This window comes from Stenotrophomonas sp. STEN046, assembly GCF_056759755.1.
This window is the reverse complement of the sequence record NZ_JBRRDR010000037.1, coordinates 1-46,661: the sequence shown is the minus strand read 5'-3', so window position 1 is coordinate 46,661 and position 46,661 is coordinate 1. Positions and strand designations below refer to the sequence as shown.

Sequence of the window (46,661 nt, the reverse complement as noted above, 5' to 3'; positions counted from 1 at the left end):
ATGCGTGGATGCCCGGTCCAGTAGATCCACGCCACACGTGGATGCCCGATCCAGTAGATCCACGCCATGCGTGGATGCCCGGTCCAGTAGATCCACGCCATGCGTGGATGCGTGGTCCAGTAGATCCACGCCATGCGTGGATGCCCGATCCAGTAGATCCACGCCATGCGTGGATGCCCGGGCATTCATCCACCGACGCTATACTGCCCACTCATTCCTCCAAGAGGCTCGCGACCAATGCGCCAGTGATGCCGCCGTCTTTGCACTAGACGGCCCGACTCTTCCCGCCCCTGCGCGCAGGGGAGAACCAGGCATCCATGGAGGTCGCATGACTTCGCATTCCCTCACGCTCGACCGCGTGTCCCATCGATTGGCCGATGGCCGGTCGCTGTTTTCCGATCTTTCCTTTTCCTTCGAACCGGTGGCTACCGGCCTGGTCGGTGCCAACGGCGTGGGCAAGAGCGTGCTCGCGCGCCTGCTGGCCGGCCGCCTGTTGCCCGATACGGGCCAGGTGCACAGCAGCGGCCGGGTCTTCCTGCTGCCCACGCCCGGCTACCCGCCGGCCGGCACCGTCGGCGAGCTTGCCGGCGTCGGTGCGGAACTGGCGGCGCTGGCGCGCATCGAAGCCGGCAGCGTCGATGAAGCCGATTTCGCCTGCATCGGCGAGCGCTGGAACCTGCGCGAGCAGTTGCAGCAACAGTGGCAGGCGCTGCGACTGCCACCGGATCTCGACCCGGCACAGCCCGCCGCACGGCTCAGCGGCGGCCAGGTGATGCAGGTCGCGCTGTCCGGCGCGTGGGCCAGCGACGCCGATTGGTTGATCCTGGACGAGCCCAGCAACCATCTCGACGCCCATCACCGCCAGCAGCTGTATGCACAGCTGCAGCAATGGGAGGGCGGCTTGCTGGCCATCAGCCACGACCGCCAGCTGCTGGCGCACATGCAGCAGATCGTCGAACTCGATGCGCGTGGACTGCACCGCTATGGCGGCAACTGGCAGCACTATGCGCAGGCACGCGATGCCGAGCGCGAGGCAGCGGCCACGCAGCTTGAACACGCACGTGCCCAGCACCGGCAGCAGCAGCGCAGCGCGCGTGAACAGCACGAGCGCCAGCAGCAGCGCCAGGCGCGTGGTAACCGCGAGGCGCGTGATGCCAACCAGGCGCCGATCCTGCTCGGCCGGCAGAAGCAACGCGCCGAAGCCAGCCACGGCCGCGCGCAGCAGATCCAGAGCGACCGCCTGCTGGCCAGCGCCACCCAGCTGCGCACCGCCGCCGCCGCAGTGCACGTCGCACCGGAGCTGGCCTTGTTCAGCACGGACGCCGAGCGCGGCCAGGCGCGGCTGCTGCAGGCGCACGACCTGATCCTGCCGCATGGCTGCCAGGCGCCGCTGCAGCTGGAGATCCGCCGCGGCCAGCGCATCGCCGTGGTCGGCGACAACGGCAGCGGCAAGTCGACGCTGCTGCGGGTACTGGCCGGCGAACGCGCGCCACGCAGCGGCGACGTGCAACGGCACGCGCCGCTGGCACTGCTCGACCAGCAACTGCTGGGGCTGGCCGGTGCGCAGAGCATCCTCGACAGCGTGCAGGCAGCACATCCCGGAGCTGATCCCGGCGAGCTGCGCACGCGGCTTGCCCTGCTGGGGCTGGATGCGCAGCGCATCCAGCGTCCCGCCAGCAGCCTCAGCGATGGCGAGCGGGTGAAAGGCGCGCTGGCCACCGTGTTGTATGCCGATCCCGCGCCGCAGTTGCTGCTGCTCGACGAACCCGGCAATGCGCTGGACCTGGCCGCGCTGCAGGCACTGGAAGCACTGCTGGCGGCGTGGCCGGGTGCATTGCTGATGGTCAGCCATGACACCCACCTGCTACACGCACTTCGGCCCACACAGGTGTTGCAGGTCAGTGCCGAAGGCTGGCAGTGGCGGGACGCGCTGTAGCGCCTGGGTAGTTCGACTTCGTCATGCATTCATCCACGCATGGCGTGGATCTACTGTGGATCTGCGCCGTTGAACCCACGCCATGCGTGGGCCCTCTCATCACGCGGATTGCCGGCCATTGGCCGGCAACCCACGCATCTTCATCACCCCCTCAACGCTTCCACACCGGAAACGCCTGCGGCAGCTGCTGCCACAGCAACGGTCCGGCGCGCAGTTCGCTGTCGTTGAGCAGGCAGGCGTCCAGCGCCGAGCGCACCACACGTTCATCCATGTGGACCCCGATCACCACCAGCTCCTGGCGGCGGTCACCCCACAGCGGATGCCACAGCCGCGCCATCGCCGCATGCGCGGTGGCATCTGGAAATTCCTGGACATCGGGCAGCGGCGCGCTCCAGCAATCGGCCTGCTGGCGTGCCCAGCCCAGGTCGCTGTATGGCGGTGGCGTAGGGGGCAGCAATGGCGTGGCGTCTTCCTGGCCGGCACGCACGCGCTCGCGGGCGGCATACCAGAAGCCTGCCGCCTGCGTCCGCGTGGCCGCGCCCACGCTGTTCAACTCGCCCACCCAGTCCATGCGGTTGGCCAGCCAGAACCAGCCCTTGCTGCGGATCACCCCGGGCATGCCCTGCTGCAGCGCACGTGCAAAGCGCGCCGGATGGAACGGGCGCCGCGACCGGTAGACGAAGCTGCCGATACCGTACTCCTCGGTTTCCGGCGTGTGTTCGCCGCGCAGTTCCTTCACCCACCCCGGCGCCTGCTGCGCACGCTCGAAGTCGAAGCGGCCGGTATCCAGCAGTTCGGTCAGCGGCACATCGCCGAAGCGCGACAGCAGCAGGCGCGCGTCGCGGTTCAATCCACGCAGCACGCCCAGCGTGTCCTGCAGCAGATCGTCCTGCATCTGGTCGACCTTGCTGACCACGATCACGTCGGCAAACTCGACCTGTTCGCAGAGCAGGTCCACCACGCCGCGATCATCGTCCGGGCCTGCCTGCTGGCCTCGTTCGGCCAGCCGCAGCGTCGAGCCGAAATCGGCCAGGAACGCACTGCCATCGACCACCGTCACCATCGTATCCAGGCGTGCGATGTCACTCAGGCTGAAGCCCTGCTCATCTCGCACCGCGAAGGTGGCTGCCACCGGCATCGGTTCGCCGATTCCGGTCGATTCAATCAGCAGGTAGTCATAGCGGCCCGCATCGGCCAGCCGGCGCACTTCCTGCAGCAGGTCGTCGCGCAGCGTGCAGCAGATGCAGCCGTTGCTGAATTCCACCAGGGTTTCTTCGGTACGCCGCAGTTCGGCGCCGCCCTCGCGCAGCAGCTGCGCATCGATGTTGACCTCGCTCATGTCGTTGACGATCACCGCCACCCGCAGGCCATCGCGGTTGCGCAGGATCTGGTTGAGCAGGGTGGTCTTGCCGGCACCGAGGAAGCCGGACAGCACGGTGACCGGAAGACGACGGTCGGCGCGGGAAACAGTGTTCATCTGGGGCTGGGTTGGCTGCGGATGGAAATGTTACTGTATAACAATTGCACCGCAAGGAAACCCGTCCATGAAGTCACCCTCAGCCGCCCTGCTCGATGCCGGCGCCGTCGCCCTGTCCAGCCTGTGCCTGCTGCACTGCCTGGCGCTGCCCCTGCTGGCGGCTGCGCTGCCGTTGTTCGGCGCCTGGGCCAAAGCGGAATGGGTGCATCTGCTGTTTGTGGCCATCGCCCTGCCGTTGACCGGCTACGCGCTGTGGCGCGCCGAACGGCGCCATCCGCTGCCGGTGCTGGCCTGGGCAAGCGCGGGCATGGGTCTGGCCCTGCTGCTGGCCGGTGCGCTGGCATTGCCCTCGCACGACTGGGAAACGCCGTTGACCGTCACCGGCAGCCTGCTGCTGGCCGCGACCCACATCTGGAATGCCCGTCATCGGCACGGTTGAAGGCATGCGGTAATGCCGGCCAGCGGCCGGGCGCCTCATGAACTCGGCACGCACCCTGCAGTTGCCGGCCGGCGGCCGGCACTACCGGCCTACTTGCCGTAGCGCCGCAGCAGTTCCACCAGCACCTCGGCTTCGGCCGCCCGCTGCTGCGGATCCTCGGCAGCCACCACATGCTCCTGCAGGTGCTCGTGCAGCAGCTCCATCAGCAGGCTGTGGGCAGCGCCACGCACCGCCGCAACCTGCACCAGCACGTCCGCGCAGTCGCCGGCCTCTTCAGCCGGCGCGCTCAATGCCTGTTCCAGCGCCGCCACCTGGCCGCCGATGCGGCGCACCCGGGTCAGCAGCTGCTTTCGATTGCGATGTACATGGGCCATGGGCGGATCATATACCCTATGGGGGTATCCATCCACCCGACACCTGCCATGCACCTGGACGCCCTCGCCGCTGCCCGCCGCCACGACCATCGCTTCGACGCCGGCAATCCACTGGCCGAACGCAACACCCGCCGCGCGCTGTGGCTCACCGTCAGCATGATGGTGGTGGAGATCGCGGGCGGCTGGTGGTTCAACTCCATGGCCGTGCTTGCCGATGGCTGGCACATGAGTTCGCACGCGTTGGCGCTGGGTCTTTCGGTGTTCGCCTACCGTTGCGCACGGCGCTACGCGCACGACCCGCGTTTCGCGTTCGGCACCTGGAAGATCGAAATCCTGGCCGGCTACACCAGCGCCATCGCCCTGCTCGGGGTAGCGGCGCTGATGGCGGTGCAATCGCTGCAGCGGTTGTGGGTTCCCGCGCCCATCCACTACAACGAAGCCATCGCGATCGCCGTGGTCGGCCTGGGCGTGAACCTGCTCTGCGCCTGGTGGCTGCACGACAGCCCGGGCCATGCGCATCACCATCATGGGCACGGGCATCAGCACGGGCATGGACATGGCCATGCGCACGATCAGCATGGCCATGGGTCAGCCCACGATCACGATCACGATCACGATCACGGCCACGGCCACGGGCAGGACCTCAACCTGCGCTCGGCCTACGTGCATGTGCTGGCCGACGCCGCCACCTCGGTGCTGGCCATCGTCGCCCTGCTCGGTGGCAAGCTGCTCGGCCTCACCTGGCTCGACCCGGTAATGGGTCTGGTCGGTGCGGTACTGGTCACCGTGTGGGCGGTGGGCCTGCTGCGCGACAGCGGCCGCATCCTGCTGGACGCGCAGATGGATGCGCCGGTGGTGGCCGAGGTGCGCGAGGTGATCGAGCAGGGTCCGTGGCCGGCGCGGTTGGCCGACCTGCACGTGTGGCGGGTCGGCCGCGGCAAGTATGCGGTGGCCGCCAGCGTGGTCACCGATGACACCCGCCTGGACGCCGACAGCGTGCGCCAGGCGTTGGCCATCCACGACGAACTGGTGCACGTGACGGTGGAGATCCATCGCAGCGCCTGACACCCGCTGCTTGCGCCGGCCGCCGCGCCAACGGAGTTCTTGCCGAAAATCTGTAGCACGCGCTCCGGTTCGCTGCCTACACTGGCCGCACCTGCCCCGTCGGAACGTCCCATGCACGCGCCCCGCCTGCTGCTGACCGGTGCCTTCCTGCTGCTGGGCGCCTGTTCCGGCGATACCCAGCTGCCGTTCTCCTCCGACCCGATGCTTGGCTGCTTCGCCACCGGCCCGCGCAAGCCCGCCGAGTTCCGCATCGAAAAGGAGGGCGGCCAATACGTTGTCTCGTTCGAACGCGAGGGCCAGTGGCAGCGCGAGCCCAATGCGCTGTACAAGGCCAGCCGCAGCGATATCCAGCAGTACTTCCGCGACGACGCTGACCAGATCGACAGCGCGCTGATCCGCCTGGCCGGTGGCTTCGGCATCTTCCATGTCAAGGAAGGTGCGACGCTGAAGGCCCGCGCACGCGACAGCGACTACATGGCACTGCTGCTGATCGGCGCCGGGCCGGTGTATGCGGTGAAGTGCGAATGATCTGCAAATTTTCTGATGGTCCGCAGCCCACGTCATCCGGATAGTGGATGCTTTGGAGACACCCCCATGCCGCTGTTGCTGCTGCTGGCCTTCGCCCCGCTCGTATCCCTGGGCAGCAACGATCAGGTCGGCAAGAGTGAAGACGGTCATATCCTGGTGATGCGCACCATCGACTGGGAACTGTCTTCCGGCCACGTTGAACAGGTGGTCGTGCACTGGCTGCTGCAGCAGGACGGCAACCTGCGCTATGCGCTGGATCGCCAACCAGCCGCCACGCAGGACGCTCACCGCAGGGCCTGCAGCCAGCAAGGCCTGGCGCCCGCAGAAGGGATCGCGGTCATTCCCGCAGGCACCCCACACGCCTACCACTGCTCCAGCCACGCCGCCGAGGCGCCCGTGGCCGACTGAGCTGCAGCGATGGCCCCTTGAGCTTGGCGCACTGCAGGGCTCACGGCTCGTCGGGTACCATGCCCTCCCCCGCCATGCCCCGGTACCCACCGTGCCCCATTACACCGGCCCCCTGCTGACCCGCGACAGCGCTGACATCCTGCGTCGTGCCCACGACAAGGGCGCAACCGACTGGCAGGGATCGCTCGACCTGGGACGCCGCCAGGAAGCGGTCGGTCTGGATGCCGAGGGTTTCACCTTCCGCGGCCAGCACTACCCGTGGCCGGGCAAGCTGAAGGACCGCACGCTGTACTACTGGGATGGCGAGGATTTCGCACCGATCTCGCGCTTCAGCGGATCGCTGATCAAGCTGGTGCCGACCGAATGGGGCGCCCCCACCTTCGAGATCGACGGCATCAAGATGCTGCCCACCTCGAAACTGTCGCCGTTCGAAGATGCACGCCGCAAGGTGGAACTGGTGGCACCGGCGGGCAAGATCCTGCTCGATACCTGCGGTGGCCTCGGCTACTTCGCCGCCTGTGCACTGGAAGCCGGCGTCGGCCAGATCCAGTCGTTTGAGAAGAACGCCGATGTGATGTGGCTGCGGACGCTCAACCCGTGGTCGCCCGATCCCGACTCGGACGCCGCCGGTGGCCGCCTGCAGTTCCGCCATGGCGACGTGTCGCAGCAGATCGAACAGGTGGCCGGCAACAGTGTTGATGCGATCCTGCACGACCCGCCGCGCTTCGGCATCGCCGGCGAGCTGTACTCGCAGGTGTTCTACAACCACCTCGCGCGCGTCATCCGCAAGGGCGGCCGCCTGTTCCACTACACCGGTGCGCCGAACAAGCTGACCAGCGGCCGCGACGTGCCGCGCGAAGTCGCCACGCGACTGGACAAGGCCGGCTTCAAGGCCGAACTGGCGCTGGACGGTGTGCTGGCCGTCAAGCGCTGAGCCTTACTCGTAATCCACTTTCGCCAGCGTCTTCACCCACTGCGGTACTTCCGGCTCGCCGGCGTAGAACGCCTTGGGCTTGTTCTCGGCCATCGCCCAGCGGTGCAGCCAGCTCGGCCCATAGCGGCCGCTGTAGCCCTCGGCACCGCGCGCATAGGCCGGGTCGCGCACGGCCTCTTCCAGCGACACGAAGCGATAGCCGCGGCGCTTGGTCGCCGCCACCAGCTCGGCGAACGTGGCCGCATTGAGTTCGTTGGCATGCATCAGCCACACCTGCGGCAGCGCATAGCCCAGCAGCGCCTGCGACTGCTGCTCGTAGTAATCCACCTTGTTCAGCATGTACGGCACGTAGCCCTTGCGCAGCCGCGCCAGGGTCGCATCGCGCTCGGCTGAGTCCGGCTGCTCGTTCATCACGTTGGCATAGGCGAACGCCCACACCCACTCACCGTTGTCGACCGTCACCGGCGCAACGCGGTAGCCGTGCTGCTTGAAGAAGGCTTCCATCGCGACCCGGTCTTCCGGCGTACGCCCGGCACGCAGGTAGGGATGGCGCATCCACTGCGGGGTCTGCCCGCGCTCGGCCAGCAGCGGCCGCAGCACCTGCTCGCCGCGCAGGAAATCCGCCTGGAACGCGGCCACGCCCTTGGCATTGAGGTCCATGTGTGACCAGGTGTGATTGCCCAGCGCGTAGCCGGCATCCAGCCAGTCGCGCAGCATCTGCACGCGCGCCGGTTGCACCTGGCCATCCACTTCCAGCTTGTTGCCGTTGACGAAACCGATCACCGGCACATCGGCCTGGCGCAACTGCGCCATCAGCGCCGCGTGGCGTGCCTGCAGATCGGCCGGCACGATCTCGTCCACCCGCGCCCACGGCAGATCATCGATGGTCACCGCAATGCGGCGATCAACCTCGGCGGCGTGGACGGTCAATGACAGCAACAACAGCGGCAACGCACGCAGCAACAGACGCATCGGCACATCCATGGGACGGGGATGCCGTGACTGTAACGCGATTGGGCCTTGCCGCCGAGTGTGCACCTGGCGGCAGCGCCAGAGTGTGTCAGTCGGCGATGTACTGTGGCGGCACGTGGTCGGTCAACCAGACACCATTGGCCGAGCGGTGGAATACGTGCCCATCGGCATGCATGCGGCCGGCGTGCACGCTGAGGATGACCGGCGCACCGCGGCGAGCGCCGACCTGGCGGGCCGTCTCGCGGTCCTGTGACAGATGCACGTGATGGCGCTCGCCCGCACGCAGGCCCTGCTCGCGGATCGAACCGACAAAGCGCGACACCGTGCCGTGGTACAGCCACTGCGGCGGCTGAATCGGCAGCAGGCCCAGATCGACCGTGACCGAATGCCCCTGGTTCGCGCGGATACGCTGGCCATCATCGCTCAGTGCAAAGCGCTGCTTGTTGCAGGCCGCCACGATGTGCTGCAGTCCGGCACGGTCGAGCACCTGCCCGTGTGCAGCCAGCTTCTGCAGCAGTTCGTCGACATTGGCCCAGCCTTGGCCGTCCAGCATCAACCCGATTTTCCCGGGTTCATGGCGCAGCACCAGACTGAGGAACTTGCTGGACTGCTTGGATGAAGTTTCCGTGTTCATCCGCATAGAGTGCCGCAGAAGCACCGGTGGGTGCCAGTCAGCGTCCCGCGCCGGCGTCAGAGCTGGGCCCATTGCGAAGTAATGCGCCACAACCACAGGCCAATCACCATCGCCGCCAGCAGCAGCCCACACAGCACGATGGCCAGCGCGTCAGGCGCGTGCGGCGGCATCAGGTCGGCCCTTGCGAACAGCTGCAGAAGCCATCGCCGCATCGAGGGCGGCGGCGTGTGATCGTCCGGCGCCAGATCTGTCATGCACGCAGCAGGTAGTGCAGTGGTGATGCCCGCCCAGACATGCTCGTACAGCCGCAGCATCGCACCGGCCAGCAGCAGTGCGCCCGCGTGCAGGGCAAGCAGGCCCCACGCGCTGCGGCGCAGCGGTGCGTCAACGTGGTGCACCCAATGCACGCAGACCGACAACGCGCCCAGCAGGGCGAGCATCAGCGTTGCCATCGACAACCAACACAGCGGCTGCCAGTCATCCAGCGCACCGGCACGCGCCAGCAGGTGCTCGGCCACGTACAGGCGCGCGGCCGGGTCAGCGCCACCACAGGCCAGGGTCATCGGTTCCAGCAGCAGACCCACGCGCTGGTGGAAGTAACCTGCGGCCAGGCCGACCGAGAGCAACGCCACAACCTGCAGCAGGAACAGCATCAGGCCTGCGCCGAAGAAGCGCCCAAGGCGGGCAGTGAAGGCGGTCATCGGTGTATCCCCAGCGAGTGACGCGCATGCTAGCCAAGCCACTGGCCGCTGTCGGCTGGCAGATGCGACACCACGGCGCGTGGTGGGCGATCATGGGCGTTCCATTCGGGAGTGTTGAAGATGGTGGGGCTGTATCTGTTCGTGCGGACCGCGCTGCCCGTCATGCTGGGTGGGGCAGTTGCGATAGTCGCCTCGCGCGTGATCACGTCCCGCCTGGCACGCCTGCCCACACGCCAGGTGCCCCTGCCCGAGCGCAGCCTGCTGCCCGGCGCCGCTGCCCAGCGCCGCTACCGCCGCCTGCGCCGACGCCGCCCGAACCTGACGTCCATGACCGTGTCACCGAAAGTGCCACGCACCTGGATTGCGATCGCCCTCGCCGCGATGATCGGCGCGGTGACGCTGGCCGTGTGCGTGATGCCCAACGGCGCCCGCTTCCAGGTGATGGTGGAAAGCATGATGGGCTATCCCGCTACCGTCATCGAGGCTCAGCTACCACCCGCGCAGCAACAGCAGATGCTGGATGCATGGGCGCCGGTACTGCAGCAGGCCGCCCGCCCGGTCACGATGCGCTACCGCCAGACCCGCACCGGGCCGCTGGTGGACGTGCACGACGCAGTGCCGGTGCAGGTGCGTCGCCGTGGCCAGGTGCTGCAGGTGGCCACGGCCCGGCCGATGGATGCGGCCACGCTGCGCGAAGCCCTGCGCGCCTGCGGCGGTCCGCAGGACGTGCCACTCAACATCCATGTGCGCACGCTGGCACCATGGCGCGAGCGTGGCTGGCAAGCGTGGCACCCCGAGCCGATGCCGTAACGCGTCACCCGCGCGGCAGCTTGGCCGCCCACATGTTATCCACCAGGTTCGGGTAGCGACGCCCGTTCTCTTCCGCCCGCTGCCGGGCTGCCGCCTTCTGCGCCTCGCTTAGCGGCTGCGTCTTCTGGCCCTTGGGGTTGGGCTTCTTCCAGGGCGGCGTGCGGGCGGTCGGCATGGGCTGATGATGCAACAGATCGGCGCTACTTCTTCAGGAATTCCAGCAGCGCCAGATTGAAATCATCGGCGTGGCTGGTGTTGCAGCCGTGCGGTGCATTCTTCAGAACCACCACTTCGCTGCCGACGATGGCCGCATGCGTGCGCTTGCCCGAGCCCTCGAACGGCACCGTGGCATCACTGTCGCCGTGCAGTACCAGTGTCGGAACCGTGACCTTCCCAAGGTCCGCCCGGAAATTGGTGGTGGCGAACGCCTTCATGCACCCCAGCGCAGCAGTCTGGTCGGACTGGTGGCACAGCGCGATCGCCGCCTGGCGCTCGTCCTCGCTCACCATCAGCTTTCCATCGGCACTGAAGAAATCGCGGGTGAAGTCGTCGAAGAAAGCCTCGCGGTCCTTCTCCAGCCCCTGGCGCATGGCATCGGCCTTGTCCTGGGTGAGTGGGCCGTCGGGATTGTCCTCGGTCTTCAGCAGATACGGCGGCACTGCGGATGCGAACACCACACTGTGCAGGCGATCCTGGCCATGGTTGCCGATGTAGCGCGCCACCTCGCCGCCCCCCATCGAGAACCCGACCAAGGTGACATCGTGCAGGTCGCGCTCGTCGATCAAACCCGCCAGGTCGGCGGCCAGGGTGTCGTAGTCATAGCCTTCGGCCGGCTTGTCCGAGCGGCCGAAACCGCGCCGGTCATAGCTGATCACGCGGTAGCCGGCATCGCGCAGCAGCGGCACCTGCGGCTTCCACGCATCGGCCGACAGCGGCCAACCGTGAATCAGGATGACCGGGCGGCCGCTACCGCCGGTGTCTTCAATGTGCAGGCGGACAGTAGATGCAGACATGGCAGCTCCTGGGGGAAAGAGGATTTCCAGCCTAGGCAGGCGCAACGCAGCAGCCCGTGATGGAATCGGCATGGGCGCTGACACCGCCTACACAACCGGTAGCGGCGCCTGACTCGCACCCGCCACGGCCAGGTTGGTCGGCCAGTGCCGCGTTTCGTCGCCGGCCCACTCCCCGTGGGCGGTACGCATGGCAGATTGCAGCGATCTTCGATGGAGCCTGCCCATGTTGCTTGCCCTGCCCCTGCTCGCCGCCGCGCTGGCAGCCCCCTCCCTGCCCAGCGACAGCCTGCGCGCGCAGATCCGCGCGGCCGACACGCAGCTGTTTGCCGTGGCCTTCGATACCTGCGACGCCGACAAGGCCGCCGCGATGACCACCGAAGACATGGAGTTCTTCCACGACAAGGATGGAAAATCGGCAAGCAACCGTGACGACTTCCGGCGCAGCGTGGCCACCTTCTGCGAGAACGCACGCAAGGGCGGCTGGCACCTGCGCCGGGAGCTGGTGGACAGCTCGCTGCAGGTGTTCCCGTTGCAGCAGGACCGGGCGCTGGAAATGGGCGATCACCGCTTCCACGAACGCGGCGCCGACGGCGTGGAGCGCTGGGTCGGCCAGGCACGCTTCATCCAGATCTGGCGGCGGGTGGATGGCCAGTGGCTGGCCGAGCGGGTGATCAGCTACGACCATCGGCCGGCGGGAAAATAATCGCCGCGGCCGTCAGCCGCGCGGGTTGCTCACCCGTACCAGCTGCCAGCAGCCATAGCGACGCGCGAACACGTAGTGGCCCTCAGCACCTGCGTCACCGAAGTCCACGCGCTGGCCCCCCTGAGGCAATGGCGTAAGCATGGCCGCCGCACGCAGCGTGGACGCACGCAGGCGCTTCATCCGCGCGGGCCCGGCTTCACGCAGCACCTCGGTAGCCGGCAGCGTGCTGTCCGCATTGTCCGCCGCATAGGCCGGCGTCTCGTACTCCAGCGGGTCGGCGGTGTAGCGCAGACGCACCCGGTCGTCAGCGGGATCGGCAAAGCGGTGCAGGAACGATTCGAAGTGCTGCGACGGACAACCGGGATCGTCCAGTTCCGGCGGCGCGGCCGGCGGCTCAGCGGCAGCCACCGCAGCGGCCCAGCCCAGCGCGGCCAACCCCATCCACGGCTGCGCGAGCCGCTTTCCCCTTGCGCACATCCTCTCCACCCCGGGTATCCCCCTGCGTACGTGCCTGTATCCGACGCCATCCCCTGCGTCGCCCGGGACAGGCTAGCAACAAAGCCATTTCCAGCGCAGCCGATGCGCGCTTTACACTGGGCGCATCAGGCCACCCGGCACCGGCCGCACGGAGCAAACCGATGACCCCCGACCACCCCGTCTACCCCCTCCACCAGCAGATCCGCCAGGGCGTGGCGACGCTGGACGAACAGCATGGCCGCAGCTTCGACAGCACCAGCGAGAACCTGACCGCGAGCCTGACCGTAAAGGCCCGTGAACAGGGCCTGGAGCGCGCCGACCATGTACTGGTCAGCAATGCCACGGCAAACCATCCGGCCGGGCACAACATCTTCGTGGTGCAGGGCGACCCGGCCAACCCGGCCCACCTGCGCGCGATGCTGCCCACGGCCGAGGCCGCGCAGACGCCAGCCGAGCAGTCGCTGCAGAAGCTGGGCGCTGCCCCGCCACAGCCGGCCATGGGCCTGCAGGCCGAACAGCAGGTGCGCGAGCAGGAACAACAGCAGAATTCCGCGCACCGGCTGGGCTGAGGCGGGCAGCCGCCAGCCATCTCGGCATTCAATCAGCCCATTCGCGGCTGGGACTGCTGCGTCTGCTGCTGCACCTGATCCTCCTGCGCCACGAGACTGGACGCGCGGCTCTGATGCTGCACGCTGGCTTGCTGATACACCTCTTCCACGGTGCCCTGCCGGGCATCGTCCAGGGAAAGCCGCTGGCGGTTCGCGGCCGGGTCCGGCGAGGCTGTTTCACCCGTGCGCTGCAGGAATACATAGCCTGGTGAATCCGGCGCACCGCCGCTGCTGAAAGCCACCTGCAGCGCGTCCCGTTCGGTGTAGCCGACCTGCACCGCCAAGCGCGTCAGATGGCCTGCCAGCAGCTCAGGCTGCTGGCCCGCCGGCAGCCCCTGACGCTCGGCCGCCTCGCCCAGTGCCGCGCGCACCCGCTGGTCCAACGGATGCAATGCGTCACCCGGCACACGTGCATCGCTGGCCAACCGCTCACCGCTGCGCTCGCCGGCTTCGTCAACCTCGCTCAGCAGGCGCTGCGTTCGGGTGCGGTCGGGCATCGGGTGGGTTTTGGTGCCATTGAGTTCACTCTTCGGGAACGGCGGATCGATGCTGTCCACGCCGTGGATGTTGCGCAACGGGCGGTAGCCATCCTTGCCCTCGCCGCGGCTCTCCAGCGGGATGCGAACGTCAGGCAGAAGCTGGCCAAGCGCGCCTCCCATTGCATTCACATCGATGCTCTTCTTGCGTTGGATGCCGGCGTGGTTCAAAGCGTCCCAGGTGAAATCCACGCAGTTGTGGCGCACGTCCTGGTAGTGCTTGCTGAAGCCGAATTTCTCCGGATCCGAGCCGAAGGCTTCAAGCTTCCTGTATTGCTCCTCGCTGATTTCGAGGGTGCGGGTGTGGCGTGGGTCTTTGTAGACGTCGACATCGTCTTCCACGATCCCGCCCGCGCCGTTCATGCTGCCATGCTCCTTGGGAGCAAATCCGAAGCTCTTCGGAAGCTGCCCCGGAGCATGCAGAACGTAGAACATGTGGCCCGGCGTGGAGGTCTGGGGAACGCCGTTTTCATCGACCACCTGCTTGCTCGTCTTCGGGTCCATCAAGGGTGTGCCCGGTGCGGCAATGACAATGTCCAAGGTGTAGCGCGGCTTATCCATAAGAGAATTCCATCATTCCTTCCAAGGGTTTCAGAGGTAGGCTACTTTCCAGGCGGTCGCGCAGCATGAACCTGCAAACGGGCGGAATAGCCCTGAAGTTCCGGTGTAGCTTGTACGGTTTGAACCTGTACGCGATATCGGGTGTTTGGCTGTAGCGGCAGGGCAACCACGCTCAGCAGATACTCGCCGTCGCTCCCCATGTGTGGCGATGTGTAGCGCCAGTCACTTGATGCGTGCCACTCAGGAAGTGACTTTCCTGCATTGAGCACGCCAGCCTGATAGCTGTCGTAGGTAGCAACTTCGTTCCACGCACCCGCATTCCATTGCTGCAGGATCACCTTGAACGGAATCCTCAATGCGCTCACGCTGGGCTCGTTGTCCCTGACCGGCCCCTGCCGCTGCAATTCCAGCTCCACCGCGTAGGTACGGTACGGAATGAAATTGCGCTCGTTCATTTCAAATTCGAACCGCACCTCCTGACCGGGCTGGTCCACAGCGATCGGCTGGGTCAGATCCAGCGGTTCTGCAGGCTCGGGAGCGCGGCTGGAGCAGGCGCCCAGCCCGGCGCCCGCGATAATGAACAGGCCAACGCGCAGCCAACGGTGAATTCGCAACATGTTCCCGACCCTTTGGCTCCCTGCCGTGGGCTTCAACACTAGCTGCTGCATCGTGGGTGCTGCAAGCGAGCACAAAGGAAAAAGGCAGGGTCTGCACCCTGCCTCTTCCCCACAGATGGCCGCCGGGCATGACCCGGCGCCAACGATTACAGCTGGATACGCGCCACGCTCTCTTCCGAGCCCTTGGCATCCTTCTCGCCGTTCTTGATGCTCACATACAGCACGTTGTTCTTCGCATCCAGCGCCAGGCTGTTCGGATGCGTCGGCACGGTGTAGGTGGCCACCTTCTGGTAGCTGTCGCTGTTGTACGCGGTCACGGTACCGGCTTCGCGGTTGGTCACGTACAGGCGCTTCCGCGGTGCATCCAGCAGGATGCCCAGCGGGCCGGCGTCGGTGGGGATGCTGGCCAGTTCCTTGCCATTGCTGCGGTCGAGTACCAGCACGCGCTGGCCCGGGTGCTTGCTCACCAGCCCGCTGCTCTTGGCCTGATAGCCACGCAGCATTTCCGAGCCCTGATCGGTCACGAACAGGCGCTTGCCTGCCGGGTCCAGCGCGATGTTCATCGGCTGCTCGGCGGCAATCTTGTGCTGCGCCACCACCTTGTTCGAATCGGTACCGACCACCACCAGATCGGCCAGCAGGTTGCTGGTGTACACGCGCTTGTTGGCCGCATCCAGCGCCAGGCCCGGCGCCTTGGCATTGCCCAGGCCGTCGATGGTGTTGATCACCTTCAAGGTGTTGGTATCGATCACGAACAGCACGCTGCTCACGTCCGGCTGGCTGCTGTGGCCGGTCACGTACAGGCGATTGGCGGCGCTGTCGACCACCAGCTCGCGCAGGTCGTGGGTGTAGGCGGGCTTGCCGTCCTTGCCGGCCTTCTTCTCCATCAGCTGCACGGTGCCGATGGCCTTGTTCTGCGCGGTATCGACCACGGTCACCGACAGGTCCACGGTGTTGCCCACGTACAAGCGGTTGTGGGCGTCATCGAGCACCACGCCGAACGCCTTGCGCTCCAGCGGGATGCGGGTTTCCACCGCCAGCGTGGCCGGATTCAGGCGCAGCACCTGGGCCGGACCGGCGTCATCGCCGAAGCCGCCGGAGGAGGCGACGAACACGGCATTCTGCTTCGGGCTGTACGCCAACTCGTACAGGCCCTGGGCGACGGCCTGGCGCTGCACGGCGGTGGCGGGGCTGGTGGCGGGGGCCGCATCAGCGGCGAATGCGGTCGGGGCACCGAGGCTCAGCGACACGGCGACGGCCAGCGCGGCCGAACGGAAAAAAGAATTGCGGATCATGCGAGCGTCCTTCAATGGGCACGGAGGGTGTCCTGGCTCGCGGGGCCGTTCTTCGACGGCCCGGCCCTGCATCTGTCTGCGCGGGGTGGGGCTGGCTGGGTAGCGCGGGAATGGTAGCAGGTGGGGGCCGTGGCGTCCGCCTGGGGTGGCGTGGCGGACGCTCGGTTTCGTGCAGCAGCGGCTACACCATGCGCGGGGCGTTGGTCTGGGCCAGCTGCTGTTCTTCCAGCTGCCGCTGGGCATCGCGCTGCGGCTGCGCCTGCGCCAGCTGCTCGATGCGCTCGAACGATGCGGCTACTGGCGTCTGCGCCGCAACGTCTGCTGCAATGCTGGCGCGCTGGTGCGCCGGGTCGTTGCGATCGCCCTGCACGATGAACAGGTTCGGGGCAGCATCGCCACGGCGCTCACCCAGCAGCACGTCATCCACGCGGGCGAACTGCTGCTCCTTGGAGAGGGCGAGCAGGCTGGCACTGACGTTGCCGGTGTCTGCGCCGAAGGTATCCATGGCAGCCACGCGCTCGTGAATCTGATTCAGGCGTGGATTGTCGGCGTGGCTGGGATCGCCCGGCGTACCGCTCCAGGCCAGGGCATCCGCACGGGCGGGATCATTGATATCTGTGGACCAGCGCTGTATCGCATTGGTCTGCACGGGCATCGGCTTCCATTCTTCCCGGTCCAGCTCACTGCCTTTCACCTGCGGCCGGATGCTCTGCACAGGTTCGATGTTGTCCAGCACCTTCAACGTGCCTTCATAGGTCTTGAACTCGCCGAAAATGGTGTTGCCGTGAATGCCGGCATGGTTCAAGGCGCCCCAGGCGAAGTCAACGCAGGAGTTGGACGCGAGGTTGTAGTTGTCCTTGTCGAAACCGTGTTTTTCCGGGGCTTCGGCAAACTCAATGATCTTGTCGTACTGCGACTTGGCAATCTCGATCGTGCGCTGATAACGCGGATTCTGGTAGACCTCCAGATCGTGCTCGTCGACCTCCCCGCGGCTCTTGCCATCAGGACCGATTCTTCGGGTGAAGCCAAAGCTCAAGGCATCTTCGCCCTTCCCCACCCGATCAAGGGAGAGATACATGTGACCGACCTGGGAGTCATCGAGATCAATCTCCTTCCCCGCACGCATGCCCTTGCGTTGTGTGCCGGGTGCGGCAACATGGATGGTTACGGTGTAGCGATCCTGTGCGTCCTGCATGATTTACTTTCCTAACGAGTAGTACGCGGCAATGAACTCGGGTTGCAGATCTTTCAGATCCGGACGATCTTCCAGAAGATCAAGCGTTACACGGTAGCGACCCGCATCAATCAGCCCCGCATCCGCGATCTGCAACATCAGGTAGAACACGTCTTTCGATTTCAGCCCTGCCTGTTCCAGCGGATAGCTGTCCACGCCGCCGGGGCTCAGGCGCTCGACATAGCCGCCTTCAGGAAGCACCTGCATGCTTCGGCCTCCGCCCGAGGGCCTGGATAGTGGGATGACCTTTGCGCCGGAGCCATCCAGGCGTTGAAGCACAATCCGCGCCTGCAAAACCCCTTGCCTCAGGTTTTCAGTGGCTTCCGACACCGGCTTCTGTTCGGCCCCATGCAGCCTGAGCCCAAGCTTCAGCCACGGCATCTGCGGGTCAACCACCGCCGGCGCATCAAAAGTCACATCCACAATCCGCCCCGCCTTGTCCAACCGTATGCCCCGCGTGAACGGCACCTCGGTGCGTGCATCGGCCTCGGCGCGGGTCAATAGCTTGGGCGGTTCGGGCTGCGACGAAGACAGGCCGCAGCCAACCAGCAGCGACAGTACGGCCACCGCGCCCAGCACGTGCAACGGCCGCATCACTGCTCTTTCAACCGCAGCGAATCGGCCACATCGGTCTGCGCCGCCACCTCGGTGGCGATGCTGGCGCGGCGATGCCCCGGGTCATCGCGGTCGCCCTGCACGATGAAGATGCTCTCGGCCTCATGGCTGCTTTTGGTGGGCCGACTCAGCAACACGTGGTCCACGCGCGACAGGTTGTTCTGCTTGGCCAGCACCAGCAGGCTGGCGCTGATGCGCTGGCTGGTGTCATCGAACGTGCGCCCGTGTGCGGCGTCCAGCTCGGCCACTTTCTGGATCAGCTGCGCGAACAGCCGGTGATCCGGGTGCGAGGGGTCCAGCAGCGTACCGGCCACTTCCATCGGGCTGGGCGGCGGCTCGTGGCTCGGGCGACCGCCGTCGCGGTGCAGCTCGGCCTCGCGTTCGGGCATCGGGTGGTGCTGTTCGCCATTCAACTCACTCGCTGGTAACGGCGCCGCAATGCACTGGATTTCCGGCAGATTGAACAGCACCGCAAACTCGCCCAGGTCGCTGCCACCGTCCAGCGGTGCCGGCTGCGAATGCAGGCCGGCATAGTGCAGCGCGGCCCAGACGAAATCGCTGCAGCGATTGATTGTGGCCGGGCGATCGACATCGAAACCGAACTCGGCCGGCTCCTCGGCGAAATCGCGCAGGCAGCCGTAGTGCTCCTCGCTGATCTCCAGCGTGCGGCTGTAGTACGGGTCACGGTGCTCGTCGGCGTCGTCGTGTACAACCTCGGCGTACTGCACACCTGCAGTCGCCTCACCCGGCGGCAGGCGCGGCGGTGCGAAACCGTAGCTGTGCGTTTCTTCACCTGCAGTCGTCTGGAAATACATGTGGCCGCGCGGTGAGCTGCCGCCGCTTTTCAGCGGGGTGCCGGGTGCGGCCAGAAAGAGGGTCACCGTGTAGCGTGTTGCTTGCTCCATGCCTGCTCAGCCTTGTTGGGTACTGCGGTCCTGGCCGGATGATCGCATAGGTGGGTTGGCGGACAGGTGGAGGCGGCCTGGGTGACGGGATTGGCTTGCTGAATGTGTGAACCAGCGTGCAGTACCAGCGCCCCCACAGGCTCGCGGGTGGAGCGGCCTGAGACGCCGCCGTATAGTGTCCGGAACGCTGCAATGGACTTGCTGATGGGTACTCAATCCCCGAGGGACGTGGCCCCGCCTCGCTCCGCTCCCGCCGTGCTGGATCGGACGCACCGAGCTCGCTCGATGTTCCATGTGGCCCGAGCCGCAGCGGCTGTCGGCCTCTCAACGCTGCTCGTACTGTCCTCGGCATGTGCACGCGTGTCGGATGGTCCTGCCAGCGATGCAATGCCTGACCCGCTGAACCGTCGTCCAACCGCCATCCCCATGGCCGAGCTGCAACAACGGATTATTGCCTACGCCGATTCGCTGAAAACACGAGCGGATATCAGCCCGGAAAAGTTCAGCGCGGCTATCGGCGTCACTCTGGTTCCGGACCAGAAAGTCAGCATCAGGCGTGTTGCCAAGGATCTGGTGCTGGAAGAAGGCTACAACTACGCCGCCTCATACTTTTCCACGGAATCGGCGAGGGAGTTTCCACGTCACGAGGTTGCTTTCTATCAAATGGGCAAGCCATCGGCGACGGAAGCTCCGGATGGCGTGTGCTACTGGGATGCGGACAGCGCGGGACGCGCCCTGGAGAGACTCGGCTACAAGGGCGGCAAGGAAGCGCCGTTCCAGCGAGGTGCTATCAGGCAGTACTGGCGCCCCATCGACAATGGGAAGCAGGGCATGGACACCAGCCTTCTGACCTATCCGTCCAGCGAAGGAGAGGGCGCAAGAGCCTGCGTCTATGCGGTGCAGTTCACAGGAGGTGACGAATGAGCAAGATTGAATCGGCGATCGAGCCCTTGTTGGCCGATCTGCATTTGGACAAGCGCCTGCCGCAGGGAGCAGAGGACACGATCCGTCGTGCTATCGAAGGATCCCCATACCTCAATCATCTTCTGGCGAACGCAGCGAATGACAGGCATGTCGCACGGATTGCTGTTTCCTATGGCCATCACAATGGCGGCCACTTCCAGGATGGCTCGGAAGGAAATCCGCCAACGATCTTCATCAGTGCCTCGAACTTCCAGGCTTTCAAGGGTGGCCGACTTGAAGAACGACTCACCGAAGTGCTCGGCCACGAAACAATGCACGGCATCCTCGCCAAGGAGCGCAGGGCGGCGTTGAAGGAATTCGAAGAGACCTATAGTGAGGAACTCATTGCCGCCAATGATTCCCGATCTGGCTCAGTGAATCTGACCGAGCCGGTACGCAAGTATCTTGACAAAGGGCGTCAGGATGAAGCGCTGTCGGAGGTTTCTGGCCTGCGTGCGCTCGATAGTCGCCTCAGAAATCTGAATCCAACACTGGATGACGGCAGGCTGGAGGCAATGCTTGCGAACCGCTCACTGTCCCGCTGTGTTCAGAATGAGGGCAGTACCAGAGCGCTTGCGGACGGAATCTCGTATCACGCGCTTGCCCATCGTCCCAACAACGACGGAATGCAGCTGACAAAGGCCATCGAGCAGTGCTTTTACGATGGCAACGCCACGCTGGGAAGGCATGGCGATTCAGACTACCGGAACTACTACGGCACGTACCCGCTGTCGGTTATCGGAACAGGCCATTCGTTCTTGGCCGAAGGTCGGCAACCGCCCTCCATCCGCATCGATCTTCAGGAGTTGGGCTTGAACCCGCAGCAGCTTGAGCGCAATGGCCTCAATCTTGGCAGCGCCAAAGTCCTGCCGATTGGCGATTTTGGAAAGGACGGGCTGGGCTGGGTGGAACTGAATAACACGGGCAGCGCCTTCACTCCCCCACCCCCGACCGTGGACGCTGCGGGAACGCACGCTCCGTCTGCGAGCATGTTGACGCCTGCCGACCAGGCTCTGTTGGAACAGATCCGCGGCAAGGTAGAGGCTCTGGACAAAGCAAACGGCCGCGCCTTTGACGAGACCAGCGAGCGCATGTCCGCCAGTCTGCTGGCACGCGCAAAGGATGCGGGCATCACCCAAGCCGACCATGTCGTACTGAGCAAGCAGACAGCGAACTCGCCGGGAGCGCAGAACATCTTTGTCGTGCAGGGTGAGATGTCCGATCCGGCGGCACTGCGTACGCACATGGCTACGACAGAAGCCGCGCAGCGGCCGGTGCAGGAGAGCTTGAACCAGGTTGAGGCGATTGGTCAGCGGCAGGCGCGTGAGCAGCCGACAGAGCTGCAGCGTACCCAGGAGCAGCAGCGGGTTTCGGCACTGTCGATGTAGCTCACTCCGCCTGGCGAGGCGCACGGTGACGGCACCGAGCGTCTCTCCTTTCTCCTCATAGGGCGCGGTTGCACGGCTCGGCTGACTCCCCATAGCGCCATTTCACGTTGTAGATGGCCGCTTCCGTCCATACCAATGCCAGCTTCAGGAAAAGACAATGCCCATTGAGTTCAGACCGGATTCCAATTCGGCATTCGATGCCTCAAGCGCGGTGAGAATTTCCTTCCCAAGGGTTCTACCCGCCACCCTGTCCAACGGAAGCGAAGTCATTGAATACCAATACACGTTCCGTCATGACGGAGCGCGGATTTCATCGCTTGGCATCTTTGGTACTGAAGCGATCTCGGTTCACGAAAACGGGCGCGAGCGGACTTATACGTTGGACCTGAGCACCATTGAAGTACTGAAATCGATCATGCAATTCAAAGGCAAGATTGGAAATTACGAAGAACCTTCTTCGTTCATCCGTGCTGTCGCGCAGGGGCTGCTGAATGTCTTTTCCAATCAACCCAGCGCTTTTGAAAGAACTCGCTACATCGCTGTAGCGCGGGTCGATTCGTTAATCCAATTCGGCATCGGGACACATGAAGAGAGCCTGCAGATACGCAATGGGGAAGTCATGCTGGCCAGCCTGCTTGTACCGCAGAAGCAGGCACAGATTGTGGAATAGATGCTTGAAATCCACCACAGGCTAGCTGACGCTCTTAACTCAGTTTGCGCAAAGTGATACCGAGTACCAGTTCGCGCTCTATCGTGGCGATGACCGCGTTGGAGGACTTGGCTTTGAAGGGTGAGATGAACTTTCCGATATCGAAGGACGACGTATCAGAACCGTCTTCTTCGACTTGAGAAGCTCGTCGGTGATCAAATCGATGTTGGACTACAAAGTCACCCTGGGCAGTAGCGATGATGACTTCGTCTACGTTGAGGGCCTCGCCCAAGGGCTTGTCCTTTCCTGTGCTGGCCGTATCGACGATGGAGAAGCACTGCACTACGCGGCAATTTCAACGTTGAGCGGGCTGGTTGACGCAGGCGTTGCTGTTCCAGACAGAGCGGTTCAACCCGATGGCGTCGCTGTTCTGGCGTACGAAACCAGCATTGCCACTTTGGATTCAAACGCCAACAGTTCAGCTCCGTGTCAATACTCATGGCGCCGGACGCCGCATTCAGCCTGTACATGCCGCCACCTTGAAGACGGGTAGCCATGAAGGCCTGGACTGACCGAACCCGCGCGACTCAACCTTCGACCAATAAGGCCTTCTAGGGAAGAACGATGCCGATCCGATTCAAGCCTGTCGAGAACACCGCGTTTGACCCAGAGAGCGGCGTGACCATTTCCTTCCCAAGAATCCTACCCGCAACCGCGGGTGATGGAAGCGACGCCAACGAGTATCAGTACATGTTCAGTCGTGATCAGCAGCGTGTCGGTGCAACGGGATTCTTCGGCACCGAACAGGTCATCGAACGGAATGGAAGTCGCGAAGTGCGCTACACACTGGAATTGAGTCCGAAGCAGGTGCTTGACTCCATCCTTAGATTGCAAAAGGTGCTGGGGAACAGCGATGACAAGTTTTCGTTCATCTGCGGTGTTGCGGAAGGGCTGGTGAACGTATTTTTTGGACAGCCCAGCAATCCTGAGAGTCGCCGCTATCTGGCCATCGCCAAGGTTGATGAAATGCTCCGGATGGGGATATTACCGCCTGAAAGTTCCATCCGCTTGCCGAATGGCTGGCTCGTCCTTGCAGAGCTTCACCTTGCCAGTAATCTCCCCACGAAACGCAGGGACTGAGATGCCCTTCCACTTCCAAGCCAAGCCCTACTCGTCGCTCGATCCAATCAGCGAAACAGAGATCCCTCGTCCAAGAACTGGTCCGACTGTCCTGGCAGACGGCCGGCACGGGACCGAGTACCAGTTTGCCATCTATCGAGGAGAGTCGCGGGTAGGCAGGGTAGGGTTCGATGGGTGGGATGAAACGACCCAGGATGTGGGTCGCCCTGTCCACTGCTTCGTCTTTGACCTTAGGCAAGCTCAGGTCATCCACGCCATGCTGGCATACAAGCAGACGTTGGGTAGTGTCGATGACGACTTCATCTATCTCCAAGGCCTCGCACAAGGCTTCGTACTGTCATTCGCCGGTCGGACTAACAATGATGAGGCCCTACGGTACCTAGCGTTGACCAGCCCACAGACACTGATGGAATCGCAGGTCCCGGTGCCCGCAAACGTCGCCAGAATGGACGACGGCTCCATTGTGCTGGCCAGCGTCGACGTCCCTGTACTCGGCGGCTGAGGTTATATTTCATCTTCGATGATTTTGTGAAGACCACGCTTGGCGGCGCAACCCAGGTTGGGACCGGAGATGCCCTGACAGCGCAGCAGGTGTCCGATGTCATCACCTATCTGAAGTCGCCCGGATCTGGTCCGTGCTGGCCAAAGACAACGATCTGTCACGCGTAGACCACGTGCTGCTGAGCAACGCGACCGCGCAGAACCCTGTGGGACACACGGTATTTCTGGTGCAGGGTGAGCAGGAGCAGCGGATGCAGCAGGAAGTGAGGGGATGGGCGGCGAGCATGGGGTGATCGCCGCCCGTAATTCATCAAGGGCAACCAAGGGAAGAGCATGCCAACTCGATTCTATCCAGATGCAACGGCCGAGGCCGAGTCGCAGAGTGCGGTCACTGTCATTCTGTCCCGACTAGAGGCTGGTGGAGCAGCCCCTGCCGATTACCAGTACTTGTTCTTCCGCAACGATGAACGCGTGGCCTTCGCAGGGGCACAGTCGGGACCGGATTGGTGCATTGAAACAGACGGGCAGCGTGAGAACATTTACTCCCTCGACATGACGCATCCGAATTCGCTTCGGAATCTCCTAACCAAGAAGTCGGATCTTGGCAGCGCCGATAGCGATTTTTCGTTCCTGCGTCGAATCGCCTACGCTCTACTGCAAGCGGCCGCGCCGGAGACCCGCGGCAAGTACCAAAATCGCTTCGTCGTGCTAACGACGATAGAGGCGCTTAAGGGGGCCGGAGTTTCATCGACCGAATACCATAATCTGGCTTCGTTTGAAGGATATCTGGTTCTCGCGAGCTTGCTGACTCCAGCCAGGGATGGATGACTTAGACCCGGTCTTACGCGGCTGGTATGGCCGGCGAAGGCCATTCTCGCCAGCGGCAACCACACAGGTAACGATATAGGGTCCTGGTTCCGTCTGGCCTTCCTGGGTCGCAGGCGCGTTGCTTGATTGACTGTCCATAGTCCTATTTCACGTTGTAGTTGGCCACAAGAAGCTCGATGTTGAGATGCGCGACTTGCGGGTTGTCCTGAAGATTGGTCACTTTCAGCCGGTACGTCCCGCGTGTCAGGTCCCCGGACGCAGCACTGGCCACCTCGTACTCCCTGTAGGCCAGTGACATGTCGAACTTTCCGGCGTCAACCAGGCTGTTCGAATCCGCACCGACCGCGCTCCTGTGTTCGAACACGTCGCTCTTGGCCGGTTGATATCGACTCCCTTGCCAGACAGCTGGCAGTTCGCGATTCAACGCTTGAAGCGGCACGGGGGTTTCGGTGTTGCCGTCCAGCTTCCACAACTGCACCTTCAGCGGAATCCGGGCGTCCTCAAGGAACTCGACATCTCCCGGCTTCATGTCGGGACGCTTGGGTGGCCCGCCGGTCCGGAAGCCGATCAGGAAAGTGCGCGGCTTGGGGTCCTTCTCCCAGGGCGGCGGCAGTTCAAAACGTGCCTCTACCGCTGCGCCTGCATGGACAAGGTCCATCGGCTTGGCGACGGGGAAACCATCGCCATACATCTGGGGTGCCTGCGCGCCACAGCCGCCCACAAGCAGGGGCAGCAGCGCCATCCATGGCCTCAGCAGGTGTCGCATCCGTTCCTCGCATCCAAGCACTCACTCGTAGGCAGTTTATACACCGCACCCACCGGCAGGGCCTGAACTGGTTTCACACCACCCGGCCGTGGATTGGGAATGTCCTGCGGCGTAACCATGCCTGGGCGAGCCGTGAAACCACGAGCCACGCGCCAGTGCAGCCACTATGCTGGGCAGATGCCGAATACTCACCGTTTCACGATCATGGCCGCTCGCATCGTCATGGCAGCCACCGCCCTTGCCTTGGCCGGCTGCGCTTCAACGCCGCCCGAGCCCGCTCCAGCCCCCTCGTCACTTGAACTACCGAAGGTCTCAACCACGCTCTTCACCGAGCCGGGCGACAACCCGGACCTCCCGGCGCTCACTCCGCCAAAGGCGCTGAATTCCCCGGCCCCGCGCGTTCCGTCAGATGCAACGTCGGTACGGGAAGCGGCGGAGACGATCCTGGTAGTGGACATCGGCACCGAAGGGGAAGTGCGCAATGTGATGGTTGCGCGGTCATCGCATAGCCGGGAGCTCGATCGTGTGGCGCTGGATACGCTCCGACAGTGGCGCTTCGAGCCTGTCGTACATAACGGTTCGGCCATCGCGGTGCGTGCGCGGGTCCGCGTGATAGTTGAAGCGCACAGGCCTTGATTCCCGCAAACCCCTGAATCTCTCAAGAAACCTCGAAAGCGGCCGCTATTGCCGTTCGAGCGTCCTTTCGAGATTCCGATGAGCACCGAGTACAGCACGCCGCCTGCACAGGCCGTCACCATCAATCCCATGCGACTGCCAAACACCCTGCATCTCACGCTGGGTGCATTTGCGCTGCTGTTCGGCCTCATCCTGCTGCTCAGCGTTACCAACGCCGATCAGGTGCGCAGCATGGGCATCGGTGCCGTCGGGCGCATGGCCACCGGCATCACGCTGCTGCTGTTCGGCGGCGTGCACATCCGCGAGGCCATGCGCTACTTCCGCTTCACCGTGGTACCCGGTGATTCGGGGCTCATCGCCCTGCCCAGTGGCGAAACTGAGCATCGCAGTTACCTGCTCAACGTCATCAACAACGGCATTCCGGTGCGGCAGCGCCCCTCGGGTGCGCTGCTGTCCATGTTCTATGGCTTGGTTCCGCAGCTGATCAACGCACCACCGACCATCCGCTGGCACGCCGAGGTCCAGCTGCAGCGGGCAATCTACCTGGCCGCGGTGCTGGTCAGCTTCGGCCTGGCATGGGTCTTCGCGCAGCCGGCCGCCTTCGCGTGGATGGCGGGCTTCTATTTCATTGTCTCGGTGATGCTGCTGCGCCCGTTCGCAACGTTGTCGGCCATTCGCAAGGGCGCCCTGGATGCGGCCAGCAACAACGTTCCCGCACCGCGCTGGTCGGCCATCGTTACGCTGCTGCTGATCTCCATCGCCGGGCCGCTGGCCATCACGCTTTCGCCGGTACAGGTGCCCGCCCCGCCGTTCGCGGTTTCCACGGTCGTGCTGCCCACCCTCGCCGTGCTCGGCAGCGGCCTCATTGCCAGCGCGTTGTTCACCGTGGCACTGATCTCCCAGACCGGCAGCTACAGCGCTTCGGCAGCACGGCATATCGTGGATGAGAAGATGCAGATGGCGGACCTCAGCGGCGGCCTCCTGCTGCGGCTCTCCAGCCGCATTCCGCAGCCGCACCATCGCTATGTGCATGAGCACAACGTCAGCAAGGACACCTTCGATGGCGAACTGCTGGTGGAAGAAGAGCCGAGCGTGCGCGCAGACCAGAGCGCGTCGGGGCTGATCGAGGCATTCCGCGCTGCATGGCAGTCACCCAGCCAGCAACCGCTGCTGGCGCTGGGGCTGTTCGGCCTGCTGCTGGGCGTTGTCGGGGTGGTGCTGGCCTTTGTGTATGCGCGCAGCAGCGGCAACGCAATGGTCGGGCTGGTGTCACTGGCCTTCGTCGCCTCCGCACAATTTGCGATGGCATCTGCACACAAGCTGTGGAATCGCGTCGATTTCCAGTCCACGCTGTACCGCATCCGCTACGTCGGCACCTATCATCGCGGCCAACGCGTAGCGGGCAATGCGTACGCAGGCAACGGCACGCTGGCCGAAGGCGCGGTGCGCTTCGGGCCGACCCGGGTGGAGGTATGCGTGGCCCAAGTGACCTCCGTGGCGTTCATGCACGGTGGCGCGCGGCATCTGACTGCCGTGGATCTGCAGCACGATGCCAGCAATGCAGTGATTGGCGTGATGCAGGACTACGCTCGCGAAGCGCAGGACTGCGCCAATCAGTTCTACGCACAGGAACACCAGGTGCGCGAGGTGATGAACCATGGCAGCCGCCCGCCGGAGCTGCCGCGCACGCAGCACCCCATGGCTGAGACCTGAGCCATCCACTCCTCCGCGCTGCTTCGGGGCAGGCGGAGGAGGTCTGGGGCGGCCGCGGGGACACGTGCTTCGGGACTACCTTGGCCTGCGCGAGTACGCCACCAACAACTCCGGCCGATAGGGCTTCAATTCCGGCAGCGGTGCAAGCAGCCGCTCGCTCACCTGGTAACGGCCAGGCGGCAGATCACGCGCTGCGGCAAACGCCAGTTGCGCGCATCGATCACCACGGGCCTCAAGTCCTGCGGCCTCCTGTGACAGAGTGTCTGCGTCACCCACCCAGCCGCCGGAAACCCGGCCATCGGCAGGAAGGGGTACATAGCTGCCGCCGCCACCGGGCAGCATCTCCACCTGCTTCAGCGGCACGCCTGCCGCACCGTTTGCCTGCAGGCGCTTCATGACCACCTCGGCCTGCGGTCCATCCTGAAGTCATTCGCCTGCGGCCAGCAGGCATCTCCCCATAATGGCCGCAAGAATCTGAATGCCCTGCTGCACGCGCTGGCCCTCCAACTGCTGCTCCTTGAACTGTGTTACCAAGACCGGGTGCGCAATCAGAAGCCGCTATGAGAACTCGAGCACAGCTGGAGCAAGCGCATGCGGATATGCTCGGCTCTCAATCAAGGATCTACGTCGCACGAAGGCAATCACCATCTCAAGGAGTTTGATATGCAATGGAAACAGCTGGCTTCCGCCGCCGCGTTCTTCATCTTCTACGGAACTGTCCAGGCCCAGATGCCTCCAGCCAATTCGGATGCAGAGAAGGAAATGGAGACCCTTGTCCATAGCTACATGAGTCGGCACGCCGGCGTCTCAGTCGATGCAGCAATTACTCGGCTAGCCGTTCAAGGTGAGCTTAACCCAGCCATGGACGACCTGAGCAAGGAGTTTGCGGACCGCCTGTCCGCCATTTCACTGAGGCATGCGCCCGATCAGCACATTTTTGTAGAGCTGACGGGTATGGACCCGGTAGCGAATCGGGTCGTAAAGACGGAAAGCGGAACCACCCGGGTGGTGTTCGAGGTTGGAAACGCACACACGGAAAAGGATTTTTTCCAGATACTTGAGCGAAACACCCCCCTCATCTACAGCTTGATTCCCGGCGTTACGGGAATCTCAGGCTTCCCAGGTGACAATCGCGTGCTCATCCGGATCGAAGGCAATGCGGAATTCGCGAGCAGCCTCAAGATCCATGTGCGAAAGCTGGAGCGGGCCACTGGTCTCAAGATCGACATTGAGCCCAATAGTCCCAAGGCACGCAATGCCGCCTATGTAGTGGGCGGTGCAGTACTTCAAAGCAACAACTCCTGGTGCACGAGCGGCTTTTCCGTGAAGCACACGGCTACAGGTCGAAGAGGCGTCATCACCGCTGGACACTGCCCCAACGATCTCATTTATGGGAACTACGCCACCGGTGCGGGCAAGTACACCCTGCCTCTCACTTACGTGGATGGCATTGAGGATGCCAGTCACGACCTGCAGTGGCACACAGTGGGCTCCCACACACCGTTGAGAGAGGTCTACGGCACATCCACGGTCGATTCCAGTAGGCGAGCGATCACGCTCATGTGGGGGACTGCGAAGGTGGGCCAGGATATCTGCTTCCGCGGAGTAAGGAGCGGGTACAGTTGCGGCGTAGTTGAGGAAAACACATACAATCCCGGAATCGCTTGTGGCCCTGGCGAGAATCTTCCATGTGCCGCTGCCTGGATAAGAATCACTGGCTCTCAGTTGGCATGCGGAGAAGGCGACAGTGGAGCTGCCATTTTCCAAGGAAACAGTGGATACGGAATTGTCGCAAAAGCCAACTCTGACTCGCCAATAAAGGGACAATGTAAAAGCCTTGTGGCGATGCCTTGGAGAGCCATCTCCGTGCTTGGGCTTGAATGATCAGACTGATCAATGGCCCGCCCTTCCTCAGTGGCGGGCCTTCTTGGCGTTCGGGTTTCACCGGCGTGGCTTTGGCCGCTAGGCCCGCGGTCCAGGTGCTTGGGAATAGCCAACGGTCGCTACTGCGACGAGCAGCACTACGCGCGCAGATGGTGACAACAGAAGCCGTTCAGCAGAGCATGGGGCTGGTGGCGGCGATTGAACGATACCAAGCGTGCGAGCAAGCCATGGCGGGACCACAGATGGAAGGTGGCGGCAGCGGGCTCCTTCGCCTGATGCAGCGGGGTTAGCGGCTGGCCGCCGTGAAGTTCCAGCAATTGATCAACGCCGACAACGCGTCCCGTTCTATGAGACCCACCGCAGCCATCCTTCCCCTCCTGCCCTTCCTGCCGGAGGATGACCATGACCAAGATCGACCCCGAATGGCTGGAAGACTTTGACAAGGAGCTCCTCCACCTGTTCGCCATCGACCATCGCGATGCCGGCATGAATGAGTACCTGCTGGGCTGCTACGCAGACCTGCCGCCGCGCGAAGCGGCACTGGCGTTCGGCAACGACTACGACCTGGAGCGCGACGATGCGCTGTGGCCACGGCCGGGATTGGCGCCTCAGATCGAGCGGTGACGTATTCGCCACTCTTTGCATCGCAGCCCCGATAGCGAGCTGTCGCAATTGGGACAGCACCATACCGAAACCGTGCAGCGTGATGCCCATACGCGTGACGGCTTAACATCGCTCGAAAGCCCTGCGCCGCAGGAGATGTGCCGCTTCCCTGCTATGCGACAATCCCGTAAGCGTCAGCATTTGCAGCCTCATTAGCCTGCGACTTCTTGGCATTTGGCATCTGTGCGGGTACACCTTGGCATGCCACCGAAACAGGGTGGCGCGGGTGTCGAAAACCCGTTCTGTAGCGATGTGTTTACGCTTGCCAGCCGGCGTCACCTTTGTGTGGCGCCGGCTGGCAATCCGTTCGCGTTCCATGGCGGGCGGTGCGTGGGGGTCTTCGGACCCACCGGCTTCGCTACAGACCGGTTTTCGAGCCACGCATCGTCCGCCACCTTTATTGGTGGCGCTGCTGTCTGTCCTGTACGGAGCATTGCCATGAACGCATCGGAATTCCGTTCCCTGCACGCGCAGTACGATCCGGCCAACGCCGAGCCGGAGCACGAACTGTCCGCCGATCCCAACGCCTTCGTCGCCACGCTGCGGCGCATTGGGACCGGTGCGGGTTCAGATGGCCAGCCTTGGCCGGAGCGGCATCAGCTGCCTGGGCGTTGTCTGGAACTGGCGGACGCGGACTGCGCTCTGGCGGGCCTGCGTGTGGTGCAGGAGGTGTTGCTGGCAGCGGAGCGCACGCGGCAGAACGGAGCGCCGGAGGAGTACCTGGGGGACCGGGTGATGGAAGGGTTGATGATGGCTTGTGTTGCGTTGACTGCGCAGGTGGCTGAGAGGCTGCAGGTGCGAGAGTAGACCCCTGGCCTACGGGCTCGCCTCCTTGGCCCTCGCAACTGCGTTGAGCGTCAACGCACCTGCAAGGGCCCGCTCCACGGAAAAAAGACCGAACGGAACCTCCATGTCTCGCACTCTAATATCGGTTATTTCATGAGATCCGCCCGAACAGCCAAACAATGCCCAAGCGCATACCGCGTAGTACACGCGAGGGCTCAAGAGCGCTATATAAACACCCACTACCATCTCATAGCGCACGACTCACAACACAGTGCCTCGAGGGCGTCCGGTCAAATGTGATCACCCAGCACCTCATCAATAATGTCATGCGCCTCGAGAAAATCAGAATCCGCCAGTTCATTTTTTGAAGGATCAAGTCCCGCCAAACGAACCTCTTCTAGCACCTGCTGCATGACATCAATTATTCTTCTTGGCGTGATTCTGTTCAACCGCCCCGCGATAAGCGCTATTGCATCGTCCGTGAAAGGAAAGAAATCACTCGCCGAGCCTTCATTAACACGCCACTCAGACATAATACTCTTAACAAAATCAATAGCCGCATCGCGATCCATGGTATCGAGATGAATTCTTTTCTGAATCCGCTCAAGAAGGTATTCATAGAAAATTGACGACATATCTGCTATTTCTGCAGAGAGACCTATCGCGATTCCGAACCTACTCGGACAGGAGTCATATATATGACGAAGAATATCATTAATGTCCCGAGCCTCCTTACCGGTAGCCCTTATAAGGTCGTCCATCTCATCGATCATCAGATAAACTGCGCTTTTAAAGCGTCGCGCATCATCACCAACCTTAATATCACTGACAACCAGATTTACGATTGCCGTGAACTTTGTCATAGCCTCGTAATCAGTCAGTTTTTCTGGACAAAGTAGCCGCCTCAGCTCATCCTGTGTGGAACACTCGTATATTTCATGTGCCAGCCGAGCCAGATCTGCCTGCGAGTAAAGTCGACGCAAGGCCTCCTCGTCACGCAGATCCGCCAAATTAGAATCAGACTCTCTGAGCTTGCTGATCACTCCACTAAGGAAGTTTCTGAATGCCCACAGGTCATTTACGTAGCCAGACTTGCCTACTATATCTGCCCGATATGCGCCGGCGAATGTAAGCGTGCCTTTGTCCTTCCTAAGGCTCGATATGTAATAAGCCAAGGAGTTGAATTCACCCTTCGCCCTGTGCGTTATCTCATTTATGGCCCATAGCAGCCCATGGGATTTACCGGTGCCGTATTGACCATAGAGCATCACAAAATTAACATTCCCAACTTGATCCGCACGAGATCTTGTCAGGAACTTCATCATCTGATTTCTTTGTTTCTCGTATCCGACCCAGATCCCAATTCGAGGGTCCCCACTATAGATTGGTTGGGATCGAAAAGGATTATCCTTGAGGTTCGAAGCAGAATAAAACGCTTCCGGAGCCAGTATGGTCATGTTCAGTTATTCCCAGCTAGAGAGTTTCGCACACCAATAACATCCAATGATCGCGCCGCGAGTGCAGTCGCGTAGTCGTCCGCATGCACAAGATCGAAATCTATAATCTCATAAAGAAGATTGTCATTAAGAGTCGAACTCGCCTCCATGCACTCCATTGTGAGCGCTGCGGAGCCAAGATACGCCGCGTCCGCCAACCCAGACGTCTCGGCCTGATAGTCACTTCCATCCTTCAGCTTGAAGATGAACAGATTTGCCTCAATAGCCTCATTAAAGAGGAAATTGATACCGTTAGCTTCTAAGCTAGAGAACTCTTTCAGCAGTTCCAGCGATCTCGGTGGGCGAGTGATAATTGTCACGTTAGCCCCCTCGTCGCAGAGATCATACAGCACCCGACCAAGCCTAGTTGTGGCAGCGAGACACCTCGGCTCAACCGTGTGACTGATCATGACAATCTCCTTATGCGGACACATCCGCCTAGAAAGAATCTTAGCTTGTAGTTCTGATTCGACCAAACTGCTAAGAAACCTTCGCCTTGCTGCGACAGTAGCGGTAGCTGCACTCACCGATACACGCACCCCGTCGTCCGCAACTCTAGTCATTGGGTGAACTTCGAGAGATACTTTTGGAGGATTCAACCTATCCTCGATGCTATGCTCACCTGCACGATAGAGGTAAACATCATCAGCACGACGGATAAATATCGCCCTCCAACCAGTTGTTCCTCTACTTATGTATCGAATCCATGCATCGTCGATACCATCGTATCGATGATCATCCTTATCTGATCTGAACAAGCCATTCTCATCAAATACTTTACTTAGCGCTCTTTTTGCAAAAGCAGGATCCGAATGATTCCTGAGATCAGAGACAAATTTATCATATAAATATAGCGCCACTCCTTAGCCCCTCCTTATCACGATAGAACCTTCACTTTGTCGTGATGGCCTGAACTCCAATCTGCGCGAATCCTTTTCAACTATCGACACCACCTCATCGACGAAATGATCGCCACCATTATCCAAACAGGACATTCCGAGTGCAGCCAGTCTAGCCACTCGAAGCGGGAGCTCCACTCGAACCATTGCACGATGGGGACTCAGCTGCCGGTACACAGAATAGATACTAGTCAACCATTCTAATGTACTAAGGTGCGTCTCCTCAGCAGTTCCGAACTCAGAATCTACAAATACGCCTTTCAGCCCACGAATGATTTCGAGCCTAGATGGACAAACCCAACTTGCCTCGCTAGGCTGAACGCCAAGAACGGCCATTTCGTCAGCATAGGGCCAGAAAGTGTAGCTCTTCCCCACATACTGGGACTTGCTTTGAAAGAGCGCCAGCAAGCGCGTACCACGCTCGGTTGCCTTGCCATCAGAAGAGATCAGACCGAGATCCCTGCTCCAATCTCGGCGGCGAGCCGGGACCTTCCGCATGTAGTCATCACTGATTTCGATTCCAGTGCTCGGCGCCTTAAGCAGCGGCCCTCGCGACTCATCCAGTGGACCGCTACGCCTTAACGCATGGACCCCAAGTCCAGCAGCGCGACCGCCGACGTTACCCTGCTGATTCTCGATTGTTATAATTCGATCTATCCGCTCCGCCGCGATCGGCGAGCTTAGAGTAATCTTTGCCGAAGCGCGCTTCGCAACAACCATAGACTTTAGGGATTCTCGAACCTTCGCAGGCACATACGATGAGGCCAGGCAATTTAAGAACACGTCACCATCGCCCGACAGGATCGAGTAGGCAAGAATTGGGGCGATTGCTTTTTCGAATTGCGCATCACTAAGATTAATTCTTAGAATCGCCAAAGCATCCAACGTCGGCAGAACAAAAACAGAATTAGATTCAACTTTAATTAGATCCAATGCACTTAGAAAGTCATATATATTGGCAGTTCTCAGACCCCAGCCGCCGTCGCAAGGACTTGACTCCAACAGCCTCTGTAGTGAACCCGAGGTCAACTCTTTGGTGGAAGCATATATATGAACAAGCCCGGAAACCCGAGACAAAGTATTCTCTAGACCGACCGAGTATCCTATTTTTCGAATAAGGATTCGATACGGATCACGATGGATTGTACCCGCCATGCGATGTAATCCTTGGTCTAATTGAAACGATCACGGTCCTGCTGGTGGAGTTATCCCCTACGAAGCACTCACCAGAATCCAAAAGCCTGAGCATATCCCCGAAGTCGCTAACGGTTGATCCTGCGACCTTCATCGATGAGAGGACTTTTGTCGGAATTCTATTCGAAGCAGCACTGATGTCACTTTGAAACGTTAGACGGTGATTTATGCTCAGGTTGACCTGACTGAGAATTCGATCGTCAATTGCAGATGGCTGCTGTGTTGCCATCACTAGTGATAGTCCGGCGTCTCTTCCTCGCTTGACATACTCGACAAGCGCGTCGCGAGCAGGTGAAGGAGCGTCCTTAGGTACCACAATGTGAGCTTCATCGATAAATAGCCATGCCTTGCCAGGAAGGCCACCCTCGCCATCTCCATTTCCGAAGAATGCATTAGCCTTCTTCCGCGAATGATGCTTACCCATTTCTCTAAACATCTTTCTAGCGATCATAGCCGCGACGATTGACTTATCCTCATTTCGAATGTCGCGTATCATCAGCACACTACATCTCCCGGGAGTCAGCAACTCCCGCATGTCGAGACCTCTTCTTGAAAAGAGCGCTGTTCGCTCAACATCTCTCAGCTTGTAAATAACCGCATTTCTTGTTGACTCCGCTGTACTCGCGAGACTGGCGCTCGACTCAATATGGCGAATCATGTCAGCAACATCATAGGACTTGCCTTCCAAGGCCTCGACGCATTGCGAGATTATATGGCCCTGGGGGCTATATAGTGGTTGCCCAATGAGAGTGCACCACTCCTCCGGCAGTACATCTCCAGCAGTTAACTGAAAACATACTTCTTTACCTGTAACGGCCTCAGTCCCCCTAGGAATGTAGACTTTGCAGTTCGAAAGGCTGTTCGGGCTCAGATTCCATCTCTTGAGATCCGCGATCTGCTCATCATTCTCCTTTATTCCAGCACGGGGTTCGTATGAAAGGGTCCAGAATTGATTCTGCATATCCAGCAGTATTGAACACTGGGGATCCACACCAGATTGGATCACACTAGGCACTGTTAGTGCACCAATTCCTTCCAATATGACGCCAAGATCAAAGCTCTTTCCTGACCCCCGCGTGCCGGATATATATATTACGTGCGGATAATCAATATCCAGCCACACTCCCGATCCCAACAGGTTTCGAGCAGGCGTATTCTCAATTACCTGACCAATATATACAAGGCCGTTAAGATCCTTCTTTTTTTTGCTCGACCTACCAATAATTACACCCTGCCCTTTAGGAGGACCTGCCAACTTAACGACAGGATCTGCGGTATTGTAGACAGCTCGATCAATTGAAGGCCCAATGCCACTAGGCAGAGAATCCGATGTAGTCTTCATTATACTCCTTGTATGACATCTGACTAACCTCACCCCCAAGACGCAGGTAGATCACCCGAGTCGGATTTAGCGCATCAATAAAGTGGCCGTGATTTGCCGCTGCCACAAATGCGATCCTCCCCACTCTGTTCACATGTTTTCTGAGGCTATGGGCAACTATACGTGCCGTAAGCGGATCAAGATCGGAACAGAACTCATCGATCAACCAGACACTAGCATCACCGAGCAGAAGGTTAGCAAGCATTGCCCGATACTGCTGCCCCCTACTTAGCAGGTTGAATGGCTTGACCAAGGCAAAGGCCTCCGATAAGCCCACCTCACTCAGTGCGCCCAAAGCTCTCTTGACCGAGGATCTTTCGGCAAGAATGTCGAAAATAGCACCGTCGCTTGGGAGCGGGCTTAGCCATTGCACCGTATAATCATTCGTGCTCTTGATATCAATCAATAATGACGCAGAGCTAGGCGCATTGCTGGAATCGAGAGCAGATAGAAGAGCGCTCTTCCCCGTGCCGCTCGATCCAGCTATCAATATTACATTCCCTGCAGAAGCCTCAATATCAATTCTAGACACGATTTTGGCTTTCAGTCTCGCGCCCTGAATTCCAAAACAATTAAGTATTATCCTTGAACTTTCCGTCTGACTTACTTCGTAATCGGAAGCAATCTCAAGCCCTCTCACTTCTACCTTAGCCCCGCCCAACTTCGCCTCATTTTCCCTGACACTTGGCGGAGGAAGATGTTGTTCCACAAAGTCCTGTGAAGGGCCATCCAAACCACAAATGTAGTACGGGATTGGAAACCTCAGGACTTTACCAAATATCACCCACTCCAGCGGATTCAACTCACCCACCGGATTGTCCGACTTCGTAATTTCCTGAAGCCTAGATAAGACATCATCAAAATCACTACCCGTTTCTTCACAATACCTCAGAAGAACTGTAAGATATTTCTTCTGAAGACTCATTATTCCGGAAGTGACCTCATACCCTCTAGACATACTCACAAGATCACGCACCACACGAGATATATTACCCTCAGTATTTCCCGCCAGCCGGAACCCTGATCGACCAACAAAATCTATATGATTCAGCATTTCTGCGGATATTTCCATAAACAGCGGACGCACACCACCAATATGCCACCGCTCCCGCGAGTACTGCTTTGCTTGATCGATTAACAATCTAGATATCCCTAGCCCTCTTAGCTCCGGATGGACAACAACTCTAGCGATGCGCACGATGCAGTTGACGTGCTTTCGCATTGCATGCTGATCCCATGTATCCCATGAGATGGGGCGGCTAGGATGGCTGAAGCCATGCCCGAACAGTGTGTGACGGGGCTTTGCCATTAGCAAAGGCATCTGAAGCTCGATGTATCCAGCCGGCATTCTCACCCCCCCTTCTTTTGTGAAGGCAAGCAATACCGCCTTGCGGCCACCGGATGAGAGCTTCGACGACGAAGAATCATCATCGGAAATGGCGGACTTATAGTGAAATCGCTCAAGATACTCAAAGTCCTGGCGATCAGCCTCGTCGGTTATCTCCTTAACTTTGAATTTGAATATTCTCTTTCCTAGCGAACGCGAACTTTCACTCGAGAATGGAGGTGCAATTCTTATGCGATCGGCATCATCCTCGGCCGATGCTGCGAAGATACTCTTGGGCTTCTCCGGATCAATCACGACCCGGTCCCCTTTCCCCAGCAGCGCATAACGGTGAAGTCGAATTATCTGCGTGCCGCCTCGACCATCTTCGATGGTTAGGCGCCTCTCGGCACCGCGGATGCTGACTGATCGAGATTTGTAGAATTGTAATTTGGACACGGTGCGCTTTTGCTTATCCCGTAGGCCAATCGGCCTCAACATTAATTATCGTGGTTGCCCGCTACTAAGTTAGCTCCCGCCGATGTGATAGTGCTCGCGGCAGCTCTACCACATCCGCCCCGTTGTAGAGAAGCCTTAGACTTCAGTTGTGCAGGTTGAAGATCCGGCTACATTCTGGAGGGACAGGGACCTCGGTGCTACTACTAGCGAGCTTGCAGGTCGTTTCAGAAGAACTGCAGCTAGCCGACGACTTTGTAGAAGCACGAAGGGCGGCCAATGGCCGCCCTTCGCGATTGCAGCTACTCTTTCAATCAAACCCCAACAGGATTAGCCTTCTCCGGATCAATCTTGTACTGCTTGATCGCCCGGGCCACATCCTTCGCGGTCATCTTCCCATCCTTCGCCAGCGCCGCAATCGCGGCATGCGCGATGTAGTACCGGTCCACTTCAAAGAACCGACGCAGGTTCGCACGCGTATCCGAACGGCCGAACCCATCGGTACCCAGCACCGTGTACGACATCGGCACGAACGCGCGGATCTGGTCCGCATACGCACGCACGTAGTCGGTGGCGGCAATCGCCGGGCCCTGGCGGCCTTCCAGCAGCTCGGTCACGTAGGCCTTGCGCTGCTCACCTTCCGGATGCAGGCGGTTGGCACGTTCCACGTCGAAACCATCGCGACGCAGTTCGTTGAAGCTCGGGCAGCTCCAGATGTCGGCGGTCACGCCGAAGTCCTTGTCCAGCAGCTCGGCCGCGGCAATGGCTTCACGCAGGATGGTGCCCGAACCCAGCAGCTGCACGCGCAGCTCGCCCTTCTTCGGCTTGCCAGCGTCGGTCAGCAGGTACATGCCCTTGACGATGCCTTCGGCCGCACCTTCCGGCATTTCCGGGTGGGTGTAGTTCTCGTTCATCAGGGTGACGTAGTAGTACTCGTCAATCTGATCTTCCATCATCGCCTTGGTGCCGTGCTGCAGGATCACCGTCACTTCGAAGCCGAAGGTCGGGTCATAGCTGCGCACGTTCGGAATGCCGCCCGCCACGATGTGGCTGAAGCCATCTTCGTGCTGCAGGCCTTCACCGTTCAGCGTGGTGCGGCCGGCAGTACCACCCAGCAGGAAGCCGCGGGTACGCATGTCCGCGGCCTGCCAGGCGATGTCACCCACGCGCTGGAAGCCGAACATCGAGTAGTAGATGTAGAACGGCAGCATCGGCACGTTGCTGACCGAGTAGCTGGTACCGGCGGCCATCCACGAGCTGATCGCGCCCGGCTCGCTGATGCCCTGCTGCAGCACCTGGCCGCTCTGGTCTTCGCGGTAGAACATCAGCTGGTCGGCGTCGACCGGCTTGTACTTCTGGCCGAACGGCGCGTAGATGCCGATCTGGCGGAACAGGCCTTCCATGCCGAAGGTACGGGCTTCGTCGGCCACGATCGGCACGATGTGCGGGCCCAGTTCCTTGTCGCGCAGGGTGATGTTCAGGCTCTGCACGAAGGCCATGGTGGTGGAGTAGCTGCGCTCGCCGCTGCTCTTCAGCAGGCGCTCGTAGCTTTCCAGCTTCGGCGCGACAAAGCTCTTCTCGGCCTTGCGGCGGCGCTGCGGCAGGTAACCACCCAGGGCACCACGGCGCTCCTGCAGGTACTGCACTTCCGGCGAATCCGGGCCCGGGTGGTAGAACGGCACCTGGCCATCGGCCAGCTGCGCGTCGGTCACCGGAATGTTGAAGCGGTCGCGGAAGTGGCGCACCGCTTCGTCGTCCAGCTTCTTGGTCTGGTGGGTCGGGTTCAGCGCTTCACCGGCGCTGCCCATGCCGTAACCCTTCACGGTCTTGGCCAGGATGACGGTCGGCATGCCGGTGGTGTTCACGGCCTGGTGGTAGGCGGCGTACACCTTGTGCGGGTCGTGGCCACCACGGTTCAGGCGCCAGATGTCGTCGTCGGAAAGACCGGCCACCATCGCAGCGGTTTCCGGGTACTTGCCGAAGAAATGCTCGCGCGTGTACGCGCCACCGAAGGCCTTGCAGTTCTGGTATTCGCCGTCGACGGTTTCCATCATCAGCTTCTTCAGGACGCCATTGGTGTCCTTGGCCAGCAGGGCATCCCAGTAACCGCCCCACAGCAGCTTGATGACATTCCAGCCGCCGCCACGGAACACGCCTTCCAGTTCCTGGATGATCTTGCCGTTGCCGCGCACCGGGCCGTCCAGGCGCTGCAGGTTGCAGTTCACCACGAAGATCAGGTTGTCCAGGCCTTCACGGCCGGCCAGCGCGATGGCGCCCAGGGTTTCCGGCTCGTCGCTCTCGCCGTCGCCGATGAAGCACCACACCTTGCGGTCGGACTTCTCGATCAGGCCACGGTTTTCCAGGTAACGCAGGAACTGCGCCTGGTAGATGGCGGCCAGCGGGCCCAGGCCCATCGACACGGTGGGGGTCTGCCAGTAATCGGGCATCAGCCACGGATGCGGGTACGACGACAGGCCGCCGCCGTCCACTTCCATGCGGAACTTGTCCAGCTGTTCTTCATTGATGCGGCCTTCCAGGAAGGAACGCGCATAGATGCCCGGGGCGCTGTGGCCCTGGATGAACAGCAGGTCGCCCGGGTGGTTTTCGCTCGGGGCGCGCCAGAAGTGGTTGAAGCCCACGTCGTACAGCGTGGCGCCAGAGGCGAACGAGGCGATGTGGCCGCCCAGGTCACCCGGCTTGCGGTTGGCGCGCACCACGGTGGCCATCGCGTTCCAGCGGATGATGGAGCGGATGCGCCATTCCAGCTCGGCATTGCCGGGGCTCTTGGCCTCCAGCTGCGGCTCGATGGTGTTGACGTATTCGGTAGTGGGAGAGAACGGCAGATAGGCGCCCGAACGACGGGTCAGTTCCACCATGCCTTCCAGCAGCTGATGCGCGCGCTCGGAGCCCTCGACATCAATAACGGCCTTCAACGACTCGATCCACTCCTGGGTTTCCACAGGATTCGGGTCGTTGTTCAGCACCTCGTTCAACCAGTTCATTAGCGCTCCCATTACCGCACGCACGCGCGCGACTGTTGATAGATTTCTAGACCGCAAAGTGTAGCGCACCAAGGGCTTTCGTCACTTGGCTACGCAGGCGTATGGATGCAACCGGCCAGTGTCCGCAAGGGCTGTCCCGGGTCAGCCGGCGGTGGCACAAGCCCCTGCCGCAGGCCGTTGTGGCGGCCTGCAAGGGCTGCGCCAGTTGTCGCCTGCGGCCCGCTGCGCCCATACGCAGGACGCAGTGTTACTGCCACCGATGACCGTTGTGGGCCAAGGCCGGCACCGCGTAGGCGTTGTCTGACGGCCTCCCGCTGAACCCGCGACAACGTGTCGCGCCTCCCTCTCGACGCCGGCCATGTGCCTGCGCAGGGTTGGCGGCGAGCAGGCCCCTTCCCGCGGAGTACCGCATGTCTGCTGCGCCCCTGCTGCCGGGGCCCGTCGTTGCGCGGCCCGCCAGGGATGACAGGCCGCGCAACGGTGGCTTGCGCGCTACGCACGCTTGCCCTTTCCCCTTGCTGCGCTTGACGCCATGGCCCGATTTGCCAAGCAGTCTGGCCGAAACCGTACTTGTCGGGTACGGCTTATCGATATATCGTTTGCATCACACGTTACCGATATATCGAAATGGGCCGACCCGCTTCCCCCAAGAGCCGCACCGACGATGCCGCGGTGCCCCGCCGCAACGGCCAGCCGCGCGTGCTCAGCCGTGGCGACCTGCGCCTGCTGGTGCTGGCACTGATCGGCGAGCAGCCGCGCCATGGCTACGAACTGATGCAGCACGTCAGCACCATGTTCATGCAGGCCTACACCCCCAGCGCCGGCACCATGTACCCGCTGCTGGCCAGCTTCGAGCAGGCCGGCTGGGTGGAATCGGAAGAGGTGGATGGCCGTCGTGTGTTCCGCATCACCAGCGCCGGCGAGTTCGAACTGAAGGTGCAGCGCACCCAGGTGCGGCTGGCGCAGCGTCGCGCGTTCGACCGCGCCCGCGAGATCACCAAGGCATCGCTGCCGGCGCCGCTGGCCAGCGCACTGCGCGAGTTCAAGCGGGCGCTGGTGCACCACCACGGCCGCTGGGCCGATGGCGAGGCCGAGCAGGTGGCCGCACTGCTGTCGCGCGCCTCGGCGCTGATCAACGGCCAGACCGGTAATGCCTCCGATCCCTTTTCAATGACCCAGCCAGACTGAATCCAGCCAGGTCTTCCCCCATGCCGCGCGCCCCACGCGCGACCTACCTCTGACAGGTAACCCCATGACCGAACATGAAAATACGCGCCTGCGCCTGGATGTGCGCTTCCGCGAACTGACCGTGCTGCGCAGCGAAACCGTGACCCCGCACATGCGCCGCATCGTGCTGGGTGGCGAGGATCTGGCCGGTTTCGATTCGCCCGGCGCCGACGACCACATCAAGCTGTTCTTCCCCAACGCCAGCGGCGAAATGGTGCTGCCGGTGCTGACCGCCGAGGGCCGCAGCTACCCCGATGGCAAGCAGCCCTCGCCGGCGCGCGACTACACCCCGCGCTGGTGGAACCACGAAACCGGCGAGCTGGCCATCGACTTCGTGCTGCACGACCAGGGCATTGCCGGGCCCTGGGCCGAACGTGCGCAGCCGGGCGACACGCTGGTGATCGGCGGCCCGCGCGGCTCGTTCGTGGTGGCCGACAGCTACGACGCCTACGTGCTGATTGGCGATGAAACCGCGCTGCCGGCCATCGCCCGCTGGCTGGATGTGCTACCCGATGGTGCCGAGGTGCAGGCATACATCGAGGTGGCCGACGAAGACGAACGCCAGGACCTGCCGCAGTACGAGAACGTGCGCATCCAGTGGCTGGAGCGCAATGGCTTTCCGGCCGCCAGCAGCACGCTGCTGGAAGACATGCTGACCGACTTCGAGGCCCCCGAGGGCGATGTGTTCTATTGGATCGCCACCGAATCACGCCGCGCGCGCATGATGCGCAAGTTCATTGAAGGCCACCTGGGTGTGCCGCGCGACTGGATCCGCTCGACCGGTTACTGGAAGGCGCATCCGGACGAAACCGACGGCGATTGACCGGCAGTACGGTGGGTGCGGACCGTTGGTCCGCACACTCCTGCTACTGGGTTTCCACCACGCCGGGCGCAGCCCCTCGCGTCCACCCAAACCGGTGCGCGGCCCAGATTTCCAGCGCCACCAGCAGCGCGATGATCAGCAGCGGCAGAATCAGGCCGAAGTACACGCCCGGCATCATGCCGTTGATCTGTGCCTTCACCAGCCGCAGTACACCACGCGTGTGCAGCAGCTCATCCATGCGCATGGTCAGTGCCTCGCGCACCACCTTCGGCTCCAGCCCGACCGTGCCGGCCTTGTCGATCAGCGTGTCTTCCACCGCTGCACGCAACAGCCCCGCACGCACCTTGCCGATCACCCAGCCCACGGCGCGTGCCATCGGGCCGTTGCCCAGCGTGTCCACGCCAGGCAGCGGGTGCTCGCTCAGGTAGGTGGTGGCCAGCGCATCGGCAATGTCGCCCACCGTGCCCTGGCTCTGCAGGGCCGCGCGCATGCGTTCGTCTTCCAGCGAAGCGGTGAAGCCTGCGCTCCAGCCTTCCACCATGGTCTGCAGGTGTGGCTGGAAATGATCGAGCTGCTTGAACAGCGCGCGGTGTGCGCCGGCACTGAAACCCAGCTGCAGGCCGAAGAACGCCGTGGCCAGCGGCAGCAGCAGCATGTACGAGGCCAGCAGCCAGTGATGCCAGCGCCGTTGCCGCTGCAGCCAGCCGCGCCGGTGTAGCGCGCGCCAGGCGAAGATGCCCAGCGCCAGGCCGAGCAGCGTGCCGAGCAGACTGCCGCCGATGAGATCGAGCACGCTCAGGCCGGTCCAGAATTCGCCGAGCCAGTACTGCGCTTCCTGCATGGTGTTTCCTTCCGTGGTTCAGTGCGGCCGCCATGGTAACCGCGACCCCATGCGACAATCGCGCTCCTTTCCTGCACCAACGAGGCCCCACGTGGGCAAACTGACTCTTAGCGGCGTGGACACACTGCGCACCCGGCTGGCCGATGACGCGGCCTGCGACGCAGCGCTGTCCACCTTCGCCGAGCCCGCCGCGCTGCGCGAGCCGCTGCGTGCGCTGGTGGAGGCGCAACACCGCTATCTGCAGGCCGAGAATGAAGTGGCACAGGTGGCCGACATCCTGCGCCGCGACCAGAAGTACGCGCCGGTCGGTCGCCCTTCGATCAACATCGTGCAGCTGCGCAAGCAGCAGGCGGCCACCCGCCAGGCCGCGCTGATCGCCCGCCAGGTGGTGGCGCAGGCCGCACAGACCTTCGTGCGCGCAAGCGCCATGACGGTCAAAGCCAAGCACAGCCCGAGTGAGGCGTGTGCGGCATGGTTGGCCACGCTGCGCTGAGGGATCGTGCGGACCAACGGTCCGCACCCACCCAATGCAGGTTGGCACCTACCGGGTAGTGCCGGCCGCTGGCCGGCAACCCCATCAGCATCGGGCTCCTCGCATGCAGCCGGCCAGCGGCCGGCTCTACCAGAATCCAAAAAGAAGGCCCGCTTTTCAGCGGGCCTTCTGCCTTCTCACGACGAGTGAGCGGGTTGCATCACGCAGCCGGCTTTTCGCCGGTCGCTTCGGTGGTGATGCGGATCTTCACTTCATCGCTGACGTTCGGGGCGTAGGCGCCGACGCCGAAATCGCTGCGCTTCAGCGTGGTGGTGGCATCGAAGCCGGCGGCCGGAACCTTGGCCATCGGGTGCTCGCCGCCGCCGTTCACGGTGACGTCCAGGGTGACCGGCTTGGTGATGCCCTTGATGGTCAGGTCGCCGGTGACGGTCAGCTTGTTGGTGCCGGCCGATTCCACCTTGGTGCTCTTGAATTCAGCAGCCGGGAACTTGCCGGCGTCGAAGAAGTCGGCGCTCTTCAGGTGTTCGTCGAACTTGGCGGTGAAGCTGTTCAGGCCGCTCAGCGGCAGCTTCACGGTGACGGTGGACTTGGTGACGTCGGTGGCGTCGTACACCAGGGTGCCTTCGGCGTTGCCGAAGTGCGCGCTCGGGTTGGAGAAGCCGAAGTGGCTCCACTGCGCCAGCACGTCGGTGTGGGTCGGGTCGAGCTTGTAGGTGCCCGAGGCGATCTGGATCGCTTCGGCCGCCGGGGCGGCAGCAGCGGCATCGGCAGCCGGGGTAGCAGCCTGTTCGGTGGTGGCCGGGGCGGCGGCATCAGCAGCCGGGGCAGCGGTGTCGGCCGGCTTGGAGCAGGCGGCGATGGCCAGGGTCAGGGCCAGCGGCAGCAGCAGTTTACGGGTGGCGCTCATCTCAGGAACTCTCCGGATCGTAGGGTGGGTACAGCAGGGACCGCCAAGGGGGCGGCCCGGAATCGATACAGCGACTTACGCGATGCGCGCCGCTTCGTCGAACGACAGGCGCGGCAGACGGGGGAACAGGCCCGAATCGTCACCGTACCCCAGGTTGACCAGGAAATTCGACTTGATGCTGGTGCCGGCGAAGAAGGCTTCATCAACCTTGGCGTTGTCGAAGCCGGACATCGGGCCGGCATCCAGGCCCAGCGCGCGCGCGGCCAGGATCAGGTAGGCGCCCTGCAGGCTGCCGTTGCGGAACGCGCCTTCGTGGCGGCCTTCGCGCGGGCCGTCGAACCAGGCCTTGGCATCGGTGTGCGGGAACAGGTACGGCAGCTTCTCGTGGAAATCCTGGTCGAAGGCCACGATGACGGTGACCGGCGCGGCCAGGGTCTTGCCGTGGTTGCCCTCAGACAGCGCCGGGGCCAGCTTGGCCTTGGCCTCGGCCGACTTCACGAACACGAAGCGGGCCGGGCTGCCGTTGGCCGCGGTGGGGCCGAACTTCAGCAGGTCGTACAGGGCGTGCAGCTGGGCGTCTTCGACCGGGGTGTCGAGGAAGGCATTCTGGGTGCGTGCAGTGCGGAACAACTGGTCCAGTGCAGCAGCGTCGAGCGCGTGGGACATCGGTGGATCTCCAGGGCGGCTAAGGTCAGTGCCCGCGGGCGGCGCGGGGCGAATCATCGAGCCGCAGTGTAGAGTGTCGCGACTGTTGCAACACCCAGCAGGACTGAAACGAATTAATGCCAATGGTGAAACGATCGAGCACGCCATGGACGGTCACCGACGGCCGCGCCGGCAACGTCCGGCAGGCGGTTGCGCTGGCCTCGGCACTGCGCCTGGGCACCCATCGACCGCTGCTGCTGCAACCCCGCGCGCCATGGCGCTGGCTGGCACCGCGGCGCCTGCCCGGGGATGTGAATGGCTACGGCGAGGCATTAGCGACACTCGCTGCCGAGCCCCCGGCACTGGCCATCGGGTGTGGCCGCCAGGCCGCCGCTGCGCTGCGCGTACTGCGTGCGCGCGGCAGCCAGGTGGTGCAGATTCTTGACCCGCGCATCGGTGCCCGCCACTGGGATGTGGTGGTGGTGCCCGAGCACGACGCCCTGCGTGGCAGCAACGTGCTGACCCTGGTTGGCAGCCTGAACCCGGTGGACGATGACTGGCTGGCCTGGGGCCGCGCGGCGTTCGCCAGCTTCAGCACCCTGCCCGGCCCACGCACCGCGCTGCTGGTGGGCGGACCGACGCCGCTGGCCCCGTGGGACCAGCCGGCGATGGTGGGTGTGTTCCAGGCCCTGGCCGCGCAGATCCGCAGCGAAGGCGGCAGCCTGCTGGCCACCACCTCGCGACGGACGCCGCCGGCACTGGCCGAGATTCTGCGCGCCACCTTCGCCGATCTGCCGCATGTGATCTGGGGTGATGGCGGCGATGGCGTGAACCCGTATGCGGGCCTGCTGGGCTGGGCCAACCGGGTGGTGGTGTCGCCCGATTCGGTGAACCTGCTTTCCGAGGCCAGCGCTACGCGCATGCCGGTGATGGTCGCCCTGCCCGGCACCGCGCAGGGGCGGCTTGCGCGTTTCCAGCAGCAGCTGCGCGAGCGCGGCCGGTTGCAGCCGCACTGGCTGGACTGGCAATACGACCGCATCGAGCCGCTGCGCGAAACATCACGGATTGCGGCCGAGGTGAAAGCGCGTCTCGCACTCCGGTAGTGGGGGGGGCGGGCGGGGCGGGAAGACGGGGGCCCCAACACCCGACGGGGTTGGGGGGCGGGGGCCGCGCGCACCGCCGGCCGCCCCCGGGCGATCTGACAGGGTGGGCGC

General features: G+C 62.4%; 51 protein-coding genes. 25 read left to right on the top strand and 26 right to left on the bottom strand.

Annotated elements, in window-relative coordinates; translation table 11 throughout:
- Positions 1–328: 328 nt before the first annotated feature.
- Positions 329–1,936, top strand: a complete 1,608-nt coding sequence (locus tag ACVOLJ_RS15940; protein ID WP_481564572.1) for an ATP-binding cassette domain-containing protein — start codon at positions 329–331, stop codon at positions 1,934–1,936.
- A gap of 151 nt (positions 1,937–2,087) precedes the next feature.
- Here ACVOLJ_RS15940 and ACVOLJ_RS15935 read toward each other — a convergent pair whose 3' ends face one another.
- A complete protein-coding gene (locus tag ACVOLJ_RS15935) occupies positions 2,088–3,413 on the bottom strand; it encodes a GTP-binding protein (RefSeq protein WP_481564571.1) in 1,326 nt (441 codons plus the stop codon).
- A 67-nt stretch (positions 3,414–3,480) separates the two neighbouring features.
- Here ACVOLJ_RS15935 and ACVOLJ_RS15930 point away from each other — a divergent pair, with 67 nt between their 5' ends.
- The gene (locus tag ACVOLJ_RS15930; protein WP_481564570.1) at positions 3,481–3,852 is read left to right on the top strand and encodes a MerC domain-containing protein; all 372 of its coding nucleotides are present in this window, start codon (positions 3,481–3,483) and stop codon (positions 3,850–3,852) included.
- An 89-nt stretch (positions 3,853–3,941) separates the two neighbouring features.
- Here ACVOLJ_RS15930 and ACVOLJ_RS15925 read toward each other — a convergent pair whose 3' ends face one another.
- Entirely contained in the window at positions 3,942–4,226 is a 285-nt protein-coding gene (locus ACVOLJ_RS15925; RefSeq protein ID WP_475279434.1) for a metal-sensing transcriptional repressor, read from the bottom strand.
- A 48-nt stretch (positions 4,227–4,274) separates the two neighbouring features.
- On the opposite strand from ACVOLJ_RS15925, the gene dmeF reads away from it, so the two are divergent.
- The 4 genes from dmeF (at position 4,275) to ACVOLJ_RS15905 (ending at position 7,161) form a co-directional block, all read left to right on the top strand.
- Positions 4,275–5,291 (top strand): CDF family Co(II)/Ni(II) efflux transporter DmeF, encoded by a 1,017-nt coding sequence (gene dmeF, locus ACVOLJ_RS15920; protein WP_481564569.1) that lies wholly within the window; start codon positions 4,275–4,277, stop codon positions 5,289–5,291.
- Between the two features lie 111 nt (positions 5,292–5,402).
- Positions 5,403–5,819 carry a hypothetical protein gene (locus ACVOLJ_RS15915; RefSeq protein ID WP_475279436.1) on the top strand — a complete coding sequence of 139 codons (417 nt, stop codon included), beginning with the start codon at positions 5,403–5,405 and terminating at the stop codon, positions 5,817–5,819.
- 66 nt (positions 5,820–5,885) lie between these two features.
- Positions 5,886–6,227, top strand: coding sequence for a hypothetical protein (locus tag ACVOLJ_RS15910; protein WP_475279437.1), 342 nt, complete (start codon positions 5,886–5,888; stop codon positions 6,225–6,227).
- A 91-nt stretch (positions 6,228–6,318) separates the two neighbouring features.
- A complete protein-coding gene (locus ACVOLJ_RS15905; RefSeq protein WP_475279438.1) occupies positions 6,319–7,161 on the top strand; it encodes a class I SAM-dependent methyltransferase in 843 nt (280 codons plus the stop codon).
- Between the two features lie 3 nt (positions 7,162–7,164).
- On the opposite strand, the gene ACVOLJ_RS15900 is transcribed toward ACVOLJ_RS15905, so the two are convergent.
- From ACVOLJ_RS15900 to ACVOLJ_RS15890, 3 genes are all read right to left on the bottom strand, one after another.
- Complete coding sequence (locus ACVOLJ_RS15900; protein ID WP_481564568.1) at positions 7,165–8,133, bottom strand: polysaccharide deacetylase family protein; 969 nt, start codon at positions 8,131–8,133, stop codon at positions 7,165–7,167.
- 88 nt (positions 8,134–8,221) lie between these two features.
- Positions 8,222–8,767: an RNA 2'-phosphotransferase gene (locus ACVOLJ_RS15895; RefSeq protein ID WP_481564567.1), complete on the bottom strand. Its 546-nt coding sequence runs from the start codon at positions 8,765–8,767 to the stop codon at positions 8,222–8,224.
- Between the two features lie 56 nt (positions 8,768–8,823).
- The gene (locus ACVOLJ_RS15890) at positions 8,824–9,468 is read right to left on the bottom strand and encodes a hypothetical protein (protein WP_481564566.1); all 645 of its coding nucleotides are present in this window, start codon (positions 9,466–9,468) and stop codon (positions 8,824–8,826) included.
- A 198-nt stretch (positions 9,469–9,666) separates the two neighbouring features.
- On the opposite strand from ACVOLJ_RS15890, the gene ACVOLJ_RS15885 reads away from it, so the two are divergent.
- Positions 9,667–10,278 (top strand): hypothetical protein, encoded by a 612-nt coding sequence (locus ACVOLJ_RS15885; protein WP_481564565.1) that lies wholly within the window; start codon positions 9,667–9,669, stop codon positions 10,276–10,278.
- Between the two features lie 4 nt (positions 10,279–10,282).
- Here the strand turns inward: ACVOLJ_RS15885 and ACVOLJ_RS15880 are convergent, their stop codons facing one another.
- Together ACVOLJ_RS15880 and ACVOLJ_RS15875 are read right to left on the bottom strand one after the other, a co-directional pair.
- Positions 10,283–10,453, bottom strand: a complete 171-nt coding sequence (locus tag ACVOLJ_RS15880; RefSeq protein ID WP_202908203.1) for a hypothetical protein — start codon at positions 10,451–10,453, stop codon at positions 10,283–10,285.
- A 25-nt stretch (positions 10,454–10,478) separates the two neighbouring features.
- Entirely contained in the window at positions 10,479–11,291 is an 813-nt protein-coding gene (locus ACVOLJ_RS15875; protein ID WP_481564564.1) for an alpha/beta fold hydrolase, read from the bottom strand.
- 223 nt (positions 11,292–11,514) lie between these two features.
- Here ACVOLJ_RS15875 and ACVOLJ_RS15870 point away from each other — a divergent pair, with 223 nt between their 5' ends.
- Positions 11,515–11,994 carry a nuclear transport factor 2 family protein gene (locus ACVOLJ_RS15870; protein WP_481564563.1) on the top strand — a complete coding sequence of 160 codons (480 nt, stop codon included), beginning with the start codon at positions 11,515–11,517 and terminating at the stop codon, positions 11,992–11,994.
- A gap of 12 nt (positions 11,995–12,006) precedes the next feature.
- Here ACVOLJ_RS15870 and ACVOLJ_RS15865 read toward each other — a convergent pair whose 3' ends face one another.
- A complete protein-coding gene (locus tag ACVOLJ_RS15865; protein WP_481564562.1) occupies positions 12,007–12,435 on the bottom strand; it encodes a hypothetical protein in 429 nt (142 codons plus the stop codon).
- A gap of 197 nt (positions 12,436–12,632) precedes the next feature.
- Here ACVOLJ_RS15865 and ACVOLJ_RS15860 point away from each other — a divergent pair, with 197 nt between their 5' ends.
- Positions 12,633–13,040, top strand: a complete 408-nt coding sequence (locus tag ACVOLJ_RS15860; protein WP_481564561.1) for an XVIPCD domain-containing protein — start codon at positions 12,633–12,635, stop codon at positions 13,038–13,040.
- Between the two features lie 32 nt (positions 13,041–13,072).
- Here ACVOLJ_RS15860 and ACVOLJ_RS15855 read toward each other — a convergent pair whose 3' ends face one another.
- The 6 genes from ACVOLJ_RS15855 to ACVOLJ_RS15830 all read right to left on the bottom strand — a co-directional run bounded on the left by ACVOLJ_RS15855 (position 13,073) and on the right by ACVOLJ_RS15830 (position 18,842).
- The gene (locus ACVOLJ_RS15855; RefSeq protein ID WP_481564560.1) at positions 13,073–14,176 is read right to left on the bottom strand and encodes a hypothetical protein; all 1,104 of its coding nucleotides are present in this window, start codon (positions 14,174–14,176) and stop codon (positions 13,073–13,075) included.
- A 41-nt stretch (positions 14,177–14,217) separates the two neighbouring features.
- Complete coding sequence (locus tag ACVOLJ_RS15850; protein ID WP_481564559.1) at positions 14,218–14,793, bottom strand: hypothetical protein; 576 nt, start codon at positions 14,791–14,793, stop codon at positions 14,218–14,220.
- Positions 14,794–14,939: 146 nt separating this feature from the next.
- The gene (locus tag ACVOLJ_RS15845; RefSeq protein WP_481564558.1) at positions 14,940–16,088 is read right to left on the bottom strand and encodes a YncE family protein; all 1,149 of its coding nucleotides are present in this window, start codon (positions 16,086–16,088) and stop codon (positions 14,940–14,942) included.
- 181 nt (positions 16,089–16,269) lie between these two features.
- Entirely contained in the window at positions 16,270–17,283 is a 1,014-nt protein-coding gene (locus tag ACVOLJ_RS15840; RefSeq protein WP_481564557.1) for an XVIPCD domain-containing protein, read from the bottom strand.
- 3 nt (positions 17,284–17,286) lie between these two features.
- Positions 17,287–17,916 (bottom strand): hypothetical protein, encoded by a 630-nt coding sequence (locus tag ACVOLJ_RS15835; protein WP_481564556.1) that lies wholly within the window; start codon positions 17,914–17,916, stop codon positions 17,287–17,289.
- Positions 17,916–18,842, bottom strand: coding sequence for an XVIPCD domain-containing protein (locus ACVOLJ_RS15830; RefSeq protein ID WP_481564555.1), 927 nt, complete (start codon positions 18,840–18,842; stop codon positions 17,916–17,918). Before ACVOLJ_RS15830 ends, ACVOLJ_RS15835 begins: the two co-directional genes overlap by 1 nt.
- Positions 18,843–19,127: 285 nt before the next feature.
- On the opposite strand from ACVOLJ_RS15830, the gene ACVOLJ_RS15825 reads away from it, so the two are divergent.
- The 3 genes from ACVOLJ_RS15825 to ACVOLJ_RS15815 all read left to right on the top strand — a co-directional run bounded on the left by ACVOLJ_RS15825 (position 19,128) and on the right by ACVOLJ_RS15815 (position 21,863).
- Positions 19,128–19,766 (top strand): hypothetical protein, encoded by a 639-nt coding sequence (locus tag ACVOLJ_RS15825; protein WP_481564554.1) that lies wholly within the window; start codon positions 19,128–19,130, stop codon positions 19,764–19,766.
- Positions 19,763–21,193, top strand: coding sequence for an XVIPCD domain-containing protein (locus ACVOLJ_RS15820; RefSeq protein ID WP_481564553.1), 1,431 nt, complete (start codon positions 19,763–19,765; stop codon positions 21,191–21,193). Before ACVOLJ_RS15825 ends, ACVOLJ_RS15820 begins: the two co-directional genes overlap by 4 nt.
- Before the next feature lie 157 nt (positions 21,194–21,350).
- A complete protein-coding gene (locus ACVOLJ_RS15815) occupies positions 21,351–21,863 on the top strand; it encodes a hypothetical protein (protein WP_481564552.1) in 513 nt (170 codons plus the stop codon).
- A 34-nt stretch (positions 21,864–21,897) separates the two neighbouring features.
- Here ACVOLJ_RS15815 and ACVOLJ_RS15810 read toward each other — a convergent pair whose 3' ends face one another.
- Entirely contained in the window at positions 21,898–22,134 is a 237-nt protein-coding gene (locus ACVOLJ_RS15810; RefSeq protein WP_481564551.1) for a hypothetical protein, read from the bottom strand.
- Between the two features lie 332 nt (positions 22,135–22,466).
- Here ACVOLJ_RS15810 and ACVOLJ_RS15805 point away from each other — a divergent pair, with 332 nt between their 5' ends.
- The 4 genes from ACVOLJ_RS15805 to ACVOLJ_RS15790 all read left to right on the top strand — a co-directional run bounded on the left by ACVOLJ_RS15805 (position 22,467) and on the right by ACVOLJ_RS15790 (position 24,311).
- On the top strand, positions 22,467–22,982 hold the full coding sequence (locus ACVOLJ_RS15805; RefSeq protein ID WP_481564550.1) for a hypothetical protein: 516 nt from the start codon (positions 22,467–22,469) through the stop codon (positions 22,980–22,982).
- Position 22,983: 1 nt separating this feature from the next.
- A complete protein-coding gene (locus tag ACVOLJ_RS15800) occupies positions 22,984–23,484 on the top strand; it encodes a hypothetical protein (RefSeq protein WP_481564549.1) in 501 nt (166 codons plus the stop codon).
- A 133-nt stretch (positions 23,485–23,617) separates the two neighbouring features.
- Positions 23,618–23,776: a hypothetical protein gene (locus tag ACVOLJ_RS15795; protein ID WP_481564548.1), complete on the top strand. Its 159-nt coding sequence runs from the start codon at positions 23,618–23,620 to the stop codon at positions 23,774–23,776.
- Positions 23,777–23,816: 40 nt separating this feature from the next.
- Entirely contained in the window at positions 23,817–24,311 is a 495-nt protein-coding gene (locus ACVOLJ_RS15790; RefSeq protein WP_481564547.1) for a hypothetical protein, read from the top strand.
- Between the two features lie 142 nt (positions 24,312–24,453).
- On the opposite strand, the gene ACVOLJ_RS15785 is transcribed toward ACVOLJ_RS15790, so the two are convergent.
- On the bottom strand, positions 24,454–25,053 hold the full coding sequence (locus tag ACVOLJ_RS15785) for a hypothetical protein (protein ID WP_481564546.1): 600 nt from the start codon (positions 25,051–25,053) through the stop codon (positions 24,454–24,456).
- Between the two features lie 201 nt (positions 25,054–25,254).
- Here ACVOLJ_RS15785 and ACVOLJ_RS15780 point away from each other — a divergent pair, with 201 nt between their 5' ends.
- Both ACVOLJ_RS15780 and ACVOLJ_RS15775 read left to right on the top strand, forming a co-directional pair.
- Entirely contained in the window at positions 25,255–25,713 is a 459-nt protein-coding gene (locus tag ACVOLJ_RS15780) for an energy transducer TonB (RefSeq protein WP_481564545.1), read from the top strand.
- Between the two features lie 78 nt (positions 25,714–25,791).
- Positions 25,792–27,426: a hypothetical protein gene (locus ACVOLJ_RS15775; RefSeq protein ID WP_481564544.1), complete on the top strand. Its 1,635-nt coding sequence runs from the start codon at positions 25,792–25,794 to the stop codon at positions 27,424–27,426.
- 75 nt (positions 27,427–27,501) lie between these two features.
- On the opposite strand, the gene ACVOLJ_RS15770 is transcribed toward ACVOLJ_RS15775, so the two are convergent.
- The gene (locus ACVOLJ_RS15770) at positions 27,502–27,822 is read right to left on the bottom strand and encodes a hypothetical protein (RefSeq protein WP_481564543.1); all 321 of its coding nucleotides are present in this window, start codon (positions 27,820–27,822) and stop codon (positions 27,502–27,504) included.
- 267 nt (positions 27,823–28,089) lie between these two features.
- On the opposite strand from ACVOLJ_RS15770, the gene ACVOLJ_RS15765 reads away from it, so the two are divergent.
- From ACVOLJ_RS15765 to ACVOLJ_RS15755, 3 genes are all read left to right on the top strand, one after another.
- Positions 28,090–29,310 carry a S1 family peptidase gene (locus tag ACVOLJ_RS15765; protein WP_481564542.1) on the top strand — a complete coding sequence of 407 codons (1,221 nt, stop codon included), beginning with the start codon at positions 28,090–28,092 and terminating at the stop codon, positions 29,308–29,310.
- Between the two features lie 402 nt (positions 29,311–29,712).
- A complete protein-coding gene (locus tag ACVOLJ_RS15760; protein ID WP_481564541.1) occupies positions 29,713–29,934 on the top strand; it encodes a hypothetical protein in 222 nt (73 codons plus the stop codon).
- A gap of 477 nt (positions 29,935–30,411) precedes the next feature.
- On the top strand, positions 30,412–30,780 hold the full coding sequence (locus tag ACVOLJ_RS15755; RefSeq protein WP_481564540.1) for a hypothetical protein: 369 nt from the start codon (positions 30,412–30,414) through the stop codon (positions 30,778–30,780).
- Positions 30,781–31,049: 269 nt separating this feature from the next.
- On the opposite strand, the gene ACVOLJ_RS15750 is transcribed toward ACVOLJ_RS15755, so the two are convergent.
- From ACVOLJ_RS15750 to aceE, 6 genes are all read right to left on the bottom strand, one after another.
- Complete coding sequence (locus tag ACVOLJ_RS15750) at positions 31,050–32,084, bottom strand: hypothetical protein (RefSeq protein WP_481564539.1); 1,035 nt, start codon at positions 32,082–32,084, stop codon at positions 31,050–31,052.
- A 134-nt stretch (positions 32,085–32,218) separates the two neighbouring features.
- Positions 32,219–32,665 (bottom strand): hypothetical protein, encoded by a 447-nt coding sequence (locus ACVOLJ_RS15745; protein ID WP_481564538.1) that lies wholly within the window; start codon positions 32,663–32,665, stop codon positions 32,219–32,221.
- A gap of 453 nt (positions 32,666–33,118) precedes the next feature.
- Positions 33,119–34,309 carry a hypothetical protein gene (locus ACVOLJ_RS15740; RefSeq protein WP_481564537.1) on the bottom strand — a complete coding sequence of 397 codons (1,191 nt, stop codon included), beginning with the start codon at positions 34,307–34,309 and terminating at the stop codon, positions 33,119–33,121.
- Positions 34,287–35,690: an ATP-binding protein gene (locus ACVOLJ_RS15735; RefSeq protein WP_481564536.1), complete on the bottom strand. Its 1,404-nt coding sequence runs from the start codon at positions 35,688–35,690 to the stop codon at positions 34,287–34,289. The genes ACVOLJ_RS15740 and ACVOLJ_RS15735 overlap by 23 nt, the downstream gene beginning before the upstream one ends.
- Positions 35,662–37,512, bottom strand: a complete 1,851-nt coding sequence (locus ACVOLJ_RS15730) for an ATP-binding cassette domain-containing protein (RefSeq protein ID WP_481564535.1) — start codon at positions 37,510–37,512, stop codon at positions 35,662–35,664. The genes ACVOLJ_RS15735 and ACVOLJ_RS15730 overlap by 29 nt, the downstream gene beginning before the upstream one ends.
- A gap of 311 nt (positions 37,513–37,823) precedes the next feature.
- Positions 37,824–40,511 carry a pyruvate dehydrogenase (acetyl-transferring), homodimeric type gene (gene aceE, locus ACVOLJ_RS15725; protein WP_481564534.1) on the bottom strand — a complete coding sequence of 896 codons (2,688 nt, stop codon included), beginning with the start codon at positions 40,509–40,511 and terminating at the stop codon, positions 37,824–37,826.
- Positions 40,512–41,138: 627 nt separating this feature from the next.
- On the opposite strand from aceE, the gene ACVOLJ_RS15720 reads away from it, so the two are divergent.
- Both ACVOLJ_RS15720 and ACVOLJ_RS15715 read left to right on the top strand, forming a co-directional pair.
- Positions 41,139–41,699 (top strand): PadR family transcriptional regulator, encoded by a 561-nt coding sequence (locus tag ACVOLJ_RS15720; RefSeq protein WP_481564533.1) that lies wholly within the window; start codon positions 41,139–41,141, stop codon positions 41,697–41,699.
- A gap of 64 nt (positions 41,700–41,763) precedes the next feature.
- Positions 41,764–42,561: a siderophore-interacting protein gene (locus ACVOLJ_RS15715; protein WP_481564532.1), complete on the top strand. Its 798-nt coding sequence runs from the start codon at positions 41,764–41,766 to the stop codon at positions 42,559–42,561.
- A gap of 43 nt (positions 42,562–42,604) precedes the next feature.
- Here the strand turns inward: ACVOLJ_RS15715 and ACVOLJ_RS15710 are convergent, their stop codons facing one another.
- Positions 42,605–43,402: a hypothetical protein gene (locus ACVOLJ_RS15710; RefSeq protein ID WP_481564531.1), complete on the bottom strand. Its 798-nt coding sequence runs from the start codon at positions 43,400–43,402 to the stop codon at positions 42,605–42,607.
- A 91-nt stretch (positions 43,403–43,493) separates the two neighbouring features.
- Here ACVOLJ_RS15710 and ACVOLJ_RS15705 point away from each other — a divergent pair, with 91 nt between their 5' ends.
- Positions 43,494–43,895, top strand: coding sequence for a hypothetical protein (locus ACVOLJ_RS15705; protein ID WP_481564530.1), 402 nt, complete (start codon positions 43,494–43,496; stop codon positions 43,893–43,895).
- 199 nt (positions 43,896–44,094) lie between these two features.
- Here the strand turns inward: ACVOLJ_RS15705 and ACVOLJ_RS15700 are convergent, their stop codons facing one another.
- Positions 44,095–44,802 carry a YceI family protein gene (locus tag ACVOLJ_RS15700; RefSeq protein WP_475279466.1) on the bottom strand — a complete coding sequence of 236 codons (708 nt, stop codon included), beginning with the start codon at positions 44,800–44,802 and terminating at the stop codon, positions 44,095–44,097.
- Between the two features lie 75 nt (positions 44,803–44,877).
- Positions 44,878–45,468, bottom strand: a complete 591-nt coding sequence (locus tag ACVOLJ_RS15695; protein ID WP_475279467.1) for a malonic semialdehyde reductase — start codon at positions 45,466–45,468, stop codon at positions 44,878–44,880.
- 122 nt (positions 45,469–45,590) lie between these two features.
- Between ACVOLJ_RS15695 and ACVOLJ_RS15690 the strand changes: the two genes are divergently transcribed.
- A complete protein-coding gene (locus ACVOLJ_RS15690) occupies positions 45,591–46,550 on the top strand; it encodes a mitochondrial fission ELM1 family protein (protein WP_475279468.1) in 960 nt (319 codons plus the stop codon).
- The last annotated feature ends 111 nt before the right edge of the window (positions 46,551–46,661 follow it).

Bases quoted from the DNA above. Each gene is read 5' to 3' on its own strand.
- ACVOLJ_RS15940 (WP_481564572.1), top strand. From the start codon at position 329: ATGACTTCGCATTCCCTCACGCTCGACCGCGTGTCCCATCGATTGGCC.
- ACVOLJ_RS15935 (WP_481564571.1), bottom strand. From the start codon at position 3,413: ATGAACACTGTTTCCCGCGCCGACCGTCGTCTTCCGGTCACCGTGCTG.
- ACVOLJ_RS15930 (WP_481564570.1), top strand. From the start codon at position 3,481: ATGAAGTCACCCTCAGCCGCCCTGCTCGATGCCGGCGCCGTCGCCCTG.
- ACVOLJ_RS15925 (WP_475279434.1), bottom strand. From the start codon at position 4,226: ATGGCCCATGTACATCGCAATCGAAAGCAGCTGCTGACCCGGGTGCGC.
- dmeF (WP_481564569.1), top strand. From the start codon at position 4,275: ATGCACCTGGACGCCCTCGCCGCTGCCCGCCGCCACGACCATCGCTTC.
- ACVOLJ_RS15915 (WP_475279436.1), top strand. From the start codon at position 5,403: ATGCACGCGCCCCGCCTGCTGCTGACCGGTGCCTTCCTGCTGCTGGGC.
- ACVOLJ_RS15910 (WP_475279437.1), top strand. From the start codon at position 5,886: ATGCCGCTGTTGCTGCTGCTGGCCTTCGCCCCGCTCGTATCCCTGGGC.
- ACVOLJ_RS15900 (WP_481564568.1), bottom strand. From the start codon at position 8,133: ATGCGTCTGTTGCTGCGTGCGTTGCCGCTGTTGTTGCTGTCATTGACC.
- ACVOLJ_RS15895 (WP_481564567.1), bottom strand. From the start codon at position 8,767: ATGAACACGGAAACTTCATCCAAGCAGTCCAGCAAGTTCCTCAGTCTG.
- ACVOLJ_RS15890 (WP_481564566.1), bottom strand. From the start codon at position 9,468: ATGACCGCCTTCACTGCCCGCCTTGGGCGCTTCTTCGGCGCAGGCCTG.
- ACVOLJ_RS15880 (WP_202908203.1), bottom strand. From the start codon at position 10,453: ATGCCGACCGCCCGCACGCCGCCCTGGAAGAAGCCCAACCCCAAGGGC.
- ACVOLJ_RS15875 (WP_481564564.1), bottom strand. From the start codon at position 11,291: ATGTCTGCATCTACTGTCCGCCTGCACATTGAAGACACCGGCGGTAGC.
- ACVOLJ_RS15870 (WP_481564563.1), top strand. From the start codon at position 11,515: ATGTTGCTTGCCCTGCCCCTGCTCGCCGCCGCGCTGGCAGCCCCCTCC.
- ACVOLJ_RS15865 (WP_481564562.1), bottom strand. From the start codon at position 12,435: ATGGGGTTGGCCGCGCTGGGCTGGGCCGCTGCGGTGGCTGCCGCTGAG.
- ACVOLJ_RS15860 (WP_481564561.1), top strand. From the start codon at position 12,633: ATGACCCCCGACCACCCCGTCTACCCCCTCCACCAGCAGATCCGCCAG.
- ACVOLJ_RS15855 (WP_481564560.1), bottom strand. From the start codon at position 14,176: ATGGATAAGCCGCGCTACACCTTGGACATTGTCATTGCCGCACCGGGC.
- ACVOLJ_RS15850 (WP_481564559.1), bottom strand. From the start codon at position 14,793: ATGTTGCGAATTCACCGTTGGCTGCGCGTTGGCCTGTTCATTATCGCG.
- ACVOLJ_RS15845 (WP_481564558.1), bottom strand. From the start codon at position 16,088: ATGATCCGCAATTCTTTTTTCCGTTCGGCCGCGCTGGCCGTCGCCGTG.
- ACVOLJ_RS15840 (WP_481564557.1), bottom strand. From the start codon at position 17,283: ATGCAGGACGCACAGGATCGCTACACCGTAACCATCCATGTTGCCGCA.
- ACVOLJ_RS15835 (WP_481564556.1), bottom strand. From the start codon at position 17,916: ATGCGGCCGTTGCACGTGCTGGGCGCGGTGGCCGTACTGTCGCTGCTG.
- ACVOLJ_RS15830 (WP_481564555.1), bottom strand. From the start codon at position 18,842: ATGGAGCAAGCAACACGCTACACGGTGACCCTCTTTCTGGCCGCACCC.
- ACVOLJ_RS15825 (WP_481564554.1), top strand. From the start codon at position 19,128: ATGTTCCATGTGGCCCGAGCCGCAGCGGCTGTCGGCCTCTCAACGCTG.
- ACVOLJ_RS15820 (WP_481564553.1), top strand. From the start codon at position 19,763: ATGAGCAAGATTGAATCGGCGATCGAGCCCTTGTTGGCCGATCTGCAT.
- ACVOLJ_RS15815 (WP_481564552.1), top strand. From the start codon at position 21,351: ATGCCCATTGAGTTCAGACCGGATTCCAATTCGGCATTCGATGCCTCA.
- ACVOLJ_RS15805 (WP_481564550.1), top strand. From the start codon at position 22,467: ATGCCGATCCGATTCAAGCCTGTCGAGAACACCGCGTTTGACCCAGAG.
- ACVOLJ_RS15800 (WP_481564549.1), top strand. From the start codon at position 22,984: ATGCCCTTCCACTTCCAAGCCAAGCCCTACTCGTCGCTCGATCCAATC.
- ACVOLJ_RS15790 (WP_481564547.1), top strand. From the start codon at position 23,817: ATGCCAACTCGATTCTATCCAGATGCAACGGCCGAGGCCGAGTCGCAG.
- ACVOLJ_RS15785 (WP_481564546.1), bottom strand. From the start codon at position 25,053: ATGGCGCTGCTGCCCCTGCTTGTGGGCGGCTGTGGCGCGCAGGCACCC.
- ACVOLJ_RS15780 (WP_481564545.1), top strand. From the start codon at position 25,255: ATGCCGAATACTCACCGTTTCACGATCATGGCCGCTCGCATCGTCATG.
- ACVOLJ_RS15775 (WP_481564544.1), top strand. From the start codon at position 25,792: ATGAGCACCGAGTACAGCACGCCGCCTGCACAGGCCGTCACCATCAAT.
- ACVOLJ_RS15770 (WP_481564543.1), bottom strand. From the start codon at position 27,822: ATGAAGCGCCTGCAGGCAAACGGTGCGGCAGGCGTGCCGCTGAAGCAG.
- ACVOLJ_RS15765 (WP_481564542.1), top strand. From the start codon at position 28,090: ATGCAATGGAAACAGCTGGCTTCCGCCGCCGCGTTCTTCATCTTCTAC.
- ACVOLJ_RS15760 (WP_481564541.1), top strand. From the start codon at position 29,713: ATGACCAAGATCGACCCCGAATGGCTGGAAGACTTTGACAAGGAGCTC.
- ACVOLJ_RS15755 (WP_481564540.1), top strand. From the start codon at position 30,412: ATGAACGCATCGGAATTCCGTTCCCTGCACGCGCAGTACGATCCGGCC.
- ACVOLJ_RS15750 (WP_481564539.1), bottom strand. From the start codon at position 32,084: ATGATGAAGTTCCTGACAAGATCTCGTGCGGATCAAGTTGGGAATGTT.
- ACVOLJ_RS15745 (WP_481564538.1), bottom strand. From the start codon at position 32,665: ATGATCAGTCACACGGTTGAGCCGAGGTGTCTCGCTGCCACAACTAGG.
- ACVOLJ_RS15740 (WP_481564537.1), bottom strand. From the start codon at position 34,309: ATGGCGGGTACAATCCATCGTGATCCGTATCGAATCCTTATTCGAAAA.
- ACVOLJ_RS15735 (WP_481564536.1), bottom strand. From the start codon at position 35,690: ATGAAGACTACATCGGATTCTCTGCCTAGTGGCATTGGGCCTTCAATT.
- aceE (WP_481564534.1), bottom strand. From the start codon at position 40,511: ATGAACTGGTTGAACGAGGTGCTGAACAACGACCCGAATCCTGTGGAA.
- ACVOLJ_RS15720 (WP_481564533.1), top strand. From the start codon at position 41,139: ATGGGCCGACCCGCTTCCCCCAAGAGCCGCACCGACGATGCCGCGGTG.
- ACVOLJ_RS15715 (WP_481564532.1), top strand. From the start codon at position 41,764: ATGACCGAACATGAAAATACGCGCCTGCGCCTGGATGTGCGCTTCCGC.
- ACVOLJ_RS15710 (WP_481564531.1), bottom strand. From the start codon at position 43,402: ATGCAGGAAGCGCAGTACTGGCTCGGCGAATTCTGGACCGGCCTGAGC.
- ACVOLJ_RS15700 (WP_475279466.1), bottom strand. From the start codon at position 44,802: ATGAGCGCCACCCGTAAACTGCTGCTGCCGCTGGCCCTGACCCTGGCC.
- ACVOLJ_RS15695 (WP_475279467.1), bottom strand. From the start codon at position 45,468: ATGTCCCACGCGCTCGACGCTGCTGCACTGGACCAGTTGTTCCGCACT.
- ACVOLJ_RS15690 (WP_475279468.1), top strand. From the start codon at position 45,591: ATGGTGAAACGATCGAGCACGCCATGGACGGTCACCGACGGCCGCGCC.